The organism is Methanobrevibacter sp., assembly GCF_017409525.1.
GTDB lineage: Archaea > Methanobacteriota > Methanobacteria > Methanobacteriales > Methanobacteriaceae > Methanocatella.
Window position 1 is genome coordinate 1 of record NZ_JAFQSO010000009.1, and the last position, 55,830, is coordinate 55,830.

Genomic DNA, 55,830 nt, shown 5'->3' on the forward strand with positions numbered 1-55,830 from the left:
ATGATGTAAAGTTGTTTTTTAATTATATAAAAAATAAATTTAGTGGATTTTTAAAATTTACCTTAAATCCATTTGAAATTTTTAGTAATATCCATTTTAGTGATTAGTATTAACATAATCTGCTAATTTCGGACACTCCCGGTATAAAATTTGAAGCGGTTTTTTGTAAAACTTAAATGTCAAAAAAGTGTATTCTTTTCTCATTAACTTAAATTTTAAAAGTGTATTCAATTCATCCAAATCAAGTAATATTTTTATATGATTTTGAATAAAATTTTAATAAAAGTTGACTTTGTTGATGATTATGGTTGAAGAGGTAATGGTTAATTGGGTTTATGTAATCCTTTTGTTTATTTTGGGATTCATTACATATAGGCGAAAATCCCTTGATTTGTTCGGTTCCGCAGTCATGATTATCATGGGGATTGTGATTATTTTTTCAGCGGGAGTCAATTGGCTGATGCTTATCGTGCTGTTTTTAATAATGTGTCTGCTTGCAACAAGGTATTCTAAAAGATATAAACGCTCTTTAGGTCAGTTTGAAGGAAGAAGGACTTCCAAAAATGTCATATCAAATGGTGTTGTGGCATGCTTTATGGCGGCATTCGGAGGATATTATCTGCCGTTTGTTGGCGGATTCATCGGTGCAATCGCAACAGCAACTTCAGACACTTTGGCATCCGAGATTGGGGTTTTGGACCAGCACCCTCGATTGATTACGACTTTCCAAAAGGTGGATCCCGGCACTAACGGTGCCGTTTCAGTTCTGGGAACTGCTTCAGGCATTGTCGGTGCAGCAATCATTGGGATAGCGGCTTATCTGTTAGGAATCATGGCAAATCCGGTATCTGCAATTGCGGTTTCTATTATCTCCGGAACTGTAGGTTGTTTTATGGATAGTATTTTAGGTTCCCTTTTTGAAAACAGGAATCTGCTTACAAATGAGCATGTGAACCTGATTGCAACAATTGTAGGGGCAATTGTTGGAATTTTGTTAATCTAACTTTATTTTGATAGTATTGTTTTTTTTATAAAATTTATGTTTATGCCAGTCAAATCACTAATTTTCACTTCATCGAGCCCTTTATTGTACATGTTTATTACAATCTCTCTTTCTTTTTCATTCACTTTGTCTTGCGCGTAATCTTCTACTATTTTCATATTTCCACCAAGCAAATTTCTTATTGTCATGTTCAAATTTTCTGTTTCAACAAACTTGTCGGTTAATAATAATTCAATTCCTTTAATGAATTGTCCGATATCGTTGTTGAGATTGTCTATATTTGTTATTGTAATTGCCGTTTTTAAGATAATTTCTTCAATGTTCTCATTTGTTTTCATGAATGGAACTAAGCTAAGCTTTACTAATTCTTCTTTGCCTAGCACTTCTTTGTTTTCTATTTTATAATTTATCATATTTAAAAATTGATTACCGTCGTGATTGTGTAGAGAATGGATATATATTGGAAAAGAAGAATCTTTGTTTATCTTATACACTTTTGTCTTTTCTTTTTCGGTAGTGCTTAGAACATGTAATTCAATTTCTTTATTGTATTCATTTTTTAAATGGTCTATTAAAGCAGTATATAATCTAAATCTTTTTTCATCGTCGATGTCTACATAACTACTTTGAAATTCAATAATGAAAATTTGATTCTCGACTTCAAAAACTAAATCTGGTTTGTATATTTTTGGGTCAAGTATACTGAATTCAGTTTGATGAATCTCTTTAATTTCTCCTTTCAGATTCATTATTTTAAGAAGTGTCGGACCAAATTTTTGACCAACATTTTTAAAAATTAAATCTTCATGGAATTTCAAATGTTTCACCTCACATTCTTTTATTAAATTATTCTTTATTTTAAATTTAAATGTATTTAAACTTGTTTATTTAAATTTAAAGCATTTTTACAATGTTAAATAAATATTATGGACTAAAATAAATTTTGTTTTACTTTAAAATTAATCTGAGGATAATAAAATTAGGTAGTTAAATTTAATTTTTAAATAAATTATTTAACTATCAAAAAACAAAATTTATATTATTATAATTTAGGTGATATTATGAAGGGAATAGTCTTAATCATGGATGGTATGGGGGACCGTCCTATCAAAGAATTAGATAATCAAACTCCTCTTCAAGCTGCAAATACTCCAAACATGGATAAAATGGCCAAAGAAGGAATAACTGGAATTATGGACTCAATAGCTCCGGGCATCATTCCGGGAAGTGACACTGCGCATTTGTCAATTTTGGGCTATAATCCATATGAGGTATACACTGGAAGGGGTCCATTTGAGGCAAATGGCGTCGGTGTGGATGTCTTGCCGGGAGACATTGCGTTCAGATGCAATTTCTCAACTGTTGATGATGATTTAATCGTGACTGACAGGCGTGCCGGAAGAATCAAGGAAGGCACCAAGGAAATAGTCGATGAGTTAAACAAGATGGTCTTGGACGATTATCCTGACGTTAAAATTATTTTTAAAGAATCAACCGGTCATAGGGCAGTTTTGGTCCTTAGGGGAGAAGGGCTTTCTGGCAAGGTAAGTGATGCAGACCCTAAAGTCGAGGGAAACAAGCCGAAAGAGGTAAAGCCATTGGACGACACACCTCAAGCCGCAAAAACTGCAGATATCCTAAACAAATTGGTGGTGAAAACTTATGAAATGGTTAAGGATCATCCTGTGAACGTAAAAAGAATCGAGGAAGGCGAACCTCCAGCAAACATTGTTATCCCTCGTGGAGCCGGGGAGGTGCCTGTTGTAGAATCATTGAATGATAAATATGAAGTCAATTCAGCATGCATTGCGGAAACAGGGCTTATTATGGGCATCGGCAGGTTTGCGGGAATGGATATCATTGAAATGGAAGACGTCACAGGAGGGATTGACACCAATTTGGACAATATTCGAGATACAATAATCGACCAGGTTAAAAACTCAGAGCATGATTTTTTCCTCATAAACATTGATGGTGCCGATGAGGCGGGCCATGATGGACAGACAATGGAGAAAAAGGAATTCATTGAGAAGGTCGATGAGGTTGTGATGAGCGAATTGATCAAGCTTGAGGATGTTTACATTTTCCTGACAGCTGACCACTCAACCCCGATATCTGTAATGAACCACTCAGGAGATCCGGTGCCAGTGCTGATCAGGGGTCCTGAAGTAAGGGTAGATGATGTCGAGGAGTTCTCAGAAGTTGCCTGCGCAAAAGGAGGACTTAACAGAATCCGTGGGGCAGACGTGATGAACATTATGATGGACCTGATGAATTATGCCCATAAATTCGGAGCATAGGATGATAATATGGCGGCAAAAAAACTGTTCGGAACCTCAGGAATCAGGGGTTTGATAGGCTCTGAGGTAACTTGCGAGCTTGCATTGAATGTTGGAAAATCACTGGCATATTATTTGGGAAATGAAGGAACTGTCGTTATAGGTTATGATACAAGAACCACTAATGAAATGCTCGACCAGGCCATATGCGCAGGGTTTTTGGAAAGCGGAGTGAATGTGGTTAAAATCGGAATGGTTCCAACTCCATTGGTGGGTTACGCCACTGAAAAACTAGATGCAGATGCTGGAATAATGCTGACCGCATCCCACAACCCGTCCCCATATAATGGCATAAAATTATGGAATAAAAACGGAATGGCATACACTTCCGAGCAGGAAGCAAAGATTGAAGAAATCTATGCCAATAAGGATTATGTTTCCGTCAGTTGGGACAAAGTCGGTTGTCTAAGTGTCAATGAGGAAATCAAAGGCCAGTATGTTGATGATCTGGTCAGCATGGTTGACATTAAGGAAGGACTTAAAGTAGTCATCGATTGTGCATCCGGTGCCGGAAGCGAAATATCACCTTTAGTATTTAGAAAAGCCGGATGTGAAGTAACCACCCTAAATTCACAGCCGGACGGATTTTTCCCAGGAAGAAAACCGGAACCGAATGCAGAAAACCTTGGCAATCTGATGAAAACTGTAGTGGCTATCGGAGCAGACCTTGGAATAGCCCATGACGGCGATGCGGATAGGATGATCACCGTTGATGAGAAAGGAAACATCTCTCCATTCGATTCACTTTTGGCATTGATATCCAAGCAGTTCGACGGGGACATCGTGACAACTGTCGATGCAGGCCTATGCATGGATGAATCCGTAAAGGGCGAAGTCTTGAGAACCAAAGTGGGGGATGTAAATGTGGCTGAAGTAATCATTGAAAAAGATGCAAGTTTCGGCGGAGAACCGTCCGGAACATGGCTGCATCCGGATTTCTGCATGTGTCCTGACGGAATCCTTTCAGGTTTGAGAATGGCTGAAATAGTCTCAAGAGACGGTAAACTGTCTGACCTTTTAGATGAAATCCCGTCTTATCCTAACATCCGTGAAAAGATAACCTGCTCTAAAGAAGCTAAAATCAAAGTTATGGAAAATATGGAAGAGCTGCTCACCGATGCATTTGATGATGTCGTCGATGTCAATTCAATCGATGGGGTAAGGCTGACATTTGAGGATGACAGCTGGGTTTTGGTAAGGCCTTCCGGAACTGAAGACTATATCAGAATAACTTTGGAATCTCGCGATGGTGAAAGGGCAGAAGAGATTAAGGAAACCTGTGTAAAAATCATTAATGAAAACTTGTAAAGATGTTTTCTCATTTTTATATTCTTTTTTTTGACAATTGCTTCTTTTAAACACCATGATATTTAACACTTGTTTTTAGATTTGATGTGGTATTGATTGTAATATTTAACTGTTTTGGAAGTTGGCTATGAAAACAATTCGCATAACTGAAGAAGTCCACGGTAAATTAGCTCATTTGGCCTATAAAGAATCTGAAATGTCATTTAAAAGTAAAAAATGCACAAAATGTAAAAAGACAAGAGTTGGAATGTATAGAATTATATATTTCATTGATGAATCAAAAAAAGAGATTGAAATTGTCGATATTGGTCCTTGAAAAAATATTTATAAAAAATTGGATTGAAGTTATTTTAATTATTTCTATTAAAATGAAGTAAGTATTACTCAGTTCTAGCCGTTATTGTATTAAACATCAATATTTAAGGTTAAAATAAAAAAAAGTTCTTTAAAGAAGGTTGCTTCTTTAAAGATCAGTTCATTAAACTTTCAAGTCCTTTTGTAGCTAGTAATTTTGTAAATGAACCCTCAGGTTTCATGATAATGTTTCCATTATTGTATTCTTCAAGGGCCTTTTTAATCATTGTTTCCTTTTTGTCAGGATCTTTTGTGGCATTGATGATTGCTTTGGTCAATACCATTACCGCATCGCCTCTGGACATGTTTCCTTGAACATTGTCGTTGCCCGCATAACCGTTGTATGCATCATTTGAACGGATAATGTCAACAGCACTGAGGTTTGAGATTTCGCCATCCACATAGAGTGGTCTGATGGAATCAATGATGTTGTCGATACTTTCACTGTAAACGAGAACTACAGCATCGGCGTGCATTCCGGTATTATGTTCCACGATTTCCTTTGCGTATTCCATACCTTGGTCTGTTCCATCCCAAAGACAGTCGTGAAGAAGCATTTTTCCGTTAAGACCTCCAGGGGCAGGTTGTGACGGGTGAGCCATACCTCCAGGATATACTGGGGTATAATTGACAAAATGGCCTCCTTCCAGATGTACCATGAATGCCATATCTACACTTCCGTTTGGCTGTTCGCCCTTATCGGAAGCCAACACTAGGATATTCTTGTTTTCTGATGATAAGTCTGGAGTCAAGAATAGTGTTCCAGCAATTACGGTCAGCAATCCCAGAAGAATCACAAGAAGAATTGCAATAATCAGTTTTTTTCTTCGTCTCATTTTTTAATTCCTAATAGTTAAATCTTAAAAATTTATTTAGTATCATATAAGATATGTCATTGACTAGATTTGTTCATTAAATTATATAAATATTAGCTAAAATCCATTTAAATGTTAAAAAGAGAGTTGATGTTTAAAATTAAAAAAAAATTTAAAGAAGAAGATTTATTCTTCTTCTACAATGAAAGCATCTACTCCAAGAGCAGCGCATTCTGGGCAAACCCAGTCGTCAGGCATGTCTGCAGGTGTTGCTCCAGCAGGAATGTTGTAAGCAGGGTCACCTTTTTCTGTGTCAAATCTGTATTCGCAGTGTAAACATACATAGATAGTCATTTTAATAATCTCCTTAAAGTTTCACTATTAATAAATTAATAGCTAATTATAATTTGTCTATATTAAAACTATTATTTAAAATTACTTATTTGATTTAGTAAAGTTAATTTATAAGTTAGGAGTAAAACATATAATATTATTAGATAAGTTTTTATAGGGGATAGTCAAAGTGAAAGCAATTATTTTGAGTGCCGGTGAAGGTTCTAGGATGAGGCCGTTAACACTTACAAAGCCTAAAACCATGTTGCCGGTAGCTGGAAAACCAATCATACAATATAACATTGAATCATTAAGGAACAATGGCATAAAGGATATTTTGTTGATTGTTCGTTATAAGGAAGAGATGGTTCGCGAATATTTTGGCGATGGCAGTGAGTTGGATGTCAACATCACTTACAAAACACAGAAGGATTTTTTAGGAACTGCAAATGCGATTTCTTATGGTGAGGATTTCATCGAGGATAGTCTGATAGTCTTAAACGGGGATATTATCCTGGACGATGAGATCATCCATGAAATCATCAAGAAATACAACTATATGGCTCCAGACACATTGATGGTGTTGACTGAAGTGGAAGACCCTTCCGCTTTCGGTGCTGTTGAAATCGAAGACGGCAACATCAAGAACATCGTTGAAAAACCTAAAAAGGAAGAGGCACCAAGCAATCTCGTAAACACTGGTATTTACATATTCAATAAGGACATTTTTGAAAAAATCAAGAGCACGGAAATTTCTGAGAGGGGAGAATACGAAATTACAGATTCAGTGTCCTTGCAGATAGCTGATGGCAAAAAGGTAATCGGCCATAAAACCAACAAGGATTGGATTGACGTTGGTCGTCCATGGGAGCTGATTGAAGTTAATGAAGAGCTGATCAGCCAGCTGAAAACAGAAATTAGGGGTGTTGTCGAGGACGGAGCCCACATTCACGGGGAAATATTTCTGGATGAAGGAAGCATTATACGTTCTGGCGTTTACATTGAAGGGAATGTCTACATAGGCAAGAACTGCGACATAGGCCCTAACTCATACATCCGTGGAAATTCATATTTCGGCGACAGCGTGCACGTCGGAAATGCCGTTGAAATCAAGAATTCAATCGTTATGGAAAATACGAATGTCAGTCACTTAAGCTATGTTGGAGACTCAGTAATCGGTTCAAATTGTAATATAGCTGCGGGAACCAACATTGCTAATTTGCGTTTTGACAATCGTTCCGTTAAAACCAAAATCAAAAATCAAATGATAGATAGTGGAAGACGTAAACTGGGATCCATCATTGGGGATTCCGTAAAGACCGGAATCAACTCCAGTTTTTCACCGGGTGTAAAAGTAGGCCATAATTCCACTATAGGTTCTGGGGTTTTGTTATATGATGATGTCCCCTCCGATACTCGCGTATTGGTAAAACAGAATCATATCATACAAGATAAAAATAAGAAGAAAGAATAAATTGGCGATATTATGGAAAATAAAAAAGACTCTGTTATAATATGCCCAGGCGCACAGGTACTCGGAAATGTGGAATTAGGCGAGGATGTCTCTGTATGGCACGGTGCCGTAATAAGGGGAGACACAGACTCAATCACCATAGGAAACAATTCCAATGTTCAGGACAATTGTGTCGTTCATTGCACAAAAGGATTTCCTGTAGTCATTGGCGAAAACGTTTCTGTTGGCCATGGTGCTGTCGTTCATGGCTGTAAGTTGGATGATAACGTTTTAATTGGAATGAATGCGACAGTCTTAAACGGCGCTCATATTTCCAGGAATTCCATCGTTGGTGCAGGCGCTGTTGTAAGCGAAGGGAAGGAATTTCCCGAAGGCAGCTTGATTTTAGGAGTTCCAGCCAAAGCTATTAAGCAGCTTAGCGAGGAACAGGTAAAGCTTATTCAAGATAATGCGGACAATTATGTTAAACTTTCCAAACAGTATAAGGAAGATTAATGATGAAGGCAAGAAAGATTGTAGATGAAATGGATTCATATGTCCCCGGCAGGTCTCAGGACGAGATTGCTGAGGAATTTAATTTAAATAAGGATGAGATTATCAAATTGGGATCCAATGAAAACCCATGGGGGCCGTCCCCAAAGGCCATGCAGGCCATTCGCGATGAAATCAAATCCATAAACAGGTATCCTGAATCCCAGCTGAAGGAGCTTGTAGGCGAAATAGCGGATTATTCCGGGGTTGATGACAATCAGGTGATTATCGGCGGTGATGGTGCGGATGAAATCATTGACATTCTGGCAAAGACATTCATCAATGAAGGTGATGAGTTCATAGTGCCTTTGCCTTCCTACATGTACTATGAATATCTGCTCCAGCAATACGGAGCCCATCCGGTCTATGCAAGGTGGGATCTGGATAGGAACGAATTGGATGTTGATTCCATATTCGATGCGGTAACCGACAAAACCAAAATGATGTTTCTATGCACTCCTAACAACCCTACAGGCACACTAATCGAAAAGGATGTTTTAAGGGAGATAGCTTCTAAAAATCCTGAGGTATTGATTGTTGTCGATGAAGCTTACTTTGAATATTCCGAAGTCACTAATAAAGATTTAATCAATGAATTTGACAATATTTTTATCATTCGTACAATGTCTAAGGTTTTGGGTCTTGCAGGCATGAGGATAGGCTACGGCCTGGCCTGTCCGGAAATTATAGAATATATGCACAGAATCAAACCAGTATTTTCACTGACAAGACTGTCCTTTGTAGCTGCACTCAATACATTTCAGGATAAGGAATACATTAAGGATTCAATAGAAAAGGGAATTGAATCAAGACAGTATCTCTATGACGAACTATCAAAGATAGATTCCTTGAATGTGTTCCCGTCCAAGTCTAATTTCATGCTGATTGGCGTTAAGGACACAGGTTTTACTGCAAGCGAATTGGCTTTGGAATTGATGAAAAAGGGAATAATCGTAAGGGACTGCACTTCCTTTAAAGGGTTGGGCGAATATTGGATAAGAATCAGCATCTGCACCCTTGAAGAGGATGAGAAATTCATTGAAATCATAAAAGAGGTTTTAAACTAATGTATGTTGGCGGATCAGTAATATCTTCTGTTGAATTTCATGGAAATATGTCATTAGTCATTTTCATGTCTGGATGTCCTTTGACTTGCAGATATTGTCATAATGTGGAACTTTTGGATGACAAGACCGATAAATCATTTGAAGAAATCAGACATGAAATCGATTCTTCAGCGGATTTTCTTGATGCGGTTGTGATTTCTGGCGGTGAGCCATTGCTGCAGCTGGACGCATTAATCGAGATATTTACTTATGTTCGCCAGTTAGGATTAAAAACAAAATTGGATACAAGCGGTATTTATCCAGATAAAATCAAGCAATTATTGGATTTGAAACTGTTGGATTTCGTTTCGCTTGACGTCAAGACAACATTCTCAAAGTATAGAAAAATAACAGGTTCCAATGTCGGTTTTCAGGTTAAAAAATCCATGGAGCTAATTAATGCCGATGAGAATGTTCATCTGGAAGTGAGAACCACTTATGTTCCAACATTGCACACCAAAAAAGACATTGTTAATTTGGTCGATGAGATTGAAGCGGACATCTACACGATTCAGCAATTTAGAAATAAGAATGTGTTGGATCCTGCTCTTGAGAAAGTAGAAGTTCCAAACCCTCATGATTTGGAAAAGTTGGCTCGTGAAATCAAACCATTTTTTGACGGTCAGGTCAAAGTCAAATCAGCAGAATTTGGAGAAAGGGTAGTTGAGTAAAATTAAGGAGGGGTCAAATGCCGATTTTGTCATTTTCAAGTAATGATATTGATGTAATCACTGGTAAAAAGACCAGAACAATACGTAAAGCATGGAAGACTCCACTTAAGAAAGGAGACAGGCTTTACTGCTACTGGAATCTGGTTTCAAAAGAGAAGATGAAAATCTTTGAGGCATTGGTGACTGATGTTGAGAATATTCCTTTTAGAGAAATTAAGGATGATGATGAATTGGCCGCTAGAGAGGGCTTTAAAGATTCTTATGACATGCTGAGGGAATTCAAAAAGATGTATGGTGGCCAGATCGATGATGATGATGAATTCCAGATAATCTATTTTGAAAAGCTTGACATTGATGATTGGAAAGGCGACAAGATAGACGAAAAGGCAATGATTACCAAAAGGGCAGACATTCTTTTTGACAGCGGTAAGTTCGATAAGTCCACAATGTGTTATGAAGCCGCTTTAAGGCTTGACCCGGATGATGTTTATCTGCTCAATAAGCAGGGAGATAATCTATCCAGGCTGGGCAAATTCGATGAAGCCATAGGATGTTATGACAAGGCATTGGAATTCGAGCCTGACAATGAGTATATCCTAAACAATAAGGCCATTGCGCTCCTGAATGCAGGAAGGATTGATGAAGCATACAAGGCCAGCACAATTGCATACAATTTCAGGCCAAGCAGTCCGATTGTATTGTATTGGAGAGGGTTCATCCTGGAAATGCTTGGAAGGTATGATGCAGCATTGAGGGTTTATGACAAGCTCATTGTAATCGATGGGGAAAATCCTGAAGTCTGGAATGCGAGAGGAAACCTGTTGACTGATATGGGCATGTTGGAAGAGGCTATTCAATCATTTGATAAGGCTGTGGAAGTATGTTTGGATGACTCCGAGATGGATGCGGCTGCAATCAACAGGATGGGCAATGCTTACATCGATTTGGGTAAATTTGACGAAGCTCTTGAATGCTTTAACAAAGCAATATCCTTAGAAAAATATAACATTGATTTTTTACTTAACAAGGGTGTTGTTTTAATGGAATTGGGCAAATTTGAAGAGGCGGTTGATAGTTTCAACAAGGTTCTTCTCAGAAATCCCGATAATGAGGATGCATTTTTCCTAAAAGAAGAATGTTTGGAAAACTTTTAATCTTTTCTATTTTTAAATGTAGATGTCATTGATGTATTACGTTATTTTTTCGCCAAACTCATTTTTTTTAAAAATAGCATTAACTTAAATAATATTTTTTTAAGGTAGGTTCGTTTTAATTATATCTTAAATCGATATAATTAAAACAAAATTAGTGATGGTTTTCGTGTTGGATTATTTTTTATATTTTTTGATTAAATCGATTCCCCAATCAGTCATTTCATCAGCTTTCTGCTGTGAGTCTGACTCGGCAAAGCATCTGAAAATTGGTTCTGTTCCTGATGGTCTGATGATTACCCAGCCATCATCTTTCAGGATTTTAACGCCGTCTGTTAAGTCTAACTTGAAGTCAGTGGTATTTTGAATTTCTTCTGCAATGCTGTTCATGACATGTTCCTTTTGATTGTCAGGGCATTCGATTTTCATTTTGCTTGCGTAATAAACTGGAAGCTCCGCCACTAACTCGGATAATGGTTTTTTCTCTTTAGCGATGGTTTCCAGGATTTTAGCAACAGTCATTACTGCATCCCTTCCATAAACGAAGTCTGGGAAAATAAGTCCTCCATTTTCTTCTCCACCAAAAAGACCATCCTCGTCCTTGAGCTTACGGGCAACAAGCAAGTCTCCAACAGCAGTGGCTATTACTTCACCATTGTATTCGTCTGCAACGTCATAAATTGCCTGGGAGGTTGCAACGGTTGTGACAATGATTCCGCCGCCGTTCTCTTTAAGCATCTGTTTTTCCACAAGGGTGAATGTCTTGTCGCCTAAAACAAAGTTTCCTTTCTCGTCAATGCAGATTGTCCTGTCTGCATCGCCGTCGTGCGCAAGACCGATATCAGCATTCAATTCCTTCACAACACTGATTAGCTCTTGTAGGTTTTCTTCAATAGGTTCCGGGTCACGGCCTGGGAAAAATCCGTCGGCCTGTGAGTTTAAAGTAGTCACTTCACAGCCAAGTTTTCTAATTAGGTATGGTGCAGTGTAGCATCCGGCACCACTTCCGCAGTCAACAACGACTTTTAATTTTGCTTTGCGTATTGCATCGACATCCACTTTGGATATTGCTTCATCAACATATTCCTCAATAACCTTGTTGTTGTGGTAAATTTCACCGATTTCAGACCAGTGCGCTCTTTTTGGCTCTTCATCAAAGTACAACTTTTCGATTGCAAGGTCCATTTCATCTGGTATTCCAATACCGAACTCATCTAAAAATTTAAGCCCATTGTATTTTGGAGGGTTATGTGAAGCGGTAATCATTACTCCTCCGTCATAATATTTGCGGACTGCATATTGAACACCTGGTGTAGGCAGGATTCCTAAATCCACTACATCGCATCCGCTTGATAAAAGTCCTGCTTTTACAGCTTCCTTCAACATAGGAGTTGATGTTCTTGTATCTCCTCCAACAGCCACGGTTCCTTGAATCTGTGTACCGTAGCAGGCCGCAAGTCTTGATGCGAACTCAGGAGTCAAGACATCATTTGCAGTTCTTCTAACTCCAAAAGTTCCAAATAATCGTTTTTTATCAGACATGGTTTAATTTCCTATAATTTTAATATACCCTTATTTTTGAATTTTAATCAATAAAAAGCTATTTATTGATTTTTGATTTTTAGGCTGTCACCATTCGATAAAATTATTTCCAGCTCCGAATTATATTCGGTTATTTTTCCTGTAACCTCAACTTTCCTGTCTTTGAAGTCCTCAATGTCAAGATTATTCGATTGTATTTCAGCTGCCTGATTTTCGAATATTATTAGTTGCATCTGGCCAGTCCCATCATTAATTGTTAAAAAATAACTGCTTCCTGATGAGGATTTTGCTATTTCGCTAACGACACAGTCAACAGATACCTCTTCATCTATCATTGAGCGGGTTATGTCCTCAATCTTTACTTTTTTAACTTCAATCGTTGGCGTAAGTATCAACAGGCCGATTATTCCAATGAGAGAAGTTATCAATGCTATTCTTAGTAATTTGTCATCTGTAATTTCCATGTATCTTCATTGGTTTTAATTTTAAAAATAGTCGATAGGATTTTATTTTGTAAAATTTATTTGTGGTTAAAAATTTACTATTATCATGTTTGAAAATCTCACAAAAAAGGAATTGTATGCAATTTTGACTGGTGTTTTTACTGCGTGCCTGATTATATCTAATGTTATTGCCGGCAAAACATTTGACTTTTTTTCATTTGCTCTTCCTTGCGGTGTTGTAATATTTCCTGTAATTTACATCGTCAATGATGTTTTGACAGAAGTTTATGGCTATGAAAGGGCAAGAAATGTAATTCTTCTAGGTTTTTTTGATGAATCTTATAGCTGCAGTCTGTTATTCAATCACGATTGCACTGCCGGCACCGGCATTTTTTGAAAACTCAGAGGCCTTTAGTGTTGTTTTAGGTTCCACTTTCAGGTTACTGGTGGCTAGCTTCGTTGCTTATTTGGTGGGATCCCTTGTAAATGCTAAAGTGATGGTGATTCTTAAAAGGTGGGATGAGAAAAAGCTATTTTTAAGGTGCATAGTTTCAACTCTTTTTGGCGAAGGTTTGGATGCAATAATATTTATCACCATCGGATTTTTAGGCACAATGCCTGTTGAAGCTTTGTTAATGATGATTTTAGCGCAAGCATTGTTTAAAACGGTGTATGAGATAATTGTCTATCCAATTACACGGACTGTAATATATAGTGTTAAAAAATTGCCAGAGGTTTAATTTTCAGTATTGTACATGGAAATCAATCTCTCAACGGTGTCAGCATCCATAGGGCCTTTATCCTTTCTTATGTTTTTCACGACAGGGAACCTTAAGGAGTATCCGGTTTCATATTCCGGTGATTCTACGATTTCGGAAAATGCGATTTCCAAAACTATTTTCGGCTCTACTTTTATCTCACGGCCCTTGGTTGAAATTTCAAGTTCTTTCATTTTTTCTGTTAGGTATTCTAGGGTAGCGTCGTCAAGACCGGTTGCAGCATATGCAACTGTTTTGAAATCATCATTTTCATCTCTTAGCGCCACCAGATATGAGCCAACAAAATCGCCACGTTTTCCAATGCCGTATGTTCCTCCAACAATCACCATGTCCAAAGTTTCAGGTTCCGCCTTGTATTTAAGCATCTTTTTGCCCCTTAGGCCAGGAATATACGGTTCGGATGCATCCTTAATCATTATTCCCTCATGGCCTCCCTCAATGGAGGATTCGAATAATGACTGTATGTCATCAAGATTGTCAGGTGTTCCAACCAGCATTGTACTCAGGTTCATCTCATCAACGGAGATATCCACGATGTTTTCCAAAGTCTCTCGCCTGAGTGAAAGGGGTTCGTCAATCATAGGGACTTTATAGTAGAGGACATCAAAAAGGAATAGTTTCAATGGAACATTCTCCATAGCTTCCTCCACATTGTGCTTTCTTCTAACCCTATGCAGGATGTTCTGGAACGGGAGAGGCTTTCCATCTCTAGTAGCTATTACTTCCCCTTCCACAATGTAATCCTCATGGGGCAGGTATTCATTGAACAGTTCAACGATTTCTGGAAGAGCATGGGTGATGTTTTCAAGCCTGCGTGTGAATATTCTGATTTCATCATTGTTCCTGTGAACCTGAAGGCGTATCCCATCATATTTTGTCTCGCAGATTGCGGTTCCCATCTCTGGGATAATTTCATTTAGGGGTGGTGCTAACTGCGCAAGCATTGGCTTGACGGGTGTTCCTGGCGTCAGATTAAGCTTTTCAAGGCCTTCGGCACCTTCATCCTTTGCAGTTCTTGCAACGACAGAAAAATCATTGGTAAGCATCTGCGCTCTTTCAACTATTTTCTTATCAATTTCGAAGGCTTGGGCTATGGCATCCCTGACAACCCCATCGCCAACACCGATTCTCAATTCCTCGGTAATTGTTCGGGTTAGATATTTTGCTTCGGTGGCACTGGCCTGTGACAATAGCTCTAAAATGACGGAAATCTTACGGTTGGTGGATCTTGAACCGCTGATTGTGGATAATTTGCGCAAGCTATTGAAGACAAAATCGATTGTCAAAGGCTTTGAGAAGAATGTCATCTGGGACTTTTTGGCATATAGTTTGACGCATGCAAGGCCGATGTCACCTTCGTCACGAACTGCATCCTCGACATTGGCCTGTGTGGTTCCAACCGCTTCAGCCACTGCACGCTCCACCAGCTTTCCGCCAATGCCGATTTCTTCTGAACTCCATGCAGGGAATACAACGCCTAGAATTAGCAATCCCACTTTTTCAATTGTGTCTGAGTCCAGTCTTTTTAGGAATTCGGATATGATTTCTGTTTTTTCCAGCCTTTTTGTAGTCGCTTCAAGTGCTGAGTAGACATCCACCAGTTCCTGATATTTCATTAGAAATCACCTTTGGCTATCTTAACGGCACAATATTCTCCGCACATTGCACACATCTCATCATCGTCCAGTTGGCATTTGTCTCGGTATTTCCTTGGTTTGGACTTGTCCAGCGCAAGGCTGAATTGGGCATCCCAGTCGAAATCCCTTCGGGCCTTTGCCATTGCCTTTTCACGAGTCCATGCTGAGTCAAGTCCCTTTGCGACATCGGCCGCTTCAGCAGCAATTTTTGATGCAATCACTCCCTCTTTTACATCTTCTAAACTTGGAAGCGATAGGTGTTCTGCCGGTGTCACATAACACAGGAAGTTTGCTCCTGCAGTTGCAGCAATGGCTCCGCCGATGGCTCCGGTAATGTGATCATAGCCTGGAGCGATATCCGTTACGAGAGGTCCCAATACATAAAACGGAGCTCCGTGACAGATTGTCTTTTGGATTTCCATGTTGGCCTTAATCTGGTTTAACGGCATGTGTCCCGGACCTTCCACCATTACCTGAACGTTGGCATCCTGAGCCCTTTTGACTAGCGTTCCGAGATTTACAAGCTCTTGGATTTGAGGGATATCGCTTGCATCCGCCAGACAGCCTGGCCTTAAACCATCACCAAGGGATAATGTGATGTCATATTCATAGGATAGCTCTAAAAGATAATCGTAATTTTCATATAATGGGTTTTCCAGGCCGTTGTGATTGATCCAGGAAGCCATGAATGTTCCTCCACGGCTCACAATCCCCATCATCCTGTTTGCAGCCTTTAATTTTTCAACCAAGTCTTTTGTAATTCCGCAGTGGAGCGTCATGAAGTCCACTCCTTCCTTTGCCTGATTTTCAATGGCCTTGAAGATGTCGTCAGGGTCCATGTCTATTATCTCTTTGTCTTTGGCCAGGGTTACTACTCCCGCTTCATAGAGGGGGACTGTTCCGATGCAGATGTCTACGGCATCCATGATTTTCCTTCTGAACAGTTTCAAATCGGAACCTGTCGACAAGTCCATCAATGCATCGGCACCATATTCTTGGGCCAGTTTCGCTTTATCGATTTCCAGTTCAATGTCATCGATTTTAGATGATGATCCTATATTGGCATTTATTTTGGTTTTCAGGCATTCGCCAATTCCGCATGGCTTTGAATTTCCGTTGATGTTTTTTGGAATCACCACTAATCCTTTGTCAATCAACTTGGCTAGTTTGTTTGCATCTATATTTTCATATTCTGCAACATATTCCATTTCTGGAGTGATGTTGCCTTTTTGAGCTTCACTTTTTTGAGTCAAATTTATCCCTCATGCTGACTAATCATATTTAGTTATATAGTTTTAACTATATAGAATTAATCAAATTATATTTATATGGGTCGTGTTTACTATTAAAATTATTTTTTTCGATACTGAAACAAGCGGTTTGGATTGCAGGGATTGTAAGATTATTGAGCTTGCAATGCTCACTGTTGAAAATGGCGAAATTGTTGAGGAATATGATAAATTTATCAATATTGGACAAGCACTTTCACCTAAAATTATTGGCCTTACAGGGATTACCAATGACATGTTGAGAAAGGAAGGGCACAGTGAAGAGATTATTGCTCGAGATTTAAAGGAAAGATTAACTAATGGTACTGTGATGATTGCACATAATGCCCAATTTGATTTATCATTTGTCTATTTTCTATTGAAAAGGCATTATCCTTTAGAAGCCGATGATATTGTAAAAAATGTTGATTGGATTGATACTGTAACGGTACTAAAGGACAGGAAAAAATATCCTCACAAGTTAGTTGATGCAGTGCATTATTATAAAATTGATGATGTCAATTACCATAGGGCTATTGATGATACAAAGGCATTGTATGAAGTTACATTAGCAATGAAAGAAGAAAGAAATGATTTAGTGGAGTATAAAAATCTATTTGGATTTAATCCTAAATATGGGCCGGGTTATTTCAAATTTTCATTCATTGAATATAAACCACAACCATTCAGACAGGGTTTGGCTCCTGCAGAGAGAATTCTGCCAAAAAGGTAATCTTAAACTAAAGGATAAGGCAAATCTGGATTGTCCTTTTTAGGCTTTTCTCCGCCGATCTTTTCCAATCGCATCTCCAAAAACTTTTTGCCGTCTTCAGTGTGTGCAAAAATTGGTATTGACTGGCCAACGGTTTTAATACTTTCTGCCTCTCCGATTTCACGGATATGCTTGGATGCGCATCCGGTTGTGACATCACATGCATCAAACAGTTTTCTTGCATCCTCCGCACTTGTTTTGGTAGTGTGGACCACAAAGACATAAATGTTAATGTCAGGGTTTTCTTCTTTTAGCTTTTCAATTTCCTCCGCATCACTTGCCAGTGTTATTGTCACTGCAATGCTTTTGAATCCTTTTGAAATGGCTAATCTGATTCCTTCAATCTGGTTTATCTCGGCGGTTTTTGGATTTACGATATTTTCCTTACCAATTTCATCAATCAATTCCGGTATGGGGGTGGTTTCTACAAGCCCTGAGACTCGCCCGCCGATTCCTTGAACTAATTCTGGTTCTGTCACAATCAATGTTCCGCAACCCTCCAGAACCATCACGACAGAATCAATGACATTTTCTTCAAGCAAGGTAGACATTATTTCAGATATTCCGAAGCTTAAGAAGTCTTTCATTCTAAGTTGGCGATTGGGTGTACACATTCCAAAATCATCTATTCTAAATTGGATGTTTTTAGCTATTATTTCAGGTGTGAGCTCTTTAATTCCTCTGTGGTGATCAAAAAGAGGACAATATTCGACTTCCGGTTCGCTAACGCTAATTACTTTACCATCCTTAATGGTGATCCTGCTTCTTCCTAATGCTTCAATAGTATGTTCGCTCATGAATATAACTATTGTTAAAAATAGTATTTAAAGTTTGGAGGTTGCGTGGGAAGTGTCTGTTCTTCCCACAAAAATATGGTTAGAAAACATATAAAAATAAAGGAGGAAAAAAGGAAGAAATTTGGGGGTTTCTTCCTTACATATATTGGACGAGCTGTTCTTCCTGGTCATTTCCAGGTTTTACTTTATCGATTGCTTCTTTAAAGTATTTGTTTGGAATTTCACTTGCTTGCATATCATTTCTTAAGGTGAGCATGGCGGCTTCTCTGCATACGGATTCAATGTCAGCTCCAACATATCCGTCTGTGCTTTTTGCAAGTTTTTTAAGATCAACGTCTTTTGCAAGAGGCATGTCTTTGGTGTGAACTTCAAAGATTGCAAGTCTTGCTTCTTCATCAGGTTCTTTGACTTGTATGTGCCTGTCAAATCTTCCAGGCCTCATTAGTCCGGCATCCAAGATGTCAGGTCTGTTGGTTGCAGCAATGATTGCAACATCCTGAAGCTCTTCTAAACCATCCATTTCGGTCAATAGTTGGTTTACAACCCTTTTTGTAACTCCGCTATCAGTATCGTTTCCGCTACGTGCACTGGCTATTGCATCAATTTCATCGAAAAAGATCACTGTTGGCGCAGCTTGTTTGGCTTTTCTGAATACTTCGCGAACGCCTTTTTCAGATTCGCCGACCCATTTGGACAGAAGTTCAGGACCTTTTACGGAAATGAAGTTCGCTTCACTTTCACTGGCTACCGCTTTTGCAAGTAGTGTTTTTCCGGTTCCTGGAATTCCGTAAAGCAAGGTTCCTTTTGGAGGTCTGATTCCTAGACGTTGGAATGTATCAGGGTGTTTTAAAGGCCATTCGACAGCCTCTTTCAGTTCTTGCTTGACATCTTCAAGACCTCCTATGTCATCCCATTTGATGTCTGGAATTTGCACGAGAACCTCTCTGAGTGCAGAAGGCTGGATTTCTTTTTGCGCTTCTCTGAAATCATCTCCGGTCACTACGATTTTTTCCAGCACTTCTTTTGGAATCTCTTCATCGTTTTGGATTTCCGGCAAGATTCTTCTTACAACTCTCATTGCTGCTTCTTTACATAATGATTCCAGATCCGCTCCTACAAATCCGTGGGTTGTTGTGGATATTTTATCCAAATCGACATCCTCTGCAAGGGGCATGTTTCGTGTGTGGATTTCAAGCACTTCTTTTCTCTCTTCAGTGTCAGGCACCCCTATTTCGATTTCACGATCGAATCTTCCTGGTCTTCTGAGTGCAGGATCGAGGGAATCCGGCCTGTTTGTTGCACCGATAACCACTACTTGGCCACGGGATTTAAGACCATCCATTAAAGTTAAAAGTTGAGCAACTGTTCTTCTTTCAACTTCTCCGTTGGTTTCTTCTCTTTTCGGCGCAATTGCATCTAGTTCATCTATGAATATGATTGAAGGGGAGTTTTCTTCTGCCTCTTCGAAGTATTCTCTTAGGTTCTCTTCAGATCCGCCAACGTATTTGCTCATGATTTCCGGCCCGTTTATTGCAATGAAGTGGGCATCACTTTCACTGGCCACCGCTTTAGCCAGCAATGTTTTACCGGTACCTGGTGGACCATGCATTAATACTCCTTTTGGCGGGGCGATTCCTAACTTTTCGAAAAGTTCAGGTCTTTTAAGAGGAATTTCAATCATTTCCCTTACTTTTTTGACTTCCTCTTTTAGACCTCCAACGTCTTCGTAACTTACATCCACAAGGTTTCCGACACCTTCGATTTTGCTTACGTCTACTGGGGATTCATGAAGCTGAACTTCGGTATTCGGTCCAACAATAACGATGTCTTTTGGATTAGTGGAGATAACAGCAAATTTGATTTCTTTCATTGCAGGGGTGAAATCCATCAGTTCATCGAATAGGCTATTGAATCCTCTGTTTGGTCTTGGTGCACGGATTTGTGATCCGATGATGTCGCCTTGCATCATCACTTTTCCAGCAAATAGGCCACGCACATCACCTTGAACACGGATATTGTTTTCGGTAGGTGCCAAAACAACTTTTTTAGCTTCAGTTGCTTTTGTCTTTTTGATGGTGACTTCCCCGCCGATTGTCGCTCCGGAATTTTTACGGACCAGTCCGTCAATTCTTATTACTCCAAGACCTATATCGGTTTGGGAAGGAAGAGCAATTGCAGCGGTTCTTTTCTCTCCGACGATTTCAATCAAATCTCTTTCGTTAATGTCTAAATCATCCATGACATTCGGATCAAGCCTTGCAATGCCTTGGCCGACATCCTTTTGAGAGATTGCCTCTGCAACTTTTAGTGTGATTTCTTTTTGTGCCATTTTATCATCTCCTTTTTTATGGCTGTGATTATATAATTGTAATTGTCAATCTTTTTGTAACTTTTTGTAAGTTTATTGACAAACTTATCTGTGTATGTCTTACTATATAAAGTTTTTGGTTTTGATGATTTTAAAAAACAAGTTTAAAATGGGTTATTTTACTTAAAAATAATTTTAATATATTAATTTTATTAAAATTTAATTATTGACTTTGATTTATAAAAAATAGTAAAAATTAAATTGTTATATTCTAATTGGAAATTTAATTACTTTTTGACAGTTTAATATTTGTTCGTATCAGTTCGAACTAAATTATCTCAGTTTTCCGCCGAAGCCTGTGAACAATTTTTTGACATTTTCTATGTCGCTCTTGTCCAGTGCAGTGACCTTGAATGTCAAACTGATTGAATCGTCATCAATTTGGGGGCCGTTGTAGGTATCAATTAAATTAATGTCAATTATGTTATCGATGTTCATCACGGTTTGCTCTATTGTTTCGGCATTAACATTTTTTGGGAATATGCAGCTGATGGATTCTGTTCTGTTGTAATAGTTTTTGATCTTCCATTGGTAAAGCTCATCTTCCAGCAGTATGCGAATGTTGGCCACACGCAGTTTTTTAATTTTATTTCCATTTTTAAGAACAGCAGTTTTGCCGTCGATGCTTTCAAGAATTCCTACATGTATTTTTTTAGAGTAGATGTGCTGCAGCCCGACTTCCTGACCAATGGAATTGTTCAATATGCGGTATTCGTAGTTCAAGGCACCTATTGCCTTGTCACTTCTACCCAATGCGTTTTTAATGTCTCCCATATGTTTTGTTGCCTTGATGGCTATGTCCACGAACTCATCTTCGTCATAGCTGTTTATGACATCTCTCAATTCAAGCACGGCATCAGCAAATGTGGTCCTGATTTTAGGCCCGTTATTGTTCATTGTTTGGATGTTGTATGTCAGATATGGATTTTGGGCAACAATCCTTGCAATCATATCAATCATCAAATTATAGATGGGACTTTCATAGTCTTCGGTTTCTGCTAAATCCACTTTCAACTTTTCAATAGCTGAAGCTGTGGAAATGAATGCGAAATGAGTCAAAATCTGCACAATGCTCATCATATAATCATGTTTTTGAGCTGTTGTTTCGATAATCCTCATATTCTTGCTTTCAAGGTATTTATATACTTTATCATACCATTTGCCTTTTTTATCAGGTGTTAGGACAATAACCTGATTGTCCAATATCATGGTTCTAGGGCCAAAAATTGGGTGTGTTGGAATGTATTCTATGGTGTCCGGAAGCACTTCGGCCATGGTCTTGGAGGGTTCCTCCTTAACGGATGTGACGTCAATCATGACTGATCCCTCTTTCATGAACGGCGCAACTTCACGTATGACGTCTGAAGTGTGCTGGATAGGGACGGAGATTATCACCATGTCGCTAATTTTTGCAAGATCTGCATTGGATTCAATGTAATTCGCGCCGGCTTCATCAGCAACCGCCCTGCCTTTTTTGTGGTCTCTTCCAGTTATATATACGTCAAAGTCATCTCTAAAGTAGTAGACAAGGGTTTTTCCCAAACCATCGCTACCTCCAATAATTCCAATTTTCATTTTAACCATTAATAATTTTAAATTAATAAGTATATAAATTATTAACTAGAAAAATTATTGTGAAATCATGAAAATTATAAAACAGGATACAAAAGAGGGAATAATTGAATTGGTTCCCGAAACCTTGGATGATTTGTGGCATTTGTCCCATATAGTAGAAGTTGGGGACAATGCATCCTCCAGGACAACTCGCCGCATACAGGATAACACAGGAGATAAATTGAGAAGTGATCGAGGAGTCAAAAAAACATTTTATCTGGGGTTGGATATTGAAAATATTGGTTTTCATCTATTCACGGGCAAATTAAGGTTAACAGGAGTCATCACCAGAGGTCCTGAAGACTTAATACCTCTCGGGTCTCACCACACTCTGGAAGTTAAACTGAACACACCAATCACAATCAAAAAACAAAAATGGCCGAAATGGGCAATCAAGAGACTCAATCAGGCTGTTGACGCATCTAAAAAACTGTCTTCAATCATTGTGGTCTTGGAGGATGATTCAGCCACACTTGGATTGATGAGACAATTCGGAATTGAGTATTACGGACCAATCAAGGGCCAGGTATCCGGCAAAAGAATCGTTGACAAGAACAGGCAGAAAAATATCATCAAGTTTTATGAAAAGGTCATAGAATCAATTGTGAAATTCGATTCGATTGAAAGCATAGTCCTTGCAGGACCAGGATTTGTGAAAAACGATTTCTATGATTATCTAAAGGAAAAGCATAAGGATTTGGCGAAGATATCCATAATTGAAAGCACAGGTTCCGGAGGTCGTGTAGGCATAAGTGAAGTACTTAAAAAAGGAACGGTTGAAAAATTGACTTCTGAAAATAGGGTAGCCATTGAAATGGGGGCTGTTAATAAACTACTGGAACAAATAGGCAAAAACTCCTCAAAAATAGCTTATGGGCCAAAGCAAGTTACAAACGCCATTAACATGGGTGCAGTTAGCGAACTTCTGATTCTCGACACTAAGGTTGCAAGCGATAACATGGGCGATTTGATGGACATGGTTGAAAATATGAAAGGAACGGTAATGGTCATCAGCAGTGAGCATGAAGGCGGTAAACAATTGGAAAGCTTGGGTGGCATGGCCGCCATTCTAAGATATGAAATAACTTAATTTTATATAATATTAATTATTAATTTATTATTAGTTAAAATAAATTTTATAACCTCGTGATTTATATGTATGCATCGATAATTATAGCATTATTTATGGTTTTTATTTTTTCAGCACTGGGAACCGCCATTCTGGATATTATTTTTAGGTTCTTTGGTAAAAGGGGATATTTGGGAAATTTGTATCCTAATGTTCGCGGTGGAATTCCAAGAGCAGTAGGTCTGGTCCCATTTATAATCCTATCTCTTTACTTCTTACCCAGATTCAACAGCCTCATTTTAATCATGGGGATTTTTGCTTTTATCGATGATTTGCTGGGAAGAAGGAAATCTCCATTCGGAATTGAATGGGGGCAATTATCAAGAGGTATTGGAATAGTTTTAGTGATGATTGCGGGTATTCTCCAGGGTTTGGGGGTCTCTTCAATTTTCATAGCTCTTTTGGTACAGCCTCTTAACATTTCAGACATGCAGCCGGGTTCCACTTGTATCGTTACCCTGATAATGTGTATTGTAACAATAGTTCTGATGTTCATTGTAGGATCCGCTGACGTTTCAGAGCTTCCTGCATTCTACACTCCGTTACTTTTATTCGTAGTCTGTCTTGGGTACTCTCCGCTTGACTTTTCTGGAAAAATCATGTTGGGGGAAGTCGGAAACCATACTTTTGCCATCGCATTAGGTTCTTCCTTCTATATTATGGGAGGTTTAGCAGGAGTAATAGTCATGTTTATAGTGACCACCTGTCTAATAGCATTTGTTAGAAGAAACACTTTAAAAGTATTCTTCAGGCGAAATCTAGGGTTGCTTGATCCGACTTTCGGAGATTATTTCATGGATGTTTTGACTGGTGGAGGATTGGGAGACCTATTGAGAAAATGGATATTGGAAGATAAGCAACATGATGTTAAAAATCCGCTGTTGATTAGCTTAGGTTTTAGAAGGTTATTGTATAATCCTCATGCGCCTCATCCAAAAAGTTATGTTCCTAGAGATAACACAAGACTGTTAGGCAAGTGATTTTATGAAAGCGTTATTGGTGGTTACTGGAAGAGGATTGGGCGGAGATGCAGCCATTGCCTTAAATGTAATTAAGGCACTTGAAAAAAAGGGAGTTCAGTGTGAAATTGCTTTAGATGAATCTGCTCCAGGAGTATTATTTAAAAAACATGGATACTCATGGCATAAGATTTCCATTCCTCAGGCCGGAGGCCATGCAGCAACCAAACTGTCTGCCGCAAAAGGGGCCTTGAAATTAGTGACTGCAACATTTAAGGCACGTAGTTTAATAAAAAAAATCAACGCTGATTTTGTCATTGGAGTTCTGGGTGGAGGAGCCATTGTCGGATCAGTGGGTGCAAAATTGGCCAAAAAAAAGGCATTTTCATTAATATCAACACCTCTTGACTCAAAAGTATGTCCAAAATTCAATGAATGCTTCATTTTCCCCGAGTTGGATAAATTCAGATGGAAAACACTTCCGAAAAACACTGATAGATCCTTTTATCCATTATCTGACGATTCTGGCAGTGGAGATGAAAAGATTGGTCTTTCAAAATTAAAGGAATTTCCCAATTTTGATGAGAATAAAAAGACAATCGCATTTTCTTCAGGCTCATCAATCTTCAAGGGCATGATTGATGGTGTATCGAAGGTCGCCGATTCCACGGATGATTATAATCTCGTTTTAGTCGGTCTTCCTCTAGAGGAGGAATATCTGGATGAGATTAACAAGAGAAACATTATCTATGCTGGCTATATCGATTGGATTAATCATTTATTCAAATTCGCCGATTTGGCTGTTTTAACCGATGATGGTGTTTCTATTCAAGAGGCTTTAAGCAGCAACACTCCAATCGTTACTTTGACTCATGTTAAATGGGGAAGATATGAGAATATGGCTGGAGTATTTGAGGGAGCAATTGTCGAGTCTTCCGTTGATGATGTCGTTGTCAATGTCCAAAAGGCATTTGATGAATATGATGAACTGTCTAAAAACGCATCCAAATACGGGAAGCTTTGCCTTGAAGCCAGTGACATGCTGGTTGAAAAGATGTTAAAAAAGGTAAAATAGTGGTGTTATAACCACATGTTTTTTATTATTTTGTAATTTGAATCTGTAGAAGGATGTATCTCTAAAAATTCGGAGTAGTCATCCAGATCATAATCCATTCTCATTAAAAATGAAAGATATGCCACATCGCTTGTTGATGATGGGGATATTGAGTTGATTCTATTTATTTTATTGTTTTCTTTATCAAACTCCACTTCTGTGTATCCTGTATCTCCGGTCAATATGTTCCAGAATGAGGACGGTCCGGCAATTCCTGGAATTCCGATTGTGGCTTTGTCCTCTTCACTGCATTCTGATTTCTCATTTTTGACAAAGCTGGCTTCCATGTTCAAGCTCAATGTTTGAGGAATGCAGCTATAGCTAATCTTATTTAGATATCCTGCCATATTTCTTGCAGCGGCAATGCCCTCCATCCGGGCTACTGGTGTTAATAGATATCCTCCGGTAACGTCTCCTGCAGCATATACGTTTTCTTTGCTGGTCTGCATCATATCATTCACTTTGATGGTCCTGTCATCATTCAAGTCAACGAAACCTTCAGCAATTTCGCTGTTTGGTGTTCTTCCTGTTGCAAAAAACGGAATTCCTTCCAGTTCATCGCCATTTTCCAATAAAACTTTATCTTTAAAGGCTTCCTTGATGTTGGTGTTTTCTATTATATTGACATTCGGCATGATTCTTTCTAGGAGGTACTTTTTGGCGGCATCATCAAGCTCTTTTAGAAATGTGCTTCTTGCAAGAACATTAACCTCACTTCCTAATGTCGAGTAGATGTTGGCTATTTCACAGGCTATTATCCCCCCGCCTATGATGTTTAACTTTTCAGGAACTTTGTCGAGCTTCAAAATGTCCTTGTTAGTCAATCCGTATTCGCAGCCTTTGATATCTGGAATGAATGGGCGGGCTCCGGTAGCTATAAGTAAGTTATCATATTCGAAACTTTCGCCATTGACATTAACGGTTTCGCCATCGATACTCGCTTCACCATAGATTATGTTGTTTCCAAAGCTTTCATTTTCCATCTGATTTAGCTTTCTGAGTTTTTCCTGTGTTTCTATAATTTTTTCAACTATCTTCTCATAGGAAATGTCTAGCTGGCTTTTTATGAATCCGTAATTGTTGAATCTGTTATTCGAATCAATGAATTTCGTAATGTCTGTTAATGCACAGATTACCATGCAACCTTCATTTAAACAAGTGCCGGCTATATGGTTTTTTTCAATTAAAGTTACTTCTTTTTTTAGTTTTCCAAGCTCAAGAGAAGCTAATCTTCCCGCAGGACCTGAACCGATTACAATATTTTCCATTTAAACACCTATTTAGATAATTTTATATAATATCATTTATTAAATAATGTATATATTAAAATTATGGAGATGTATATTAATGTGTATTGCCGCACCAGCTCATGTAGTTGAAATTAACAGGGAGGAGAATTGGTTGTATGCTGACTTTGGTGGAGCAAGACAACAGGCCAAGTTAGACCTCCTGCCTGAGGTGGAAGTTGGAGATTATGTTCTCATCCATGCAGGTTATGCAATTGAAAAATTAACCGAGGAAGCTGCTAAGGAATCTTTGGAAGCATGGGAAGAACTCTTGGACATGCTTGAAGAAGAGGATATGGAAATGGAAAAAGCAAGAATGGAATTCAATCAACAGAATCAATAGATTGACACTCTTGTTACTCCTTTTATTTTTAAAAATTCGTTTATCAAATCCCCTTTGACGGGTTCTTCAGTAATTATGGTTAATAATGGAGTTTTTTGAAGCTCCGTATCTTCAGCATAAGCTTGTCTTATGCCTATTCCTTTTTTTGAAATCAAATTTGTTGTTGCAGATAGTATTCCTTCGCTTTCAGATCCCACTTCTATTTCGATAACGCCCAATTCCAGGTTTTTGGCGATATTTTTCAGGAGGGTTCCTGCAGGAATGATGTTTGAAAACAAATTGTTTAATTCGTCATCTTCTTTTATAACTTCAATTGTTGATTTGATGGCTCTTCTGTCAACTTCTGCAGAGGTAGCTAATGCCTTATCACTTATCTTTAAATTTCCACAGTAGATTTTCCCGTCTTCATTAATGGACAATCCCAGTTCAATCATTTTTTCTGCAACTCTTATGCGCGCAGGGTATTTTTTGAATTTTTCATTGACTATTTCCCACATTTTTATCATCATTCCAACTTTTTGTACATTCATGTTATTTTATGTTGAAAGCACTATTTAATGATTGTTGTAATTTTTGGAAAATTATTATAAGAAAAACAGTAATTTAAAAAATTGGTAATTTTTTGATAAAATTGTCAAATCAAATGAAAAAGTCTTAAAAATTAGATAGAAGTAGGCTAGATGGGATTCGAACCCATGACCTCCCGGTTATCAGCCGAGCGCGCTAACCAAGCTGTGCCACTAGCCTATATGATTAAAGTGATAGTTAACAGTCAACACTTATACTTATATTAATTACTATATATAATCCTTTCGGTTATATATAGAATTAACTAAGATTTTTAAAAATTTATCTATTAATCATTTCGTTAATGGAGTCTGCCATCGCATGTCCTTCAACGATAATTTTTGCAGTATCAATGCCTTCAACGCTTTCTGCTCTAATTTTAGCATCGGCAGCAATACGGGTGATACTCATACAACCCGGGTTGGTTGGTTTAAGGATAATTTCAGCTTGATCGCCTTCTACAGTAATATTTTGTACAATGCCCATTTCTACAATACTTATGCCCATGTGAGGGTCATTAATTACAGAAACAGCGTCTTTAATATCATTTACTAAATCTTCTGACATATAGTGTCTCCTAATTTTTATTATAGTATTACTTTTAAAGTTATGCTATATAAATAATTTGGTTTAACTAAATTATTTTAATCTGTGTTTTATTTTCACACCAATACCGTTATTCAATTCTTCCATCTCACGGCCAGTCATTATCGCTTTGCCAACGCCTACAACGGTGTCATCTCTAACGACCACTACCTCATCGTTTGGAATGATATCGTGTGAAGCTTTTTCAATTCCTGGTGCAAAAACGGTATTTGTCTGTAATTCAAAATCAATATCTACGACATTTATCCCTAAATCTTTCAGTATTTCTCCGCCTGCAAGGTTTAGTCTATATAATCCATAATCTTTATTTAATAGGGCAAGTTGAACTCCATTGGACAATATCCTTTTGTGATACATTCCTTTGGTTTTGACATTATCAGGAATGAATTTATCTCCATTTTCACCAAATTGATATTTGGCAATGGATTTTAGTTCGTGCAAGGTTTTTTCTCTTCTGTTAATCTTTTGATGTTTTTTGAGTTCCATTCTTAAATTGTAAAGGGAATCGGGTGAAGTGGGTCTGTCGTCAACGCAGACATTAATGAAATCATCCAAATAAGCTTCTGCAGATTGCAGATATCCTCCTGCAAGATTGGCTACAACCTGTTTTCCTTTAGTGTATTTTTCAATTAATTTGCCGGTTTCTTCAATTTCATCTTCTGACCATACTCCGGTCGTACTTGTATCGTAAGATTGAATTGGGAAAGTATTTTCAAGTTCTCTGGGACATATTCCAAATGGGGAAGTTACAATGAGTTCCTGATATGACCTTGTCAGCTTTCTAAATTTTTGATGGGACTTTGAATTTGAATAGGGTTTTTTCATGCTGCATGGCAATAAGACGACGGTATCTCCTAAAGGTTTCATCATTTCCATTCTTTGTCTCCATCTAACCGCTTCCGGACGGTACAAAGATTCTTCACTTGAACATATTACTTGCATATTATTCCTCGAAAACTTCTATTAGTTCATAATTAAGTTTTTTAAATCTTTTAATATTATCTTCAGGCTCATCAATTCTGCGTTTCCATTTTTCTATAACGAACTCGATGTCGACCTCTTCACTGCCGCTGACCAGATTGTCCGCATGCGCCACGATTTTTTCCTCAAGCGTTTGGGGCACATATGATTTTTCAGGAAGCCCTAGCTTTGCAGCTTCCTCAGCAGTAATTCCGGCACCGATATGTCTTTCGATAATATTTAAAACGTCATCATCATAGCCATATTCTCTTGCAATCTTAACTCCTTCAATCGCATGGGTGATGCCATGAGTTTTTGATCTTCCAATATCATGCAAAAGAGCGCCTTTGCGGATTAAATCAGTATCTGCATTGTCAAAATTAGAAGCTATTTTCATAGCTTTTTTATAAACTGCCTTTGAATGTTCGATAACATTTTCTGGTGTATTCTCTTTTTTAAGTAATTCCATTTCCATTTTTATCGTATTTATTTGTTTTTTTCATTAAAGGAATTAAAATTACTTTCAACCATTTTCAAATCTTCTTTAAGTTGTTTAATGTTATCGGCATTGTCTTGGAATTCCAATTCTTCCATACAAATAGGGCATAAGAATTCATAATCTGACGCTTCATCAAAATCAAGCCTGACGTGGCCTTGCGGGCAGATGAAAAACATGTTGTTTTCTTCACGTTCCAGTTCCTCATTAAGCATTTTCAGATATTGTTCCGAATCCTTTTTTATCCGATTGATAACTTCTTCTTTTTCAAATTTCCATGAATATGTAAACCATTGGGTTTCAGGGTCTTTGCTTCTTTTATAACTAGCCAATCCCATGTCGTAAAGTTTGTAAAGAATTTTCCTGACGATATTTAATTTGATTCCAGTTTTGTTGGCAATCTCTTCATCAGTATCCACACCATCGATTAATGCTTCAACAATAGGCAAATTACTTTCATCTTCAACAACGTTTGTCAATAATGTCTTTACTAATGGATCGTTTATCATTGAATTTCCTCTATGATTTTTAATGGTTATATTATCATATTTTTTTCATGGAAATAATTAAAGATTAAATAAAAACTATGATAAGATATAAAAATTAATGTTAAGTTTTGTTTTTTTTATTATAAAAATATAACTATATTCTTTTTCTGATAATTGCTGCTGGCGTATGGGTTATGGAATCCAGTGCTTCTACAGTAACCTCATCCATCTCAGTTCCAAGAACGGCTTTGACGCTATGGATTGTTTTCATCTCTGTTGAAAGTGATTTCTGATAATCTTCAGCAATATTGGCCATTTTTAAGGCGGTTTCAACATCCATTTTTTCACTGCATCCCAGTGGTGTTGATCCCATATTTTCGGACAATTGTCCCTTGAAATATCCAAAAAATCCATTGTCCGCATCGATTCCGTCAATGGCTATGGGAAGGCCTGTGAAATATTTGCCGTTTTTCATATAGGTCGCATCAGTATCGATAATCATCACGCAGACGTCCTTTCCGATTTCTTCCTTAATCTCCTTTGCAACTTTTTCAGGATTTTCCGGAAGTAGGGATACAAATGTTCCTGGAGCATTACTTAAATCTATTCCTGCTTCTGAAGCCGGTTTCAGTGCATGTTTCAATCCATATAATTGAAGAACAACCTCTTTATGCGCTTTTGTTTCTTCGGGCAATTTTCTCAGGTTTCTTATGGTCCTTTCCTTTATTCCAAGAAGAGGTCCTAAAACATATCCCCAAAGGTATTTGCTCCACACGGTAGTTAAGAATTTAGCTGTCAGTGATGGTGTGTATTGGGACTCGTCGACTAATCTATTTTGTGAAACGGAAATTGGGGTTTCTGCAATCACCAAATAATCCTTGTCTTCCATTAATATTTTTGCGGGTTCTATGATCGAACTTAAATCTTCATTGGGCTTGATGTAGCCGGTTTCAATTGGAATTACGATATAATCTCCGTTAATCACATGTTTTATATTTTCTAAATCTCTCATAAAAATCTTTAATTAAAATCAATTTATATAATTATTTAATATACTAAAGTTTATAATAATTATTATTGAAGGTAGTGTAACTATGGCAAGAAAATTTATAACCTATTTTGATACACAAGGCAATGATTATACAGATGAATTGATTTTGGCTGTTAAAGATAAGCTGGATGTTTGTGAAGGCATTAAATATATCTTAATTGCATCTGCATCAGGTGAATCCGCATTAAAATTGAAAAAAGCCATTGATAAGGATGTAACCATCATTAATGTTTCCCATAATGTTGGTTTTAGTGGAGACAACGAATCAGATATTTCACCTGAAATGATTGAAAAATTGGAAGGGGTCGGCATTAAAACATTCCAGGGACTTCATGCATTTAGCGGTGCGGCAAGAGGCGTGACAAACAAATATGGAGGATATTCTCCATTGGATGTCGTTGCAGATACACTTAGAATGTTCTCCCATGGTGTAAAAGTGGCCGCTGAAATATCAATCATGGCTGCCGATGCAGGTTTGGTTCCTGTTGGTGAGGAAATTATCGCTATCGGCGGCAGGGCTCATGGTGTTGACACCGCAGTCATTTTAACTCCAGTCAATTCAAAGAATCTATTCAATATGAAATTCCATGAGATTATTGCAATGCCGAGAGATTAATTTATTTTTTTAATTTTGGCATTTGTTCCAAAATACTTAAAAAGTAGGTGCATTTAAATATTAGTTAAGATAGAAATATTTAACAATTATTTTAATAGCAGAGTATGTGGGGTTAATTTGTGAAATTTATAGATGATGCAATCAAAGAATCTGAACAAAGAATGGAAGAGAAAACACCGACTGCAATCTCTTCAGATATAGATGAAGAGCTTATTACTATAATGGACGGTGTAAAAACTAAAATTTTCGTTGTTGGTGCTGGAGGAGCAGGAAACAACACTATTTCAAGATTAAACGAAATGGGTATCGAAGGAGCAACTACAATTGCAGTAAATACTGATGCTCAAGATTTATTTTATAGTCAATCTAGCAAAAAAATTCTTTTAGGTAGACAAACTTCCAGAGGATTAGGTGCAGGCGGAGAACCGGCTGTTGGTGAAGAATGCGCTGAAGAAAGTGAAGATGAAATCAGAGAAGAATTGGATGGCGCTGACATGGTATTCGTTACATGTGGTCTTGGTGGAGGAACTGGTACTGGTTCTGCCCCAATAATTGCCAAATTAGCTAAAAAATTAGGAGCGCTCACTGTTGCTGTTGCTACTATGCCGTTTTCTGCTGAAGGAATTAAAAGAAGAGATAATGCAGATCAAGGTTTAGAAAAACTCCAAGAATCTGCTGATACTGTTATTATTATTCCTAATGATAAATTATTGGAAGTTGCACCAAATTTACCTTTAAACAAAGCATTTATGGTTTCTGACGAAATATTGGGAAGAGCCGTTAAAGGAATCACAGAACTAATCACTAAAAAAGGTCTTGTAAGTTTGGACTTTGCTGATATTAGAAGCATCATGAGTGGTTCTGGAATGGCTATGATTGGTATGGGAGAATCAGATTCTGGAGACAGAGCTTTAGAATCTGTACATGAAGCATTAAGCAGCCCATTACTGGACATCGATATTTCAAACGCTACCGGTGCTTTAGTAAACATATCTGGTAGTTCAGATTTAACATTACATGAAGCTGAAAAAATCGTTCAAGTTGTTGCAGATAAGTTGGATCCTGAAGCTAACATTATTTGGGGTACTCAAATTGATGAAAGTCTTCAAAACATGGTTCGTACTACTGTGGTTGTTTCAGGCATTAAATCTAATTACGACTCTGATATTGAACCTGAAATCGAATATGCTGAAGAGGTTTCAGAATCAGAACCTGCTAATGATCAACTAGATGATTTTATTGATGGAATTTTCTAATTCCATTAACTTATTTTTTTTAAAAAATGCAAACATTTATTAATGTTTAAATTAAAAATTATTTTATTACTATTATTTTATTATAATTCATAAAATTATGATTTTTTCATAGTTTTTTTATTTTGGGTATTTAAAATGAATGTACAAGAAAGTTTTAATAAATTTATAAAAGACAGTAAAAGAGTATTGAAAGTATCAAGAAAACCTGATTTACAGGAATATAAGGAACTCGCTAAAGTAGTTTCTATTGGTGTTTTAATCGTAGGAGCTATTGGTTTTGTCATTGTTCTGGCAGGTTCATTAATTGGTTTGTAAAACCATTCATTTTTCAATCCCAACTTTTATAATAAAATTTTGTAATTGATTTATTTTATTTCAAAAAAATAGTTTTTTTGAAAAGTTTTATATACTACTATTTATATAAATATTGATATTATAGAAATCTGATTTTCAAGAGTTTTAATTTTCTTGAATAATTATGGCTTTTATAATAACTTTTAACTTAATGTATGAATTTATCTTTTTGGATTAAAAAAACTAAGACTTTATTAAGTTTTATATGTTAATTAATCGAATAGATGATAATTTTTGAACCTATTGAAGGTAGGGGATAGCTTAGTAAATTTTCACATATGATGTGAATTACCTAAGAATCCACAAAATCTTTGTGGAACTTCATTAACTTAGTCAAATATTAAAATAGGTGAATTTTTCATGGAAGAATCTAATAGTTCCATATATGCTCTTAAGACCTCTGCAGGTCAAGAAAGGAATGTGGCCAGACTCTTAGCTCGTAAAGCTAAAACAATCGATGGCGTAGGCATTTCATCAATTCTTGTTCCAGAATCTTTAAAAGGGTATATTTTAGTTGAATCTTCAACAAAAATAGATCTAAGAAATCCCGATTTAAAAGTACAACATTTAAGAGGGGTAGTTGAAGGTAGTGTAGGCATTACTTTCGAAGAAGCAAAAAGATTCTTAAAACCGGAACCAATCATTTCCTCTATACAAAAAGGAAGTATTGTTGAGCTTATTTCTGGACCGTTCAAAGGTGAAAGGGCGAAAGTGGTTCGTATTGATGAATCACGTGAAGAAGTCGTCCTTGAGTTAATAGAAGCAGCAGTACCTATTCCGGTTACTGTTAAAGCTGATCAAATTAGAATAATTCAAAAGGAGGCTGACTGATGGCTAAAGATACAGTCGAAGTTCTTATCGAAGGTGGAAGCGCTACTCCGGGACCTCCATTAGGCCCAGCTTTAGGACCTTTCGGTATTAACATGATGCAAGTAGTTGATGAGATCAATCAAAAAACTGCTGACTTTGCAGGAATGAAAGTGCCTGTTAAAGTTTCAATTGACAGAGATACCAAAGACTTTGAAATCGAAATCGGTACTCCACCAACTACAGCACTCATTAAAGAAGAATTAGGCATCGAAAAAGGTTCTCATGAACCAGGTTTGGACATCGTTAACGATTTACCAATTGAAACTGCTTTAAAAATCGCTAGAATGAAATTCGATTCATTACTCGCAAATGATTACAAAGCAGGAGTAAAAGAAGTTATGGGAACTTGTGTAAGTATGGGATTATCTGTTGATGGTAAAGACCCAAGAGAAGCACAAAAAGCAGTCGATGCTGGAGAATATGATGATATCTTAGTAGAATAGATATTGTTTGTTAAAATTAAATTTAAGTTAATAAATACAGTGTATATGACGTTATAATTACGGTTATAATTGATATACTGTTTTTAATTCATGCAATCGTTTAAGAATTTTTTTCTTGTAATCGATACTCATGAAACCAAAATAATCCAATGAACATATGTTCATGGGGGATGAATATGACACAAGATGTAATTAACGCGGTGAAGGAGGCAAAAGAACAATCTAAGCCGAGAAACTTCACTGAGTCCGTAGATATTATTATTAATATCCGTGACTTAGATGTCAGAAAGCCAGAAAATAGGTTTAATGAGGAAGTTACTCTTCCTAACGGCCGTGGCAAACCGATTAAAATCGGTGTCATTGCTGACGGGGAACTCATTGTTCAAGCTAAAGATGCTGGTCTTGACACTGTAATTAATAAAGGAGATTTGGAAGCGTTCGGAAAAGACAGAAAAGCAGCCAAAAAAATGGCGAACTCTGTTGATTTCCTAGTAGCTCAAGCTGATATGATGCCACTCGTCGGTAGATTCCTAGGTCCAGTTTTAGGTCCTCGTGGAAAAATGCCAAAACCAGTGCCTGCAAGTATCAAATTGGATCCTCTTTTAGAAAGATTACAAAGTACTGTCAAAGTTGGTGTAAAACAGCAACCAAGTATTCAAATTGTTGTTGGAAGCCAAGACATGTCAGACGAGGAAATAGCTGAAAATGTGGAAACTGTTCTTACAGTCTTAGACCGCAATTTAGAAAAAGGAAGAAGTCAAATAAAGTCCATGTTTATTAAAACAACTATGGGACCAGTAGTGAGGGTGATCTAATGGCTCATGTTGCTGAATGGAAAAAGGAAGAAGTTAAAGAGCTTAAAGACATTATCGATGCTTATGATGTTATAGGTCTTGTTGACTTAGAAAACATTCCTGCAAAACAGCTCCAAGAAATGAGAAAATCTCTAAAAGGCAATGCTGTTATCAGAATGTCTAAAATTAATCTTATTAATTTAGCTCTTGAAGATTGTAATGCTGAAAAAACCAACATTGTTGATTTATCAGAACATATGGAAGGTCAAATTGCAATTGTTGCAACCGAGATGAATCCTTTCAAATTGTACAAAATATTAGAAGACAGCAAAACATCTGCTCCTGCAAAACCAGGAACAATTGCTCCTGATGATATTGTTGTGCCTGAAGGGGACACCGGATTTGAACCAGGTCCATTTTTAGGAGAATTACAACAAGTTGGAATTCCTGCAAAAATTGATAAAGGTAAAATTTGCGTTCAAAAAGAAACTGTCGTTGTCGAAGCAGGCGAAGAAGTTTCTAAACAAGTTGCAGCTACTTTATCAAGATTGGACATTAATCCGATGGAAGTAGGAATAGACTTAAAAGCAGTATACGAAGAAGGATCAGTTTATACTTCCGATGTACTTGCAATCGATGAAGAACAAACATTAGCTGACGTACAAAATGCATTCAGAAGCGCATTCAACTTATCTGTAAACGCAGCTATACCTACTGATGAAACTATTTCCACTATTATTACTCTCGCATACACCAGAGCTATCAATGTTGGTGTAGAAGGAGCAATTATGACTTCAGAAACTTCAGAACCAATTATCGGCTTAGCACAAGCTAAAATGTTAGCTTTAGCATCCGAAGTTGCTGACGCACCTGGTGCTATTGATGACGAATTGGCTGACAAACTTGCTAATGTTGCTGTAGCAGCTGCTCCAGCAGTCGAGGAAGAAGTCATTGAAGAAGAGGAAGAAGAAGAAAGTAGTGAAGAAGAAGCAGCAGCTGGGTTAGGAGCTCTCTTCGGTTAAAATTAAAATTATTTATTAAAAACTAACACTTTAAAAAATTAATGGTGATAACATGGAATATATATATGCGGCAATGATTTTGCACAGTGCAGAAAAAGATATTAACGAAGAAAATGTTAAAAGTATTATTGAAGCAGCAGGAATTGAAGCTGATGATGCTAGAATCAAAGCTTTAATCGCAGCTTTAGAAGATGTTGACATCGACGAAGCTATGGAAACTACTGCTATGGCAGCAGCAGCACCTGCAGCTGCACCTGCAGCTGAAGAAGCTGTTGAAGAAGAAGAGGAAGAAGAAGAGGACGAGGCAGAAGCTTCTGAAGAAGAAGCAGCAGCCGGTTTAGGCGCTCTCTTCGGATAGATTTTTTAAATCTATCACCTTTCTTTTTTTTATTTATTTTTTTTAAGATCAGTTCATTGTTGTGAACAACTGTTTTATACGTTTATTTTTTACTCATTTTTCAATTGTTTTCATTTGATAAAATTGCTTTCACTTTGAAATATTGTTTTCATTTATAACTGGGCCATTTATATGTTTTTGCACACAAACATATCTGTGATTATTCATTAGGTAGTAGTTTGACTATTTTAAAATAAAATAAGGATTATATTATTGAATAGCATAGGATGTGCACTCATATGTTTAAAAAATTATCAGGTGAAAAAATGATAAATTATGCAGACTTAAATCAGGTTGTTGAAAACTATGGCTATGATCCTTTTGAAAGAATCGAAGAGTTCATTTTGAGAGAAGTTATTCCAAAATATGATTGTTTGGCTTCAGTCCACAGGTCTAATTTTGATGAATGCGGTTTTCCGGCAATAGAATTTTACATACGATACAATGTTAAATTGTCTTTTAAAGATGAAAGAGTATTAGATGCTAAAGTTCGTGATGATATTCGAATTTTTTGTAAAAATAATGGATTGTATGATGCTTATAGGGAATGTGCTCTTTTTGTAACTGTTTCAGGTGATGCAATTGGATAAGATGGAATTTGAAGATTTTAATCCATTGGATTTCTTAGAATTGTCTTGTGAATTGAATTCAGAAGTCTTAGAATTAAAATCTTCCAGTTCTTCAGTTAAAAGAACAATATTTTCAAGAACTTATTATGCTGTTTTCATATTCCTTCGAGAGTTATTGTCAGATAACACAGATTATATTTCAAATCCTTATGGGGAGCATAGGAGATTGCCGAATTTCATAGAACGTAAAGGACCTTTTTGTGGAAATATAAATGAAGTGGTAGCAAAGGATATCAATATTCTAAAAAAATTAAGACATCAATCTGATTACTATCTTGAAGTTCCTTCAAAAGGAACTAAAGAGTATAATAATTGGCTTTTTTACAATACGGATTATGCAATAGATGTTGCTAACAGAATCATCACTCTCTTTAAAAAACATTTCAAAAATTCCTAAATCATATTTTCATTAATTATTTATTAAGTAAAAAACATACTTTCTAATGATTAATATGGTAGAAATTTTTGATGAACTTGGTTATAAAAAACAAACTTGTAAAACCTGCGGACAGGAGTTTTACTCCCAAGTGGACAGAGATACTTGTGGGGATGCTCCATGTGATGAGTATGAGTTTATTGCAAATCCTGCAACTGACAGGTCATACAATTTATATGAAATCCAAAAGGTTTTTAGAGAATTTTTAGAAAGCGAAGGGCACACACATGTCCCAAGATATCCCGTTTTGGCTAAAAGATGGAGGGATGATGTATTCCTAGTTGGAGCATCCATATTCTGTTTCCAGCCATGGATAACTTCAGGTCTTGTCAAGCCTCCAGCGAATCCCATTGAAATGGCTCAGCCTTCAATCAGGCTTAACGATGTTGACAATGTGGGAAGAACTGGCCGTCACATGACATGCTTTACAATGGGGACACACACTGTAATTAACAAGGAAGACGATTTCATTTATTGGGAAGATGAAACCATTAGGCTTTGCCATGAGTTTTTCGCACACATCGGAATCAACACAGAAGAGATTACTTTCATCAAGTCCTGGTGGGCTGGAGGAGGTAATGAAGGCCCTTGCTATGAAGTCTGTTGCAGAGGCGTAGAGCTTGCAACATTGGTATTTATCCAATATGAAACCTTAGAAGACGGATCCAAAAAGGAAATCCCGATTAAAGTTGTCGACACAGGTTATGGTCTGGAACGTATAGCGTGGATTTCCCAAGGAACTCCAACAGCTTATGATGCCTGCTTTGCACCGGTTGTGGATAAGTTAAAAGAATTGACCGGTGTTGAAATCAACGAAGACATTCAAGGAAGGAATGCGCAGATTGCGGGCATGATGGACATTGAAGACATTGGGGATTTAAAAGAACTCAGAGCTCAAGTTGCAGAAAGTTTAAATCTCTCTTTAGATGAATACCTAAAGGCGGCCGAACCGATGGAAGCAATATATATCATTGCAGACCACACAAGATGTCTGGCATTCATGCTGGCAGACGGCATTATCCCATCAAACGTTAAAGAGGGTTATTTGGCAAGATTGGTTTTAAGAAGGACAATCAGGTTCATGAAGGATTTAAACATGAAAGAGTCCTTGGCTGATGTGATGGAAATACAGCTGGATTTCTTATCCAAGTTCTATCCTGAAATCCGCAACTCCGAAGAGCATATCATGAACATCATCACTTTAGAGGAAGAGAGATATGCCACAACAGTCAAAAAAGGAAAAAGCATTGTCAGAAGATCCATCAAAAGACTTAAAAAAGAGGGCAAATCCGAAATGCCTCTTGACATGCTGATAGACTTGTATGATGCTCACGGAATTCCTCCTGAAACCGTTGTTGAAATGGCAGGAGATGGTTTCACTGTTAATGTTCCGGACAATTTCTTCACTCTGGTTGCAGGTGCACATGAAAAGGATACAACAAGTAAAAAAGATACATTCAAAGTAGATTTCCCTGAAACTGACTTATTGTTCTATAAAGATTTCTACCAAAAAGAATTTGAGGCGGAAGTTTTAGGTTTAATCGAAAAGGATGGTGACAAATGCTTAATCTTTGATAAAACAGCATTCTACCCTGAAGGAGGAGGACAACCATCCGACATTGGTGAAGTTTCCATTGATGGAAATGTCTTTAAAATGAAACATGCTGAAAAAATCGACAATGTTGTCTTGCATCATGTAGATGGGGACATGCCAAATGACGTAGTCGGCAAAAAAGTCGCCGGCGAGATTGATTGGAACAGAAGGATAACTCTTGCTCGCCACCACACAGGAACCCACTTGGTTATTGCGGCTGCAAGGAAGGTATTGGGCCAACACATCTGGCAGGCAGGTTCTCAAAATGGTCTTACAAGAGCACGTATTGACTTGTCACACTACAAGCGCATCACGCAGGAAGAGCTAAATGAAATTGAAAAATTGGCCAATGAATATGTGATGGACAACATTGATTTGGATATTCAATTCCACACACGAGATGAGGCACAGGAATTATACGGATTTGTGCTCTATCAAGGAGGTATCGTTCCTGGCAAGATGATTCGTGTGGTAAAAATCCCTGGAGTTGATGTGCAGGCCTGTGCAGGTACACATGTCATGAGGACTGGTGTGGTCGGACCGATCAAAATCAACAAGACTGAAAGGGTTCAGGACGGTGTCGAAAGAATTGATTTCTCAGCAGGTCTTGCAGCAATCGATTCCATGCAGCATGATGATGAGATCTTAAGACGAAGCTCTGCAATATTCAAGGTTGAAAATGATCAGTTGCCTAAAACATGCGAAAGGTTCTTCACTGAATGGAAAGCGCAGAAAAATGAAATCGATAGATTGCAATCAGAAATTGCAGCTTTAAAAATGAACTCTTTAGCTGACGATTTTGATGAAATCAACGGTTTGAAAGTTATTTCCCAATTGATTGAAGCGGACTTCAAGGAGCTTCAGAAAATGGCTACTGACTTCACAGATAACGGAAAGGCAGATGTAGTAATCATGGGAAACAATGACGGTAAAATCGTAGGTGCAGCTTCAGATGCTGCAATTGATAATGGAATTAAGATAAATGAAATTATCAAGACTGCAGCCGGCGTATTAGGTGGCGGCGGCGGAGGCCGTTTAACATTGGCGCAAGGCGCAGGTAAAAATGCAGACAAAATGGATGAAGCTATTCAAACTGCAGTTGATTTAATCAAATAAGGGAAATTCATTTCTCTTATATTTAATTATTTTTTTAAAAAAAGAAATAAGAGATATTTAATCTCTTATCTGGTCAAATACCATACTTTTGCCTTGATTGGAACATATCCGTCGATTGGTTTAACTGAAATTGGTTTCCAGCCATGGAACTTGTCTTCAGTTAGTTTTGCAGTTTTGGTAACAATCTTTCCGGTCTTTTTATTTTTAAAGAAGAATTTGGCTTTGGTAACCATTGTATGTGAGAGTCCATCTAATGGGTCTTTTGTAAGATAACTTTCAGCATAAACTCCTTTTTGATATTGAGCGTCACGTGGCTCGTAGAACACATAAATAGTATCTCCAATCTTTAATTTTTTTCTATTTTCTATTCCATAATTTGTCTTCTTCATTGGGAGTGTAACGGTATTTTTAGTTTTGCCATAGATTACTATTGTATCTTTTTCGTTAATGCGGTATTTGCTGTCGGGTGTTGTTATGGTCACTTTGTATGTTCCCACTTTGAGGTTTTTGACATTAAACACTTTAGCTTCTCCCTTATAATTGGTCTTTACCTTATAGGTATAAGTTTTTTTACCAATTTTCAGTTTAACGGTTAAGTTGACATTTTTGTAGAATGTGGTTTTGTAAGTATCTGGATCAGTGTCATACACTTTCACTTTTACATATTTATTTTGCTTGTAAATGAATCCTTGGCCGCACAACACGTTAGGAGCTATTTTTCCAGTCTTAGCGTTTTTAGCAATGTTGGAGGTATTGTCTGTTTTTTTAATGGACTGGACTGAATTATCGCTTATAAGTTTATCGGTACTTGAATTCACTTCTATTGCACTAGAATGTTCATCATCAATTTCCAATTCTGCAGTGCCATCATCAACTGTAAGGTTGCCATCTTGCTGTGATGCGGAAACGCTGGTTACGCATAATAGCAATATGAGCACTATAGAGAATGCTAGAATCATATTTCTTAATTTCATAATCATCCCTCCTAAATATTATATTGTTTAATTTGATTTTTGTAGTAAATATAATTTGAGTTATATAATTAACAATACTTCGTTGACTTAACATAAGATTTATATTCTTTGTCATGTTTAAAATTAGTATTAACAGTTGTTATTTTTTTATCATATACTTAAATAAAGAGAGTGTTTAGATGAATCATGATTTGATTATTGCAAGATATGGCGAAATAGGATTAAAAAGCCCAAAAATAAGGTCCCGATTTGAAAAAAAGCTAGTAAAAAACATTAGAGCCACTTTTGATTGTGATGTTGTGCGAAATCAGGGAAGAATATATATCTTTCCAGAGGATTTCAATGAAGGGATAGAAAAATTGAACAGGGTTTTCGGTGTGGTTTCCTATTCTCCTGCAACCTCAACACATGCCAATTATGATGATATTGATGAAACATTGGCCAAATACACTGAAGATTTAATGACTGAGGGCATTTTGGATGAAAATACAAAGTTCGCGATTAAATGCAGGCGTGTTGGAACGCATGATTTCACTTCCCAGGAAATGGCTGCACATTGCGGGGGAGTTGTAAGAAGTGTTGTTTTAGCGCCAGTGGACTTGACAAATCCTGACTTGACTATTTTCGTTGAAATCAGGGAAGGCGATGCATATATCTATCATGAAAAGATCAAAGGCCCTGGAGGTCTTCCATTAGGAACGCAAGGAAAGGTCGTTGTTTTGCTTTCAAGCGGGATAGACTCTCCAGTTGCAGCATATCTGATGATGAAAAGGGGATGTGAGGTTGTTGCTCTTCACTGCAATAACGACCCTTTTTCAGGCCCTAAAGTCACTGAGCTTTTCAATGAATTGGTTGACCGGCTGAATATTTATGCAAAGGGGGTTCCAATCAAGAAGAGTGTAATTGATTATGGGGAATACCTTACTGTTGCAAAGGACAAGGCTCCAGAGAAGATGACCTGCGTTTTATGCAAGTCAGGGATGTATAGGATAGCTGAAAAATTAGCCATCAAATTGGGGGCTGATGCGATTGTAGATGGAAGCAGTGTCGGCCAGGTCGCTTCACAGACTTTGTCAAACATATTGGCTACCAGATATGGTGTTGACATGCCAATCTTATCTCCGTTGATAGGCCTTGATAAAGAGGAAATCACGGCTATTGCTAAGGAAATTGGAACATTTGAAATATCTAAAATAGATGATGGAGGATGCAGTGCTGTTCCAAGATATCCTGAAACTCGTGCGGATTTGGATAGGGTAAAGCAGGCCTGCGAAGACATGAACCAGGATGTTGAGGTTCAAAAGGCATTTGAAAATATTAGAAAAATCGATTAATCTTTTCAATTTTTTTCTTTTTTTGTTTTTAATTTTCCTTGAATAACTCGCCTAACATAATAATTATATAGTATACTATCCAAAAATAATATATGTCTAGTAAATAACTAATTTACTAATTGAGGTTATAAATATGAAAACTACTGTTAGTGTAATTAAAGCTGATATTGGAAGTGTTTCCGGTCACTGTGTAGCACACCCTGAATTAATGGATATCTGTGACGAAGTTCTAAACGAAGCTTTAGAAGCAGGTATCTTGAAAGATTACTACATATCTCGTTGTGGAGATGACATAGACTTAATTATGACCCACGATAAAGGGGAAGAAAACGAAGAAGTACACAAAACTGCATACAATGCATTCATGAAAGCTACCGAAAGGGCACGTGAATTGAAATTATACGGTGCAGGTCAAGACTTGTTATCCGATACATTCTCAGGAAACATCAAAGGTATGGGTCCAGGTGTTGCAGAATTTGAATTTGAAGAAAGGCCATCTGACCCTGTTTTAGTGTTCTGCTGTGACAAAACTGAACCTGGTGCATTCAACTTGCCAGTATTCAGAATGTTTGCAGACCCATTCAATACTGCAGGTCTTGTAATCGACCCATCATTACACGATGGATTCAAATTTGAAGTATTTGATGTAATTGAACACAGAAAAGTTGTCTTAAACTGTCCTGAAGAAATGTATGACTTGCTTGCATTAATCGGTTCCACCGGAAGATATGTAATTAAAAGAGTATGGAAGAAAAACGGTGAAATCGCAGCTGCAGTAAGTACCGAAAGATTAAACTTGATGGCTGGAGAATACGTCGGTAAAGACGACCCAGTATGTATTGTAAGAGCACAATCTGGTTTCCCTGCAAACGGAGAATGTGTAGATCCATTTGCATTCCCACACATGGTAAGCGGATGGATGAGAGGATCCCACAACGGTCCAATGATGCCTGTATCTGAAGCAGAAGCAAACCCAATCAGATTCGACGGACCACCTAGAGTAGTAGGATTAGGTTTCCAAGTAGCTAACGGTGAATTAATCGGACCAGTCGATTTATTCGATGACCCTGCATTCGACCCAACCCGTGAACAAGCTGCTAAAATCGCAACTTACATCAGAAGACACGGTCCATTTGAACCTCACAGATTGCCTGCTGAAGAAATGGAATACACTTCACTTCCTGGTGTAATGGAAAAATTAGAATCCAGATTTGAAGATATGGATGATTAGATTTAAAGAGATTTAAAATCTCTTCTTTTTTTACTTTTTTTTAAAATTAGTTTTTATGAGCAGTTATTATGGTAAAACTGCTTGAATTGATGGTTATTATGCAGTCGTCAACATTAACATAGTAATTCTTACCTTCTTTTGTAACTGTCGCATTGTCCTGTTTAAGCTTAGAAATGCAATAGCTTACAGGCTCATCGTCAATTCCTAAATTTTTTTGAATTCTTCCTATTCCCATTTCAGTGGTATGAATCTTATCAACATTTTCTAAAAGCATTTTCCTGTGCATTTCATCACCCGTTTTTTGCATCTTGGTTAATGAGGAGATTAGTTATTTATATGTTACAATACTATTTAGTATTATGTCATTTTTAAAATTTATTCTTAAAAATCCATTCAGGAGGAAAAACAGCGCAGTTCTGGCAATCGTCGGCATTGCAATTGGAATTATTGTAATCGTTGCTCTTGGTGGAATCACAGATGGGTTAGTAAATACCTTTGAAGATACAATTCATGCGGGAGGTGCTGATTTTTCCATTTCAGGAAAGGAAACGGGGGATTCGGCATATGGAACTAACACCATCGATGCAAATTGGACTGATAAAATCGCTAACGTTTCAGGAGTTGAGGAGGCTTATCCCATTTATGTTGTTCTGACTTCAGTGGGGGATGATTTCATGAATACCCTGATTGGTATTGACCCTAATGGTACTACCTTGGCGGACATTTCCATGAAGGAGGGTAGAATATTTGAGGATAACGAATCTGAAGTTATTCTGGGTGAAATATATGCGGATGATAACAATTACTCTGTAGGCGACTCTATCAAAATAGATGGCGAAGACTTTGAGGTTGTCGGAATCTTTGAAACAGGAGATCAAAACACTGCTGGAGCGGTATTCACTTCAATTTCCAAGGTTGGTGATTTGATGAACGATGAGGATTCAATTTCAAACATTTATGTTAAAGTGGAAAAAGGTGAAGACCCTCAGGCTGTTGCGGATAGAATCGATGAGTTATACGGTGATGATATTGCAACAATCACTTCAGTCATGGAGATGCAGCAGATGGGAGACATGCTGAACATGCTTAAGGCATCAACATGGGCCATTTCACTTTTAGCAATTGTCGTTGGCGGTTTGGGCATCATCAACACCATGTTGATGTCAGTCTTTGAAAGAACCCGTGAAATCGGAGTTCTGAAGGCTGTCGGATGGTCAAATAAAAAAATATTAACAATGATTGTCGGCGAGTCTCTTGTAATTACAATAGTGTCTGCCATCATCGGGTCCTTAATAGGATTTTTGGCATGCACTCTTTTAGGCCCTCAGATTGGAATAACTCCATTGTTCACTCCAAAGATATTTATTCAGGCATTTGCAATAGCCATAATCGTTGGAGTCATTGGAGGACTTTACCCTGCAATCAAGGCAGTTAAATTGCCACCAACAGAGGCGTTGAGGTATGAGTGAGGTGTTAAAATGAATGCTGTAGAGATTAAAGATTTGTATAAAAGCTATGAGGATGGCAAAATCAAGGCGTTGAATGGAGTAAATCTCACAATTGCCGATGGGGAATTCGTATCGATCATTGGTCCGTCAGGATCCGGCAAATCAACTTTATTGAACATGCTTGGAGCATTAGACATTCCGGATTCAGGCTCAATAACTGTTGCAGGCCAAGATTTAAGTAAATCTAAAAAGTTAAACGAATTTAGAGCTAAAAAAATTGGGTTCATTTTCCAGCTGCATAATCTGATTCCTAATATTTCCGTTCGCGAAAACATTGAAATTCCGATGTATACTCAGAAGATGTCTTCGGCCGAGATGAAGGTCCGTGCATTGAAACTGTTGGATGATGTGGGACTTAGAGATAAGGCTGATATCCTGCCGAACAAGTTGTCCGGTGGTGAACGTCAGAGGGTAGCTATCGCCCGAGCACTTGCAAACAACCCATCAATAATATTGGCAGATGAACCAACAGGATCACTAGATTCCAAAACAAGTAGTAAAATCCTTAAGCTTCTAATCGATTTGCATGAAGATAAAAATGTAACATTGATAATTGTCACTCATGATATGGATGTGGCTAAACTAGCAGACAGAGTTGTTGAAGTTTTGGATGGTGAAGTGATTTCGGCAGGTGATGATTCTCTGATAAATAGTAAAATCGATGTTTAGATGATTCCATGAATCATCCTTAGGGCATCTAAAAGCCCATGGCTGTATTCGATACATCCGAATGCAGTCCTCATATCTTTTTTTTCAAGGTAATATTTCGAATCATTCCAGTAATCAACAGCCCTATCATAAACTTCTTTTTGCTTTCCTTCAAAAGTGATGTCGGCCACTTGATTTAAATTTCTCTCTAGTTTTGCAATGTCTTTTGCTATTTTTTCAGGACTTTCAAGTTCACTCATTCAATTGCCTCCAAACATGTACTATTCTTTGAGCTACAGTAAAGTAGGATAGGATTACTAAAATGTAAATGATGTATGTAAAGTAGATGTCTCCTACAAAGTATCCGATTAATGCTCCAATCATTAGGATGACCATACGAACAGCCCTTTCGGCTATTCCAACATTGCATTCAACTCCTTGAGATTCCGCTCTTGCCCTTACATAGCTTACGCATATTGCAGAGTGAATTGCCAAAACGCCAATAAACCAATCACAATAGCCTCCAAATATTATTCCGATGTATATGATTGCATCTGCGAACCTGTCCATTGTGGAGTCAAGAAACGCACCGAACTTGGAAGACCTGTCATGGTATCTTGCAACGGCTCCGTCAACGACATCCAGAAATCCCGAAAGCAGTATGGCTATTGTTCCTAAAATCAACATCTTATTTGCAAATCCATATGCTGCAAGAAGGGCAACGAATGGGGAAATCACAGTTACGATATTTGGATTTATATTCAAATGTTTTGCAAGCGGATTCAGTATTTTTGTTAAAAGTGGTCTTAAACTTTGAAGCATAATTTATATTAAATATCTTATCTAATATAAAGTTAAATGAAAGTACTGAAAACAAGCAATGATGAAATGGATGAAAAAATTATTAGTGAAGCTATTGATGTATTGGCTGATGGCGGTGTCGTATTGTATCCGACTGACACTGTTTACGGTTTGGGAGCCAATATATTTGACAATAAGGCAGTCAAGAGAGTTTTTAATCTAAAACAAAGGAGTTTTTTAAAGCCATTGTCAATTTTGGTTTCTGATGTAAATGCCATCAATCTTGTTGCAAAGGTCTCAATTGCGCAAAAGGAGATAATCAACAGCCATCTTCCAGGCCCCTATACATTTATTTTAAATAAACGGAAAATCGTTCCAAGGGTTGTAACTAGCGGGTCCATGTATGTTGGAGTTAGAGTTCCGGACAATCAGATTGCCTGCAGATTGGCCAGCATTTTCCCGATAACAACCACCAGTGCAAATATATCTGATGAGGATGTTTTATCGAATCCGTCAGAAATTCTAGAGCAATTGAATTGCGATGTCGATTTGGTCATTGATGTAGGTGACTTAAAATCAAATCACGCATCAAAAATCATTGATTTAACCCAGCGCAATCCGAAAATAATAAGAAAATAACAACTTCTATTTTTTTTCAATCTTCATCGGTAATTTTGTTTCCGCCATTAACTTATATATTTTATAAAAATCAATATTAAATTATGAAAGTATTAGCTAATTTTGAGGACAATCATAAAATTCCATCAAACTCTTCACTTGATGCCATGTTGGGAGGGGGTTTTGAAAAGGGTGTAATGACCCAAATATTCGGTCCGCCCAGTTCAGGCAAGAGTAATATTGCTTTAACTTTGGCAGCTAATGTTGCTAAAAACGGAAAAAAAGTGATTTATATAGATACTGAAGGTGGAATTTCCATTGATAGGATTAAGCAAATTTCAGGTCCGGACTTTACAAAAGTAGCTAATAACATAATAGTTTTCGAGCCGACTAACTTTTCAGAACAGAATGATAATCTAAAAGCGATAGAGCTTTGGCTTAGAAAAAACCATCGTGATGTTGATTTGATCATTTTGGATTCGGCTGTAGCATTATACAGGGTGGATGACATGAAATCATCCAAATTGAATAAGGAATTGGGAAAACAAATGGGAATTTTGTCCAAGATTGCTCGAAAGTATGATGTGGCCGTCGTATTGACAAATCAGATTTACAATGCCTTTGATGATGAAGGAAACAATGACGTCAGGGCAGTAGGGGGAACAATTTTACAATATTGGAGTAAGGTGATAATCCAACTGGATCGTGGCGATGAGGTTAACAAACGTGTTGCCACCTTAATACGCCATAGGAGCATTCCTGAAGGAAAGCAGGCAATGTTTTCCATTAGTTCAAGAGGAATTATTTAGATTACGTTCATTGATGATACAGAATAAATATTATTTGGAATTGCTAGTGATATTATGAGGGATAAGGATTTTGATATTAAAAAACCGAGAAAAAAGTTTCAGAAAACCGAAAGGGTGCCTCCGGAAGGTTATGAGTGCGCTAATGACTTTTTCGAAGACATGTATATGGATAAGGAAATGATTTGGATGGGTCAAAATACAAATCATTTGCATGATGACACCATAGCCGATGCAATGATTGATGCCATTAAGGAAAAGACATATTGCAAATATCCTGCCCCTGAGGGATTCAGCGAGCTTAAACAATTGATTTTGGACGATTTGGAATTTGAAGATCTGGAAGTTCTATTGACTTCCGGCGCAACAGAATCGTTATACTTATGCATGCAAGCATTGCTGGAACCTGAAGACAATGTAATATTATCCGATCCTGGATACTTTATCATCGGAGACTTTGCAAACAGGTTTGCGGGCGAAGTAAGGTATGTTCCAATCTATTTCGAAGAAAACAATTATAAATTGACTCCTGACCTTTTGCGTGAAAATATGGATGAGAATACGCGCATGGTAATTTTAATCGATCCTTTAAATCCTTTAGGCTCATCATATGATGAAGATGAATTAAAAGAATTTGCAGAAATCGCAAAAGAAAACGATTTGTACTTATTGCATGACATTACCTATAAGGACTTTGCACGCGAGCATTTCCTCGTTGAAAATTATGCTCCTGGCCAAACATTGACAATTTACAGCTTCTCAAAAATATTTGGGATGGCCGGTTTGAGAATAGGTGGTGTCATATCATCAAAACCTATAATCGATTCAATTAAAAATGCAGTTATTAATGACCTTGGAGTAAATATCATTTCTCAATATGGTGCAATAGCAGGTTTAAAGTCAAAACAAGTATGGTTTGAAGACATGAGGCAAACCTGCTTTGAAAACCAAAGGTTAATCAGTGAAATGATAGAACCGATTGAAGGGGTTTTCCTGCCAGTGTATCCATCCGATGCAAACATGATGGTAATTGATTTGTCAGGTGCAGGAATCGATCCTAAGGAGATGTCAAATTATCTGATTGAGAGGAAATTGTTCACAAGAGAAGGAGAATATACATCTGAAGACTTTGGAGATAAGTACTTGCGTATAAGTTTCTCAATTCCTACAGAGGAAATTGAAGTATTCTGTGAAGAATTCCCAAAAGCTGTTGAAGCTTTAAGAAAATGAGCGATGTAGCATTCGAGAGGTTTAGATACCACAAACCTCTTCCTAATTTTTATAAACTGGAAAATCCTAAAAATCCTGAAAGGGAAATTTCCGATGAATTGCTAGCTGAATTGCTAGATTTGGCTAAAAAATATGATTTTACAGGAATAAGCTATTCAAAATTATCCGACGAGTTTAAAAATGAATTTGAAATAGACTTTGATAATGTACTTATTTTCAAGTTTTTGATGGGTGATAATTTAATAAATATGAATCGTTCGGCTGAAAAATGCAAGCTAATGGATGATGAATTCCAGGAATATGGGGTGCATGTTTATGAATTTGCAGATTTTTTAAGGGAAAATGGTTTTCAGGCGGATTTAATTCATCCATTGGACGATAATCTAAGCATGAGGGCAATAGCCATGCAGTCTAATGACTGTGCAATAACAAGAAGCAACATGTGCCTTTTTAAAGATGGGCTTGCAGTTAGCTTTTTCATGATTCACACTTCAATCGAAAATTTGCCATATAAGAGTGAAAATGACATGTTGTGGGTTAAGGAATTCTGCTCAACATGCGGTGTTTGCATTGAAAGGTGTCCTGAAGATGCATTTGATGAGAACGGCAATTTTTTAAGAAAGATGTGCACGGCACACCGGGAAGGATGTAATGATTGTCTCTTGAGATGCCCATTTTACAAAAGAGGTTATGATAAAGTTAAAAGAAGATATGAAAAAATGAAAAAGAGGTCTTGAAATGTGTGAAAAAATAGCATTAGTTTCATGTAGTGGATTAAGCCCACTCGGTTTGGTTGTAAGGGCAGCCAGTGTAGAACTGGCTTTGGAAAATGATAATGTTGTTGCAGCATGCATAACTGAATACTCTGCCCAGCCAAACAATTGCTCACCAATTTTAGATGATGCAAAAATAGTTACAATAACAGGTTGTGGGGATGATTGTGCATCTGTAATTCTAAAAGAGAAGGATGTAAGTCCAATTAAAAATATTTCAGCAGATGCCGTAGTCAAAACTTATGATTTAAATCCTTTAGATGCAGTACGTTTAGATGAAGACGGTGAAAAAGCTGTTGAAATATTAAAAAGATATATCTTAAAGGAATTAGAGAATATCTAACAATATTCTCATTTCTCTATAATTTCCACATCTTTTAAAGATTTTATTTCATTGATTTTATTGTTTAAAAGCAGCAAAGTTATTTCTAATGTTTTTTCAATTCCTGCATCTGACCTTTGGGACAAGTTTTCACTGTTGTTTTCACATAAATCCGCATGAACATCAGTGTTGGTTGTAATTTCATAATTGTCAGTAATTATTGATATTCCTCCACGACCAACTCCTGCTGTAGTTCCAATGCCTATGTCACAATCTGTCAAATCTTTCACAGCCTGAGCCATGATTTTGCTCACGGTTTTATCTCCCTTTTCATCATAAACTTTAATTCCTTTTATTAGTTTATCTGGTTTTGGAGGATTTTTAACATTTAATATTTTCACGACAGCTTCAATGGTGGGTATAAATAAACTGCAAGTCACGCTAAGGTCATTATAATCAAAATCACCATAATGTTTAGGGTTTTTAATATATTCTCTCCCAAAGTTCCCTTCGTAATTTTGAGCCAGTGCATGGAGTTCTCTTCCAATTTTCCCTTGCGTGAAACATTCTGCTGTTGCTATTTTAATCATTTTTATCTCTCAGTAATTTTAAGGCATTCATTGTAATGACTTTTGCAACCTCATCCAAGGTATATGGTGTTACAGGTTCATTGTCTCTAATTAATTTGTTTGTTGTTAAAACTAAGTGATTTTCTGTTATTCCTTGTTTTCTTAGTTCTTCAACAGCAGGATTGGAGTCATCGTATTCTGAAATGTCCTTGATTTCAATATTTTCATCTCCAAATCCGAAAATTCCGGCGGTTCCAATAGTTTTGGCCCCTTTTTTGTGGGCGTGCTTTATTATTTTGGCCGCAGTAGGTATTGTGTTTCCTCCAGCGATAACGATGATTACAACATCACCTTCTATTAAATCAAGATTTTCATCATTAATGTATTCCGGATAGCTGATAATGTTTCTAAATTCTTCTTTATGAGTACAGAGCTGTTTAATGAAATCAGGTTTGTTTTGGCCTATTTCAGCTCCAAGAAGTGTAAAAATGACATCTCCGCCGTCTATTTTTTGGCCATCAAAAGCACCAATAACCTTTGGACCTCCTCTATGGACTTGCATTAGGTTTATTCCGATTCTTAAACCTAACCTTCCGCATCCTATTAAGTCAATTCTACCTTTAGGTACTTGTTTGTCTTCCATTTTTTGGATTTCATCATTTGTCATGTTATCACTTTAATTGTTCTATAGGTTTCTCGTCAATAACTTCAATGGTAATGTTAAGTTCAGCCAGGAGATCTCCAAGTGCATGTAATCCTGGTACTTCACTGTCATGGTGGTTTAAATCAATTAAGGTAATTCCTAAATTTTTTGCAAGAATTGCAGTTTCTTGAGTTAAATCGCCTGAAATTAAAATATCCACATTTTTATTTTTTGCTAATGTGATGTATTTTGGGGGTTTCAATCCAAAACCGGATATTATTCCCACTTTTTTTATAATATGTTCATCAGCTAAATTGTTCACGATTCTCACATCAGAAAATTTATCTAAAATGCTTTGTTTTAATTCAATGAATTTCTGATTTGCTTTACAGACTCTTCCGATATTTGTTTCATCATCGAAATAATCAATAACATCTAAATTTAGGGTATCTGCAAGAGCATCATTTGCCCCGCCGTCTATTATGTCCCAATTGGAATGTATTGTGTAAGTTGGCGTTTTTGGTGTGAATAAGGGAGGATGATGAGTTATTATTAACGTATTTTTATAATTTTTGTTTTCCTGAGGCAATAAATCCATATAGATTTTAATTATGGTAATGTCCTGTTCTAGGTCATAATCTTTTTTAAATCCCACCTCATCATTCTCAAGCGCTAATGATTCAGGTATTTTCCCCTCTAAAAATTCGATTATTTCCTTGAGTTTCATTTAAATCATTTTTGTGTTAATTTTATTTATTTCTTCACTAATTAGTTCATCCAAATCAAATGGTTTGATCGTGGATATCTTAAAAGCGTTCACATTTGTTCGCTCGATGAATTTGTCAATATTTTTCTCTTTAAAAATGACTTCTTCGAAAAATCCCATCTCGCAGGCGCAATAAAGCACTCCCTCTTTTTCAAGAAACTTGTTTAATAAATTTGTTAATGCACCGATAGTTAATGTCATTGTTCCTGATGTTTTCGTATCAATGCCTTTTGTTTTTATGATTGCTTTATTTCGGGATTTAACTGCTTTTAATCTATCATGAATGTTATTTTTATTTTTTAAAAGCTCATCATTATCTTCTGCTACAGGATCTTCTATTATGAATGATTCAACATCAAATTTTGAGGATTGCTCTACATCAATGCCTCCGAAACCGGTTGTATCAATAACAACATCTCCAGAATAAATTAGATTAAGGTCAGATGAAAAATCAACTTTGCTTTTTAGTGTTCCTCCAAGATTAGTGTAGAGTAATTCTTCAAGATGGGGATATATGTCAATCAATAAAATGTTTTCATATTTTTCGCTTAATTTTTTAACGATTCCAACGCCCGTAAAATAAGTTCCGATAACGACTATCCTGGTGTTTTTATCAAGATTTAAGCTTTCAATATATTCAAAAACCGCTTCGGATTTTTTTGAAATAATCTCATTAAAGATATCAACCAGTTTGGTTTCGGATTTGATTGTGAATACTTCAGATGTTATTCCAGTATCAACATTCATTATTCAACCTTCTTAAAACCAATTTTTTCAAGAGCTTCGCAGGCTTCCTCGTAAACCGCTTTTTCAATCGATTTTTTATGAATTACGTGTGATGGAGAAGTTCCAGCAGTCAGTATTCTTCCTTTATTGTCGATGAAAACGAGCAGTGATCCTGAACCTGGAATTCCTAAACGACCTCTTGCAATAATTAGATCAGCATCACTTTGGTCAAGGGCCATGTATGCTTTTGCAAGAGCAGGAATTCTACTTGTATCTGCAGTATTTGTATTAATTTGAAGTATTTCTGCTTCTGGCAATCCATAGCTTTTTAAAACTTTATTTAAAACTTCTACCTTTATTCCATTCTTATTTGGTATGCATATCTTTTTTGCATTTTTGATATATTCTTGAAGTTCAGTTATCTCTTCAATGGTATCTCCGAATCTGCAGTTGTTTCTAGATTCTTCAAATGCATTTTTTATCATCTTTTCAAATGCCATATTATCATATCTAAAAAAAAGAGATTAAATAGTTTGAGGTATTAAATCCAATTTTTCAATCACATTGACAACCTCAGTATAATTGCCGTATTCCGGAGAGCCCACTCCTTTAACCTCATGAGGGTAATTATCAGCTATTACAGTTGCTAAATTATTTGCTCCTGCTTTAAGTGAAAACTCAACATTTTCAGGACCGACTGTTGGAGTTGGCATTGTAATTGTGATTTCAGGATACATTATTCGTGTAATTGCAACCATTTTTAACTGTTCTTTAAGTGGAAATGCAGGGTAATCTGCCATTGGAGTGCCTTCATATGGATTAAAACCCATTATTGGAATTTCTTCCAATGTTTTAAAATTAAATAAGTAACGCAAGTGTTTTATTCTATCTTCTTTGCTTTCACCAAGACCTAAAAGTAATCCTGATGATAGGCCGACTCCCGCATCACTTACTCTTTTGCATGTCAGTATTCTTTGATCCAGTGAGTCTCCTGGTTTTCTTTGATAGAACACGTCTTCGTTAATTGTTTCTAAATTGCAACAAATGGTGTCTGCACCTAAATCAGCTAACTCTTGTACAGACTTTTCAGTTAAGTCTCCACCTACATTCACAAGAATTTCCAAATCGGAGTTTCCTTTTACAATCCTGCATGCATTCACTGCCTGTTTTCCTTTATAGCCGTATCCTCCAGAACAGCTTACTCTAGGAATATGTGCTTTTTGAATGGATTTCACTGCAGTCAGTATTTCTTCGTTAGATTTGTAAAATGCATTATAATATCCTTTTTCGGAAGTTTCTTCTGCAAATCCGCAATATTCGCATCTTGGTTGGATTTGGCATTTGTTTGTAAGATGTACGGTTGATGTTAATTTGATTACTTTTGATTGATTATCTCTTATATCGCAAGCTATCTTGAACAATTTTTCCAAATCTTCATCATTCTCGATATTTAACAATTCTAAAAATTCCTCATCGCTTAATTCTTGTCCTTGTTTTGCTTTATCTAAAATTTCATCAATCAAGTTAACACCAAACTATAACTTATTTTCTCTATAAATAACTTATTTTTTAATGGCTATTTTCATAACAATTAAAAAATAAGTTAAATAAATTGTTGGTAAAACCAACAATTATAACTTATTGTGTTTATTCGTCTTTGCCTAAGTAATCTAATACGGTAGGTACGATTTCTGCTAAGGAACCGAAGTTCATTGAGTCAGCAGTACCTAATAATGCAGCAGGGTTTAAAGCATCGTCCATTTTGTCGATACCTTCATCTTGCATTAATGCAGTTACATTAGTTAAAGCTTCGTTAGCCATCATTTGTGCAAATCCAGCAGGAGCACCTAAAATTTGAGTAACAGTGTCTCTGTAAGCTAAGATACCTGCGTAGGTAATAGCGGTTACTGCGGAACACATGTCACATACAGGACCGACCATGTTAGCAGGTAATGTGAATGCAGATCCTCTTGCTTTTTGACCTAAGTCCATTAAAGTGTCGATGGAAGCTTGGTCTGCGAAACCTTCTGCGATGTAAACTTGTCCTTTC

At 37.0% G+C, this 55,830-nt stretch carries 64 protein-coding genes and 1 tRNA gene (1 of these 65 only partly in view); 36 read left to right on the forward strand and 29 right to left on the reverse strand.

Features of this window, described 5'->3' with window-relative positions; all coding sequences use genetic code 11:
• Window positions 1-304: 304 nt before the first annotated feature.
• On the forward strand, window positions 305-1,003 hold the full coding sequence (locus IJE64_RS04210; RefSeq protein WP_292782795.1) for a TIGR00297 family protein: 699 nt from the start codon (window positions 305-307) through the stop codon (window positions 1,001-1,003).
• 2 nt (window positions 1,004-1,005) lie between these two features.
• Here IJE64_RS04210 and IJE64_RS04215 read toward each other — a convergent pair whose 3' ends face one another.
• Window positions 1,006-1,821 (reverse strand): hypothetical protein, encoded by an 816-nt coding sequence (locus IJE64_RS04215; RefSeq protein ID WP_292782492.1) that lies wholly within the window; start codon window positions 1,819-1,821, stop codon window positions 1,006-1,008.
• Between the two features lie 243 nt (window positions 1,822-2,064).
• On the opposite strand from IJE64_RS04215, the gene IJE64_RS04220 reads away from it, so the two are divergent.
• The 3 genes from IJE64_RS04220 to IJE64_RS04230 all read left to right on the forward strand — a co-directional run bounded on the left by IJE64_RS04220 (window position 2,065) and on the right by IJE64_RS04230 (window position 4,966).
• The gene (locus tag IJE64_RS04220) at window positions 2,065-3,303 is read left to right on the forward strand and encodes a 2,3-bisphosphoglycerate-independent phosphoglycerate mutase (protein ID WP_292782495.1); all 1,239 of its coding nucleotides are present in this window, start codon (window positions 2,065-2,067) and stop codon (window positions 3,301-3,303) included.
• Between the two features lie 9 nt (window positions 3,304-3,312).
• Entirely contained in the window at window positions 3,313-4,650 is a 1,338-nt protein-coding gene (gene glmM / locus IJE64_RS04225; RefSeq protein WP_292782498.1) for a phosphoglucosamine mutase, read from the forward strand.
• A 127-nt stretch (window positions 4,651-4,777) separates the two neighbouring features.
• Window positions 4,778-4,966, forward strand: a complete 189-nt coding sequence (locus IJE64_RS04230) for a type II toxin-antitoxin system RelE/ParE family toxin (RefSeq protein ID WP_292782500.1) — start codon at window positions 4,778-4,780, stop codon at window positions 4,964-4,966.
• A 154-nt stretch (window positions 4,967-5,120) separates the two neighbouring features.
• On the opposite strand, the gene IJE64_RS04235 is transcribed toward IJE64_RS04230, so the two are convergent.
• A complete protein-coding gene (locus IJE64_RS04235) occupies window positions 5,121-5,840 on the reverse strand; it encodes a DUF4012 domain-containing protein (RefSeq protein ID WP_292782502.1) in 720 nt (239 codons plus the stop codon).
• Window positions 5,841-6,005: 165 nt separating this feature from the next.
• Entirely contained in the window at window positions 6,006-6,173 is a 168-nt protein-coding gene (locus IJE64_RS04240; protein WP_292782505.1) for a rubredoxin, read from the reverse strand.
• A 169-nt stretch (window positions 6,174-6,342) separates the two neighbouring features.
• Here IJE64_RS04240 and glmU point away from each other — a divergent pair, with 169 nt between their 5' ends.
• Genes glmU through IJE64_RS04265 form a run of 5 tightly spaced genes read left to right on the forward strand, consistent with a single transcriptional unit; the run spans window position 6,343 to window position 11,088 of the window.
• Entirely contained in the window at window positions 6,343-7,626 is a 1,284-nt protein-coding gene (gene glmU / locus IJE64_RS04245) for a bifunctional sugar-1-phosphate nucleotidylyltransferase/acetyltransferase (protein WP_292782507.1), read from the forward strand.
• Between the two features lie 12 nt (window positions 7,627-7,638).
• Window positions 7,639-8,121: a gamma carbonic anhydrase family protein gene (locus IJE64_RS04250; RefSeq protein WP_292782509.1), complete on the forward strand. Its 483-nt coding sequence runs from the start codon at window positions 7,639-7,641 to the stop codon at window positions 8,119-8,121.
• 2 nt (window positions 8,122-8,123) lie between these two features.
• Window positions 8,124-9,224, forward strand: coding sequence for a histidinol-phosphate transaminase (gene hisC / locus IJE64_RS04255; RefSeq protein ID WP_292782798.1), 1,101 nt, complete (start codon window positions 8,124-8,126; stop codon window positions 9,222-9,224).
• Complete coding sequence (locus IJE64_RS04260) at window positions 9,224-9,934, forward strand: anaerobic ribonucleoside-triphosphate reductase activating protein (RefSeq protein ID WP_292782512.1); 711 nt, start codon at window positions 9,224-9,226, stop codon at window positions 9,932-9,934. Before hisC ends, IJE64_RS04260 begins: the two co-directional genes overlap by 1 nt.
• 17 nt (window positions 9,935-9,951) lie before the next feature.
• The gene (locus IJE64_RS04265) at window positions 9,952-11,088 is read left to right on the forward strand and encodes a tetratricopeptide repeat protein (RefSeq protein ID WP_292782514.1); all 1,137 of its coding nucleotides are present in this window, start codon (window positions 9,952-9,954) and stop codon (window positions 11,086-11,088) included.
• A gap of 174 nt (window positions 11,089-11,262) precedes the next feature.
• On the opposite strand, the gene glmM (IJE64_RS04270) is transcribed toward IJE64_RS04265, so the two are convergent.
• Both glmM (IJE64_RS04270) and IJE64_RS04275 read right to left on the reverse strand, forming a co-directional pair.
• Window positions 11,263-12,627: a phosphoglucosamine mutase gene (gene glmM, locus IJE64_RS04270; protein ID WP_292782517.1), complete on the reverse strand. Its 1,365-nt coding sequence runs from the start codon at window positions 12,625-12,627 to the stop codon at window positions 11,263-11,265.
• 62 nt (window positions 12,628-12,689) lie between these two features.
• On the reverse strand, window positions 12,690-13,091 hold the full coding sequence (locus IJE64_RS04275) for an OB-fold nucleic acid binding domain-containing protein (protein WP_292782519.1): 402 nt from the start codon (window positions 13,089-13,091) through the stop codon (window positions 12,690-12,692).
• Window positions 13,092-13,176: 85 nt separating this feature from the next.
• On the opposite strand from IJE64_RS04275, the gene IJE64_RS04280 reads away from it, so the two are divergent.
• The gene (locus IJE64_RS04280; protein WP_292782521.1) at window positions 13,177-13,467 is read left to right on the forward strand and encodes a queuosine precursor transporter; all 291 of its coding nucleotides are present in this window, start codon (window positions 13,177-13,179) and stop codon (window positions 13,465-13,467) included.
• Complete coding sequence (locus tag IJE64_RS04285) at window positions 13,403-13,810, forward strand: queuosine precursor transporter (protein ID WP_292782524.1); 408 nt, start codon at window positions 13,403-13,405, stop codon at window positions 13,808-13,810. Before IJE64_RS04280 ends, IJE64_RS04285 begins: the two co-directional genes overlap by 65 nt.
• Here IJE64_RS04285 and IJE64_RS04290 read toward each other — a convergent pair.
• Window positions 13,807-15,465, reverse strand: coding sequence for an ATP-dependent DNA ligase (locus tag IJE64_RS04290; RefSeq protein ID WP_292782527.1), 1,659 nt, complete (start codon window positions 15,463-15,465; stop codon window positions 13,807-13,809). The genes IJE64_RS04285 and IJE64_RS04290 overlap by 4 nt on opposite strands.
• A complete protein-coding gene (gene thiC / locus IJE64_RS04295; protein WP_292782530.1) occupies window positions 15,465-16,739 on the reverse strand; it encodes a phosphomethylpyrimidine synthase in 1,275 nt (424 codons plus the stop codon). Before thiC ends, IJE64_RS04290 begins: the two co-directional genes overlap by 1 nt.
• 82 nt (window positions 16,740-16,821) lie before the next feature.
• Between thiC and IJE64_RS04300 the strand changes: the two genes are divergently transcribed.
• The gene (locus tag IJE64_RS04300; RefSeq protein ID WP_292782532.1) at window positions 16,822-17,487 is read left to right on the forward strand and encodes a PolC-type DNA polymerase III; all 666 of its coding nucleotides are present in this window, start codon (window positions 16,822-16,824) and stop codon (window positions 17,485-17,487) included.
• Window positions 17,488-17,489: 2 nt separating this feature from the next.
• Here the strand turns inward: IJE64_RS04300 and IJE64_RS04305 are convergent, their stop codons facing one another.
• The 3 genes from IJE64_RS04305 to IJE64_RS04315 form a co-directional block, all read right to left on the reverse strand.
• Window positions 17,490-18,323 carry a methanogenesis marker 8 protein gene (locus tag IJE64_RS04305; RefSeq protein WP_292782533.1) on the reverse strand — a complete coding sequence of 278 codons (834 nt, stop codon included), beginning with the start codon at window positions 18,321-18,323 and terminating at the stop codon, window positions 17,490-17,492.
• 136 nt (window positions 18,324-18,459) lie between these two features.
• Complete coding sequence (locus IJE64_RS04310) at window positions 18,460-20,652, reverse strand: CDC48 family AAA ATPase (protein ID WP_292782536.1); 2,193 nt, start codon at window positions 20,650-20,652, stop codon at window positions 18,460-18,462.
• 312 nt (window positions 20,653-20,964) lie between these two features.
• Window positions 20,965-22,275: a prephenate dehydrogenase gene (locus IJE64_RS04315; RefSeq protein WP_342764990.1), complete on the reverse strand. Its 1,311-nt coding sequence runs from the start codon at window positions 22,273-22,275 to the stop codon at window positions 20,965-20,967.
• Window positions 22,276-22,333: 58 nt separating this feature from the next.
• Between IJE64_RS04315 and IJE64_RS04320 the strand changes: the two genes are divergently transcribed.
• The 3 genes from IJE64_RS04320 (at window position 22,334) to IJE64_RS04330 (ending at window position 25,468) form a co-directional block, all read left to right on the forward strand.
• Window positions 22,334-23,395 (forward strand): mRNA surveillance protein pelota, encoded by a 1,062-nt coding sequence (locus IJE64_RS04320; RefSeq protein ID WP_292782542.1) that lies wholly within the window; start codon window positions 22,334-22,336, stop codon window positions 23,393-23,395.
• Window positions 23,396-23,460: 65 nt separating this feature from the next.
• Window positions 23,461-24,414: a cell wall biosynthesis protein gene (locus IJE64_RS04325; RefSeq protein WP_394355590.1), complete on the forward strand. Its 954-nt coding sequence runs from the start codon at window positions 23,461-23,463 to the stop codon at window positions 24,412-24,414.
• A gap of 4 nt (window positions 24,415-24,418) precedes the next feature.
• Window positions 24,419-25,468 carry a glycosyltransferase gene (locus tag IJE64_RS04330; protein WP_292782546.1) on the forward strand — a complete coding sequence of 350 codons (1,050 nt, stop codon included), beginning with the start codon at window positions 24,419-24,421 and terminating at the stop codon, window positions 25,466-25,468.
• 5 nt (window positions 25,469-25,473) lie between these two features.
• Here IJE64_RS04330 and IJE64_RS04335 read toward each other — a convergent pair whose 3' ends face one another.
• The gene (locus IJE64_RS04335) at window positions 25,474-26,775 is read right to left on the reverse strand and encodes an NAD(P)/FAD-dependent oxidoreductase (protein WP_292782548.1); all 1,302 of its coding nucleotides are present in this window, start codon (window positions 26,773-26,775) and stop codon (window positions 25,474-25,476) included.
• 79 nt (window positions 26,776-26,854) lie between these two features.
• Here IJE64_RS04335 and IJE64_RS04340 point away from each other — a divergent pair, with 79 nt between their 5' ends.
• Complete coding sequence (locus IJE64_RS04340) at window positions 26,855-27,136, forward strand: HypC/HybG/HupF family hydrogenase formation chaperone (protein ID WP_292782550.1); 282 nt, start codon at window positions 26,855-26,857, stop codon at window positions 27,134-27,136.
• Here the strand turns inward: IJE64_RS04340 and IJE64_RS04345 are convergent.
• The 7 genes from IJE64_RS04345 to IJE64_RS04375 form a co-directional block, all read right to left on the reverse strand.
• On the reverse strand, window positions 27,130-27,645 hold the full coding sequence (locus IJE64_RS04345) for an amino acid-binding protein (protein WP_292782800.1): 516 nt from the start codon (window positions 27,643-27,645) through the stop codon (window positions 27,130-27,132). The genes IJE64_RS04340 and IJE64_RS04345 overlap by 7 nt on opposite strands.
• Window positions 27,646-27,808: 163 nt before the next feature.
• A tRNA-Ile gene (locus IJE64_RS04350) sits at window positions 27,809-27,883 on the reverse strand.
• Window positions 27,884-27,985: 102 nt separating this feature from the next.
• The gene (locus IJE64_RS04355) at window positions 27,986-28,270 is read right to left on the reverse strand and encodes an iron-sulfur cluster assembly protein (RefSeq protein WP_292782553.1); all 285 of its coding nucleotides are present in this window, start codon (window positions 28,268-28,270) and stop codon (window positions 27,986-27,988) included.
• Between the two features lie 72 nt (window positions 28,271-28,342).
• Window positions 28,343-29,251, reverse strand: coding sequence for a DUF5591 domain-containing protein (locus IJE64_RS04360; protein ID WP_292782555.1), 909 nt, complete (start codon window positions 29,249-29,251; stop codon window positions 28,343-28,345).
• A 1-nt stretch (window position 29,252) separates the two neighbouring features.
• Window positions 29,253-29,744, reverse strand: coding sequence for a TIGR00295 family protein (locus IJE64_RS04365; RefSeq protein WP_292782557.1), 492 nt, complete (start codon window positions 29,742-29,744; stop codon window positions 29,253-29,255).
• A gap of 11 nt (window positions 29,745-29,755) precedes the next feature.
• Window positions 29,756-30,274, reverse strand: coding sequence for a transcription factor E (gene tfe, locus IJE64_RS04370; protein WP_292782559.1), 519 nt, complete (start codon window positions 30,272-30,274; stop codon window positions 29,756-29,758).
• A gap of 133 nt (window positions 30,275-30,407) precedes the next feature.
• Window positions 30,408-31,265, reverse strand: a complete 858-nt coding sequence (locus IJE64_RS04375; protein ID WP_292782562.1) for a coenzyme F420-0:L-glutamate ligase — start codon at window positions 31,263-31,265, stop codon at window positions 30,408-30,410.
• Window positions 31,266-31,347: 82 nt separating this feature from the next.
• On the opposite strand from IJE64_RS04375, the gene IJE64_RS04380 reads away from it, so the two are divergent.
• The 11 genes from IJE64_RS04380 to alaS all read left to right on the forward strand — a co-directional run bounded on the left by IJE64_RS04380 (window position 31,348) and on the right by alaS (window position 40,831).
• On the forward strand, window positions 31,348-31,920 hold the full coding sequence (locus IJE64_RS04380; protein ID WP_292782565.1) for a pyruvate kinase alpha/beta domain-containing protein: 573 nt from the start codon (window positions 31,348-31,350) through the stop codon (window positions 31,918-31,920).
• A gap of 119 nt (window positions 31,921-32,039) precedes the next feature.
• A complete protein-coding gene (ftsZ, locus tag IJE64_RS04385) occupies window positions 32,040-33,176 on the forward strand; it encodes a cell division protein FtsZ (protein WP_292782569.1) in 1,137 nt (378 codons plus the stop codon).
• Between the two features lie 135 nt (window positions 33,177-33,311).
• On the forward strand, window positions 33,312-33,491 hold the full coding sequence (locus tag IJE64_RS04390; protein WP_292782571.1) for a protein translocase SEC61 complex subunit gamma: 180 nt from the start codon (window positions 33,312-33,314) through the stop codon (window positions 33,489-33,491).
• A gap of 399 nt (window positions 33,492-33,890) precedes the next feature.
• Window positions 33,891-34,361, forward strand: a complete 471-nt coding sequence (locus tag IJE64_RS04395) for a transcription elongation factor Spt5 (RefSeq protein ID WP_292782574.1) — start codon at window positions 33,891-33,893, stop codon at window positions 34,359-34,361.
• On the forward strand, window positions 34,361-34,843 hold the full coding sequence (locus tag IJE64_RS04400) for a 50S ribosomal protein L11 (RefSeq protein WP_292782577.1): 483 nt from the start codon (window positions 34,361-34,363) through the stop codon (window positions 34,841-34,843). Before IJE64_RS04395 ends, IJE64_RS04400 begins: the two co-directional genes overlap by 1 nt.
• Before the next feature lie 176 nt (window positions 34,844-35,019).
• Window positions 35,020-35,658, forward strand: coding sequence for a 50S ribosomal protein L1 (locus IJE64_RS04405; protein ID WP_292782579.1), 639 nt, complete (start codon window positions 35,020-35,022; stop codon window positions 35,656-35,658).
• Window positions 35,658-36,659 carry a 50S ribosomal protein L10 gene (locus tag IJE64_RS04410; RefSeq protein ID WP_292782582.1) on the forward strand — a complete coding sequence of 334 codons (1,002 nt, stop codon included), beginning with the start codon at window positions 35,658-35,660 and terminating at the stop codon, window positions 36,657-36,659. Before IJE64_RS04405 ends, IJE64_RS04410 begins: the two co-directional genes overlap by 1 nt.
• Before the next feature lie 52 nt (window positions 36,660-36,711).
• Window positions 36,712-37,017 carry a 50S ribosomal protein P1 gene (rpl12p, locus tag IJE64_RS04415; protein ID WP_292782585.1) on the forward strand — a complete coding sequence of 102 codons (306 nt, stop codon included), beginning with the start codon at window positions 36,712-36,714 and terminating at the stop codon, window positions 37,015-37,017.
• A gap of 305 nt (window positions 37,018-37,322) precedes the next feature.
• The gene (locus IJE64_RS04420; RefSeq protein ID WP_292782588.1) at window positions 37,323-37,646 is read left to right on the forward strand and encodes a hypothetical protein; all 324 of its coding nucleotides are present in this window, start codon (window positions 37,323-37,325) and stop codon (window positions 37,644-37,646) included.
• The gene (locus tag IJE64_RS04425) at window positions 37,639-38,082 is read left to right on the forward strand and encodes a hypothetical protein (protein ID WP_292782591.1); all 444 of its coding nucleotides are present in this window, start codon (window positions 37,639-37,641) and stop codon (window positions 38,080-38,082) included. Before IJE64_RS04420 ends, IJE64_RS04425 begins: the two co-directional genes overlap by 8 nt.
• Window positions 38,083-38,128: 46 nt before the next feature.
• Window positions 38,129-40,831 (forward strand): alanine--tRNA ligase, encoded by a 2,703-nt coding sequence (alaS, locus tag IJE64_RS04430; protein ID WP_292782593.1) that lies wholly within the window; start codon window positions 38,129-38,131, stop codon window positions 40,829-40,831.
• A gap of 65 nt (window positions 40,832-40,896) precedes the next feature.
• On the opposite strand, the gene IJE64_RS04435 is transcribed toward alaS, so the two are convergent.
• A complete protein-coding gene (locus tag IJE64_RS04435) occupies window positions 40,897-41,805 on the reverse strand; it encodes a hypothetical protein (RefSeq protein ID WP_292782596.1) in 909 nt (302 codons plus the stop codon).
• A gap of 179 nt (window positions 41,806-41,984) precedes the next feature.
• Between IJE64_RS04435 and thiI the strand changes: the two genes are divergently transcribed.
• Together thiI and fbp are read left to right on the forward strand one after the other, a co-directional pair.
• Entirely contained in the window at window positions 41,985-43,139 is a 1,155-nt protein-coding gene (gene thiI, locus IJE64_RS04440; protein ID WP_292782599.1) for a tRNA uracil 4-sulfurtransferase ThiI, read from the forward strand.
• 133 nt (window positions 43,140-43,272) lie between these two features.
• A complete protein-coding gene (gene fbp / locus IJE64_RS04445; RefSeq protein ID WP_292782602.1) occupies window positions 43,273-44,370 on the forward strand; it encodes a fructose-1,6-bisphosphate aldolase/phosphatase in 1,098 nt (365 codons plus the stop codon).
• 46 nt (window positions 44,371-44,416) lie between these two features.
• Here fbp and IJE64_RS04450 read toward each other — a convergent pair whose 3' ends face one another.
• Window positions 44,417-44,677 carry a DUF3781 domain-containing protein gene (locus IJE64_RS04450; protein WP_292782605.1) on the reverse strand — a complete coding sequence of 87 codons (261 nt, stop codon included), beginning with the start codon at window positions 44,675-44,677 and terminating at the stop codon, window positions 44,417-44,419.
• Between the two features lie 52 nt (window positions 44,678-44,729).
• Between IJE64_RS04450 and IJE64_RS04455 the strand changes: the two genes are divergently transcribed.
• Both IJE64_RS04455 and IJE64_RS04460 read left to right on the forward strand, forming a co-directional pair.
• Window positions 44,730-45,839: an ABC transporter permease gene (locus IJE64_RS04455; protein WP_292782608.1), complete on the forward strand. Its 1,110-nt coding sequence runs from the start codon at window positions 44,730-44,732 to the stop codon at window positions 45,837-45,839.
• Between the two features lie 9 nt (window positions 45,840-45,848).
• Window positions 45,849-46,547, forward strand: coding sequence for an ABC transporter ATP-binding protein (locus IJE64_RS04460; RefSeq protein ID WP_292782611.1), 699 nt, complete (start codon window positions 45,849-45,851; stop codon window positions 46,545-46,547).
• Here the strand turns inward: IJE64_RS04460 and IJE64_RS04465 are convergent.
• Both IJE64_RS04465 and pgsA read right to left on the reverse strand, forming a co-directional pair.
• Window positions 46,544-46,786, reverse strand: a complete 243-nt coding sequence (locus IJE64_RS04465; protein ID WP_292782614.1) for a DUF357 domain-containing protein — start codon at window positions 46,784-46,786, stop codon at window positions 46,544-46,546. The two genes, IJE64_RS04460 and IJE64_RS04465, sit on opposite strands and share 4 nt — an antisense overlap.
• Window positions 46,779-47,348: an archaetidylinositol phosphate synthase gene (pgsA, locus tag IJE64_RS04470; RefSeq protein ID WP_292782616.1), complete on the reverse strand. Its 570-nt coding sequence runs from the start codon at window positions 47,346-47,348 to the stop codon at window positions 46,779-46,781. Before pgsA ends, IJE64_RS04465 begins: the two co-directional genes overlap by 8 nt.
• A gap of 36 nt (window positions 47,349-47,384) precedes the next feature.
• On the opposite strand from pgsA, the gene IJE64_RS04475 reads away from it, so the two are divergent.
• The 5 genes from IJE64_RS04475 to IJE64_RS04495 all read left to right on the forward strand — a co-directional run bounded on the left by IJE64_RS04475 (window position 47,385) and on the right by IJE64_RS04495 (window position 51,097).
• Entirely contained in the window at window positions 47,385-47,966 is a 582-nt protein-coding gene (locus IJE64_RS04475) for an L-threonylcarbamoyladenylate synthase (RefSeq protein ID WP_292782618.1), read from the forward strand.
• Window positions 47,967-48,049: 83 nt separating this feature from the next.
• Window positions 48,050-48,754: a DNA repair and recombination protein RadB gene (gene radB, locus IJE64_RS04480; protein ID WP_292782621.1), complete on the forward strand. Its 705-nt coding sequence runs from the start codon at window positions 48,050-48,052 to the stop codon at window positions 48,752-48,754.
• Window positions 48,755-48,808: 54 nt separating this feature from the next.
• Entirely contained in the window at window positions 48,809-49,981 is a 1,173-nt protein-coding gene (locus IJE64_RS04485; RefSeq protein ID WP_292782623.1) for a pyridoxal phosphate-dependent aminotransferase, read from the forward strand.
• Window positions 49,978-50,718, forward strand: a complete 741-nt coding sequence (locus tag IJE64_RS04490; RefSeq protein ID WP_292782626.1) for a ferredoxin — start codon at window positions 49,978-49,980, stop codon at window positions 50,716-50,718. The genes IJE64_RS04485 and IJE64_RS04490 overlap by 4 nt, the downstream gene beginning before the upstream one ends.
• Window position 50,719: 1 nt before the next feature.
• Window positions 50,720-51,097, forward strand: coding sequence for a putative zinc-binding protein (locus tag IJE64_RS04495; protein ID WP_292782629.1), 378 nt, complete (start codon window positions 50,720-50,722; stop codon window positions 51,095-51,097).
• Between the two features lie 8 nt (window positions 51,098-51,105).
• Here the strand turns inward: IJE64_RS04495 and IJE64_RS04500 are convergent, their stop codons facing one another.
• The 7 genes from IJE64_RS04500 to hmd form a co-directional block, all read right to left on the reverse strand.
• Complete coding sequence (locus tag IJE64_RS04500; RefSeq protein ID WP_292782632.1) at window positions 51,106-51,666, reverse strand: UPF0254 family protein; 561 nt, start codon at window positions 51,664-51,666, stop codon at window positions 51,106-51,108.
• A complete protein-coding gene (locus IJE64_RS04505) occupies window positions 51,659-52,312 on the reverse strand; it encodes a hypothetical protein (protein WP_292782635.1) in 654 nt (217 codons plus the stop codon). Before IJE64_RS04505 ends, IJE64_RS04500 begins: the two co-directional genes overlap by 8 nt.
• A 4-nt stretch (window positions 52,313-52,316) precedes the next feature.
• Window positions 52,317-53,015, reverse strand: coding sequence for a Nif3-like dinuclear metal center hexameric protein (locus IJE64_RS04510; RefSeq protein ID WP_292782638.1), 699 nt, complete (start codon window positions 53,013-53,015; stop codon window positions 52,317-52,319).
• Window positions 53,016-53,801 (reverse strand): SAM-dependent methyltransferase HcgC family protein, encoded by a 786-nt coding sequence (locus tag IJE64_RS04515; protein ID WP_292782641.1) that lies wholly within the window; start codon window positions 53,799-53,801, stop codon window positions 53,016-53,018. It lies immediately after the preceding gene.
• The gene (locus IJE64_RS04520) at window positions 53,801-54,280 is read right to left on the reverse strand and encodes a DUF3236 domain-containing protein (protein ID WP_292782644.1); all 480 of its coding nucleotides are present in this window, start codon (window positions 54,278-54,280) and stop codon (window positions 53,801-53,803) included. Before IJE64_RS04520 ends, IJE64_RS04515 begins: the two co-directional genes overlap by 1 nt.
• 24 nt (window positions 54,281-54,304) lie before the next feature.
• Window positions 54,305-55,303 carry a 5,10-methenyltetrahydromethanopterin hydrogenase cofactor biosynthesis protein HmdB gene (hmdB, locus tag IJE64_RS04525; protein ID WP_292782647.1) on the reverse strand — a complete coding sequence of 333 codons (999 nt, stop codon included), beginning with the start codon at window positions 55,301-55,303 and terminating at the stop codon, window positions 54,305-54,307.
• Window positions 55,304-55,427: 124 nt separating this feature from the next.
• Window positions 55,428-55,830: the 3' end of a 5,10-methenyltetrahydromethanopterin hydrogenase gene (gene hmd / locus IJE64_RS04530; RefSeq protein ID WP_292782804.1), read on the reverse strand. Its footprint extends 611 nt past the window's final position; the window shows 403 of its 1,014 coding nt (coding positions 612-1,014); its start codon lies off the right edge, out of view — the gene reads right to left on this strand; the stop codon is at window positions 55,428-55,430.

What these genes read in the sequence shown, in the direction of transcription:
- IJE64_RS04390 (WP_292782571.1), top strand. Translation starts at nt 33,312, where the DNA reads ATGAATGTACAAGAAAGTTTTAATAAATTTATAAAAGACAGTAAAAGA.
- IJE64_RS04475 (WP_292782618.1), top strand. Translation starts at nt 47,385, where the DNA reads ATGAAAGTACTGAAAACAAGCAATGATGAAATGGATGAAAAAATTATT.
- IJE64_RS04345 (WP_292782800.1), bottom strand. Translation starts at nt 27,645, where the DNA reads ATGATGATAAAAATGTGGGAAATAGTCAATGAAAAATTCAAAAAATAC.
- hisC (WP_292782798.1), top strand. Translation starts at nt 8,124, where the DNA reads ATGAAGGCAAGAAAGATTGTAGATGAAATGGATTCATATGTCCCCGGC.
- glmM (WP_292782498.1), top strand. Translation starts at nt 3,313, where the DNA reads ATGGCGGCAAAAAAACTGTTCGGAACCTCAGGAATCAGGGGTTTGATA.
- IJE64_RS04310 (WP_292782536.1), bottom strand. Translation starts at nt 20,652, where the DNA reads ATGGCACAAAAAGAAATCACACTAAAAGTTGCAGAGGCAATCTCTCAA.
- IJE64_RS04410 (WP_292782582.1), top strand. Translation starts at nt 35,658, where the DNA reads ATGGCTCATGTTGCTGAATGGAAAAAGGAAGAAGTTAAAGAGCTTAAA.
- IJE64_RS04230 (WP_292782500.1), top strand. Translation starts at nt 4,778, where the DNA reads ATGAAAACAATTCGCATAACTGAAGAAGTCCACGGTAAATTAGCTCAT.
- glmM (WP_292782517.1), bottom strand. Translation starts at nt 12,627, where the DNA reads ATGTCTGATAAAAAACGATTATTTGGAACTTTTGGAGTTAGAAGAACT.
- thiI (WP_292782599.1), top strand. Translation starts at nt 41,985, where the DNA reads ATGAATCATGATTTGATTATTGCAAGATATGGCGAAATAGGATTAAAA.
- IJE64_RS04355 (WP_292782553.1), bottom strand. Translation starts at nt 28,270, where the DNA reads ATGTCAGAAGATTTAGTAAATGATATTAAAGACGCTGTTTCTGTAATT.
- IJE64_RS04505 (WP_292782635.1), bottom strand. Translation starts at nt 52,312, where the DNA reads ATGACAAATGATGAAATCCAAAAAATGGAAGACAAACAAGTACCTAAA.
- IJE64_RS04460 (WP_292782611.1), top strand. Translation starts at nt 45,849, where the DNA reads ATGAATGCTGTAGAGATTAAAGATTTGTATAAAAGCTATGAGGATGGC.
- radB (WP_292782621.1), top strand. Translation starts at nt 48,050, where the DNA reads ATGAAAGTATTAGCTAATTTTGAGGACAATCATAAAATTCCATCAAAC.
- pgsA (WP_292782616.1), bottom strand. Translation starts at nt 47,348, where the DNA reads ATGCTTCAAAGTTTAAGACCACTTTTAACAAAAATACTGAATCCGCTT.
- IJE64_RS04290 (WP_292782527.1), bottom strand. Translation starts at nt 15,465, where the DNA reads ATGAAATATCAGGAACTGGTGGATGTCTACTCAGCACTTGAAGCGACT.
- IJE64_RS04275 (WP_292782519.1), bottom strand. Translation starts at nt 13,091, where the DNA reads ATGGAAATTACAGATGACAAATTACTAAGAATAGCATTGATAACTTCT.
- IJE64_RS04360 (WP_292782555.1), bottom strand. Translation starts at nt 29,251, where the DNA reads ATGCAAGTAATATGTTCAAGTGAAGAATCTTTGTACCGTCCGGAAGCG.
- IJE64_RS04260 (WP_292782512.1), top strand. Translation starts at nt 9,224, where the DNA reads ATGTATGTTGGCGGATCAGTAATATCTTCTGTTGAATTTCATGGAAAT.
- IJE64_RS04365 (WP_292782557.1), bottom strand. Translation starts at nt 29,744, where the DNA reads ATGGAAATGGAATTACTTAAAAAAGAGAATACACCAGAAAATGTTATC.
- IJE64_RS04280 (WP_292782521.1), top strand. Translation starts at nt 13,177, where the DNA reads ATGTTTGAAAATCTCACAAAAAAGGAATTGTATGCAATTTTGACTGGT.
- tfe (WP_292782559.1), bottom strand. Translation starts at nt 30,274, where the DNA reads ATGATAAACGATCCATTAGTAAAGACATTATTGACAAACGTTGTTGAA.
- IJE64_RS04405 (WP_292782579.1), top strand. Translation starts at nt 35,020, where the DNA reads ATGACACAAGATGTAATTAACGCGGTGAAGGAGGCAAAAGAACAATCT.
- IJE64_RS04210 (WP_292782795.1), top strand. Translation starts at nt 305, where the DNA reads ATGGTTGAAGAGGTAATGGTTAATTGGGTTTATGTAATCCTTTTGTTT.
- fbp (WP_292782602.1), top strand. Translation starts at nt 43,273, where the DNA reads ATGAAAACTACTGTTAGTGTAATTAAAGCTGATATTGGAAGTGTTTCC.
- IJE64_RS04510 (WP_292782638.1), bottom strand. Translation starts at nt 53,015, where the DNA reads ATGAAACTCAAGGAAATAATCGAATTTTTAGAGGGGAAAATACCTGAA.
- IJE64_RS04315 (WP_342764990.1), bottom strand. Translation starts at nt 22,275, where the DNA reads ATGGTTAAAATGAAAATTGGAATTATTGGAGGTAGCGATGGTTTGGGA.
- IJE64_RS04495 (WP_292782629.1), top strand. Translation starts at nt 50,720, where the DNA reads ATGTGTGAAAAAATAGCATTAGTTTCATGTAGTGGATTAAGCCCACTC.
- IJE64_RS04235 (WP_292782502.1), bottom strand. Translation starts at nt 5,840, where the DNA reads ATGAGACGAAGAAAAAAACTGATTATTGCAATTCTTCTTGTGATTCTT.
- IJE64_RS04265 (WP_292782514.1), top strand. Translation starts at nt 9,952, where the DNA reads ATGCCGATTTTGTCATTTTCAAGTAATGATATTGATGTAATCACTGGT.
- IJE64_RS04335 (WP_292782548.1), bottom strand. Translation starts at nt 26,775, where the DNA reads ATGGAAAATATTGTAATCGGTTCAGGTCCTGCGGGAAGATTAGCTTCT.
- IJE64_RS04400 (WP_292782577.1), top strand. Translation starts at nt 34,361, where the DNA reads ATGGCTAAAGATACAGTCGAAGTTCTTATCGAAGGTGGAAGCGCTACT.
- rpl12p (WP_292782585.1), top strand. Translation starts at nt 36,712, where the DNA reads ATGGAATATATATATGCGGCAATGATTTTGCACAGTGCAGAAAAAGAT.
- IJE64_RS04375 (WP_292782562.1), bottom strand. Translation starts at nt 31,265, where the DNA reads ATGAGAGATTTAGAAAATATAAAACATGTGATTAACGGAGATTATATC.
- IJE64_RS04305 (WP_292782533.1), bottom strand. Translation starts at nt 18,323, where the DNA reads ATGAGCGAACATACTATTGAAGCATTAGGAAGAAGCAGGATCACCATT.
- IJE64_RS04340 (WP_292782550.1), top strand. Translation starts at nt 26,855, where the DNA reads ATGTGTATTGCCGCACCAGCTCATGTAGTTGAAATTAACAGGGAGGAG.
- IJE64_RS04250 (WP_292782509.1), top strand. Translation starts at nt 7,639, where the DNA reads ATGGAAAATAAAAAAGACTCTGTTATAATATGCCCAGGCGCACAGGTA.
- IJE64_RS04380 (WP_292782565.1), top strand. Translation starts at nt 31,348, where the DNA reads ATGGCAAGAAAATTTATAACCTATTTTGATACACAAGGCAATGATTAT.
- IJE64_RS04220 (WP_292782495.1), top strand. Translation starts at nt 2,065, where the DNA reads ATGAAGGGAATAGTCTTAATCATGGATGGTATGGGGGACCGTCCTATC.
- IJE64_RS04420 (WP_292782588.1), top strand. Translation starts at nt 37,323, where the DNA reads ATGATAAATTATGCAGACTTAAATCAGGTTGTTGAAAACTATGGCTAT.
- IJE64_RS04395 (WP_292782574.1), top strand. Translation starts at nt 33,891, where the DNA reads ATGGAAGAATCTAATAGTTCCATATATGCTCTTAAGACCTCTGCAGGT.
- IJE64_RS04435 (WP_292782596.1), bottom strand. Translation starts at nt 41,805, where the DNA reads ATGAAATTAAGAAATATGATTCTAGCATTCTCTATAGTGCTCATATTG.
- IJE64_RS04240 (WP_292782505.1), bottom strand. Translation starts at nt 6,173, where the DNA reads ATGACTATCTATGTATGTTTACACTGCGAATACAGATTTGACACAGAA.
- IJE64_RS04485 (WP_292782623.1), top strand. Translation starts at nt 48,809, where the DNA reads ATGAGGGATAAGGATTTTGATATTAAAAAACCGAGAAAAAAGTTTCAG.
- IJE64_RS04320 (WP_292782542.1), top strand. Translation starts at nt 22,334, where the DNA reads ATGAAAATTATAAAACAGGATACAAAAGAGGGAATAATTGAATTGGTT.
- IJE64_RS04520 (WP_292782644.1), bottom strand. Translation starts at nt 54,280, where the DNA reads ATGGCATTTGAAAAGATGATAAAAAATGCATTTGAAGAATCTAGAAAC.
- IJE64_RS04285 (WP_292782524.1), top strand. Translation starts at nt 13,403, where the DNA reads ATGAATCTTATAGCTGCAGTCTGTTATTCAATCACGATTGCACTGCCG.
- IJE64_RS04325 (WP_394355590.1), top strand. Translation starts at nt 23,461, where the DNA reads ATGTATGCATCGATAATTATAGCATTATTTATGGTTTTTATTTTTTCA.
- IJE64_RS04515 (WP_292782641.1), bottom strand. Translation starts at nt 53,801, where the DNA reads ATGAATGTTGATACTGGAATAACATCTGAAGTATTCACAATCAAATCC.
- IJE64_RS04455 (WP_292782608.1), top strand. Translation starts at nt 44,730, where the DNA reads ATGTCATTTTTAAAATTTATTCTTAAAAATCCATTCAGGAGGAAAAAC.
- IJE64_RS04490 (WP_292782626.1), top strand. Translation starts at nt 49,978, where the DNA reads ATGAGCGATGTAGCATTCGAGAGGTTTAGATACCACAAACCTCTTCCT.
- IJE64_RS04450 (WP_292782605.1), bottom strand. Translation starts at nt 44,677, where the DNA reads ATGCAAAAAACGGGTGATGAAATGCACAGGAAAATGCTTTTAGAAAAT.
- IJE64_RS04330 (WP_292782546.1), top strand. Translation starts at nt 24,419, where the DNA reads ATGAAAGCGTTATTGGTGGTTACTGGAAGAGGATTGGGCGGAGATGCA.
- alaS (WP_292782593.1), top strand. Translation starts at nt 38,129, where the DNA reads ATGATTAATATGGTAGAAATTTTTGATGAACTTGGTTATAAAAAACAA.
- IJE64_RS04465 (WP_292782614.1), bottom strand. Translation starts at nt 46,786, where the DNA reads ATGAGTGAACTTGAAAGTCCTGAAAAAATAGCAAAAGACATTGCAAAA.
- IJE64_RS04500 (WP_292782632.1), bottom strand. Translation starts at nt 51,666, where the DNA reads ATGATTAAAATAGCAACAGCAGAATGTTTCACGCAAGGGAAAATTGGA.